Source organism: Nocardia barduliensis (assembly GCF_013315795.1).
Classification (GTDB): Bacteria; Actinomycetota; Actinomycetes; order Mycobacteriales; family Mycobacteriaceae; genus Nocardia; species Nocardia barduliensis.
On the sequence record NZ_JABLTE010000060.1, the window covers coordinates 1 to 48,726 of the forward strand.

Consider the following 48,726-nt stretch of genomic DNA (forward strand, 5'->3'; position numbering starts at 1 on the left):
TGCCCACCCCACCCGGCCCGGTCAGCGTGACCAGCCGCGCGGTGGCGACGGCGTCGCACAACTGCGCGAGGTCGGCCTCGCGTCCGATCAGCTCGGTGCGCGGCGCCGGGATGTTCGAGCTGCGCCGCCGGGTGACCACGGTCTCCGGTGGCGGCGCGGCGAGCGGCAGCTCCTGGGCGAGGATCGCGCGGTGCAGCGCGGCCAGCTCAGGGCCCGGGTCGATGCCGAGTTCGTCGTCGAGACGCCTGCGCAGATCCTGGTAGCCGTCCAGCGCCTCGGCCTGCCGTCCCGCGCCGTACAGTGCGCGCAGGTGGGCCGCGCGCAGCCGCTCGCGCAGCGGATGGGCCGCCACGGCCGCCGTGAGCTCGCCCGCGACCTGCCGGTACTCGCCCAGTGCCAACCGCGCCTCGGCCAGCTCCTCGACCGCGACCAAACGCTGTTCCTCGAGCTGGGCGATGGCGGGCTGCGCGAAGGGCGCGTCGCGGAAATCGGCGAACGCGGGGCCACGCCAGACAGCGACCGCCGCCGTGAGAGCCCGGACCCGCTCGGCGGTGTCGGTCGCCGCGCGGGCGGACGCCACCAAGGCGCGGAACTCCTGCGCGTCGGTATCGGAGGTGGCCAGCCGATACCCGGGTGGCGGGGAGATCACCAGGTCCCGGCCGCCGGGTTCGGCGTCTTCGAGCGCCCTGCGCAGTTGCGAGGCCTTCGCGGCCAGGGTGCCGGCCGGATTCCCGGGCGGGTCATCGGCCCAGATGTCATCGATCAGCCGGTCGCCGGACACCGGTTGGCCGGGGGTGACCAGCAGGTCGGCCAGCAGTGCCCGCACCTTGGCCCCTGGAATCGGCACCACGGCCCCCGCATCGGTCCACACCGTCAACGGACCCAGCACCCCGAAACGCATGGGGGCAGCCTATGTGAGCGGTATCGGAGGGCGACCGCAAACAAATCGGAAGGTGGTGAACCCACAGTGGGTGCACCCGAACTCCCGAAAAGAGGTCAGCGATGAAACCGCCCACCGCCCCAGTGGCCGCTACACCGACCTGTCGCGAAGCAGGCCCAGGGGAGAAGACGCCCGCGGTCGCCGGCGTCCCGGACGACACCCCGCCGCGGGACATGCGATGACCGACGCGAATCGAATGCGGGTGGCGCTGATCGTGGGCAGCACGCGCGCCGGCCGTTTCGGTCCCACCGTGGCGGATTGGTTCGCCGGGCGGCTGGTCCGCCGCCGTGAGGTGGACCTGGACCGCATCGATCTCGCGACCGCCGCGTTGCCCGACCGTTTGGCCGACCACGACGAGCAGGCGCCGCCGACGGTCCGCGCCCTCGGCGAACGGCTGGCGGCCGCGGACGCGTTCGTCGTGGTCACTCCGGAGTACAACCGCAGCTTCCCGGCGGCGGTGAAGAATGCCCTCGACTGGTTCGACGTGGAATGGGCGGCAAAGCCCGTCACGGTGGTGGGGTACGGCGGCGACGCCGACGGCGGCCACGCCGCCGCCCAGTTGCGTCCGGTCTTCGGCGAACTGAACGCGGTGCCCATCCGGCGTACCCTCACCATCACCAAGGCTTGGCAGCGCTACGCGAGCGACGGCAGTTGGCCGCGCCGCGACCCGGAATTGGACGAGGCCGTGGACGGTGTGCTCGACCAGCTGCTGTGGTGGGCGAGCGCTTTGCGCGAGGCACGGGCCAAGAGGCCGTTCGTGCGGTAGAAAGCTTGCTCGGACGGTGTCCGTTCCCAGCGACGGAGCAACCGTAAACAAATCGTAAGGCGCTACCAGCAGAGTCGTTCTCGGCAGCGACACCAGCCGCCCCGGCGACCGCCGGACGTCATGAGAGGAACACCATGGGCACCATCGCAGTTCACGAGTTCATCGCACTCGACGGGGTGTACGAGGATCCGTCCTGGACCTTCGAGTACGGATTCGACCCGAAAATGGGCGAGACCCTCGGGGCGATCACTTCCGCGTCGAAGGCGATCCTGCTCGGACGCACCACGTTCGAGATGTTCGCCCCGGCGTGGTCGACCCGCACCGTCGAGGACGATCCGGGCGCGCCGTTCTTCAACGACACCACGAAGTACGTCGTCGGTGCGCGGGAGCCGCAGGTGGAATGGGCCAACAGCACCCGCATCGGCGCTTACGACCCGGAGGTCATCCGCAAGCTCAAAGACGAGATCGACGGCGTCATCTACATCAGCGGTAGCGGCACGCTGGTGCGGGCGCTGCTCGCGGACGGTTTGGTCGACGACCTGCACCTGTTCGTCTACCCGATCGCGCTCGGCAAGGGCAAGCGCCTGTGGAGCGACGGCGTCGACGCGACCAAACTGGCGCTCAAAGAACACGAGGTCTACGCCAACGGCGTCGTCCATCTCGATTACGGCCCGGCCGCGGCCTGATGCGCGCGCAAGGGCGGCCCGTTCGGGCCGCCCAGGCGGGTCCGGTAATGCCGATCCGTCAGCGTCTTCCGGTGCAGTACCCCTCGGGGGTGTACTGGCAGGGGCGCTCGTTGCGTCCACGGTAACCGCCGTGGTTGCTGCTGCGCGCCCGCTCGCCGACCCCGGAGCCGCGCTTGTCGGCAGGGTCGTGGGAGTACCGGTCCGCTGTCGTCGTGACGAAGGATTCCGGCGCGGCGACGGCCGCCGCCGTCACGACCGCCCCGCCGATCAGCGCCGATGCCACCACTCGACGTACTGTCCCGCGCTTCCTAGTGTTCTCCATAGTGTCATCCCGTCAATTAACGTGCCGTCATATAACGATACATTGATTGGTGATGCGATCCCGAGTAGTTATGTCCCCAGTGGTGGGAAGGATGCGTAGTGCATACGGCCTGGTCGCAGGGGTTGGGGAGATCTGCGCGGCGAGCGTAGGTCTTGTCCCCTGTATAACGTACCGTTGAACAGGTCATCTAATCCGCAGTCCTGCGGCCCTCGGGTTCGCGCGAGTTCCGCGACGGCCGGTCCGCCGAGACGCGTCGCCCGGCTGAGACGAGGGAGCGCGCCAGTCACTGTCGCGGCGCTTGCCCGGTTCAGCCGACTACTGCCGCGCTGCGCCTACGTCGTGGGCTCGGCGCTTGTGATTCCAGCGGCCCGGATCGGCCTCCAGGGCCGAGCGGTCCCAGCGGCCGAGTTCGGCGGCCGCCACGTACGTCGTGTCGAGGAACTCGAGCAGCGCCGATTCGGGCGCTTCGGCAGTGCGAACTGCCTCGTACGGCAGGAGGAACTGCCGATATTCCTTGCTGTAGAAAGCTTCGTCCGGGCCGACCCGGTAGTCGGCGAAGCCGCCGGGCTCCGGGTACGCGTAGGCGTAGAAGGCGCCTTCCGCGCCGCCGCCCGGCCAGAATCCGCAACTGCTCAGCTCGTGCGAGTAGCCCTCGACCATCACCCAGTCGCCGCAGTTCGGGGCGCCGCCCGGGTGCTCGGGAGCGGCCCGTCCGGAGAATCTGGTGCACGCGAGATCCATCGCTCCCCAGAAGAAGTGCACCGGGCTCACCTTGCCGAGGAAACGGGAGCGGAACAAGTGCATGACGCGATCGGCGGCGATCAGTTGCCGCCAGAACAAGGTGGCGGCCGCGGCGTCATAGGAGCGGTGCTCGTAGTCCTCGGCGAACGGAACGGCGGGCTCGACCTCGTTGGGCCTGGCCTGGATGTGCACCGGAATCCCGAGTTCGCCCAGTGCCTCCACGGTTTCCCGGTAGAACACCGCCACCGGCTTGGGTTCGAGCGCCACCTGGCGCGTGCGGCCATCACTGGACCGGATGTGCAGCCGGTGGTCGAGGAAGTCGAATTCGATATCGAAACAACCCGTCGAGTGCGGAATGGCGGAGGTGGTCAGGCCCCTGGGGCTGACGTAGAAGGTGACCTGCCACCAGTGATTGACCAGCGGAGCGCGCGAGAGCCTGATTTTGCCGACGATCTGCGTCCACATATGCAGCGTCTCGCGGGTCGGAGTCCAGCTGTCGACGCGCAAGGCGGGCCAGGGTTGGGGCGCGGCGTCCGTTCCTGTCATTGCTGCACCTCCATTCTTTCCGGAATTCTCGGTGCCCCGAACGCCGCGCACCGGCGTATCCAGACCCAGCGCGGCGTTCCTGCACGCTCAAACTACCCGGCGAGCAGTGCTCGGAAGCTCTAATGCGGGCAAATAGCGATCATCTGGCAATGCTGCGGAGCGCGCTCCCGATGCGGTTCTTCGGCGGGCTGGGCCGACGTGCCGGAACGCACGACCGCCAGGCGACGCTTCAGTGTCGCCGTGGCCAACTCTCGTGCGCGGCCCCCATGCCCGGTAGCGGCAGCGCGGCTCCGTGGTCGGCCGACCGGGCGGCACGGCGGGAATTCGGATCCCACACCATGGCCGCGGCCGCGCCGCCGAGCAGAACCAGGACGATGGCAACGATTGCCACCCACAGCAGTACCACCGCTATTTCTCCAGTCATTCCCGTCCGCTCCATATGGCTCGTTATGCCCAGGCGGACAATCGCTTTCGTGTTGCGAGCATTCTTTACACGCCGGGCTATCGGCGCGAATCGACACGCGAATTCTGTGGTGGGACAACACGGTGACTCCCTCGGGTTTGGGATACGTCTGGTAACGCATAATTTCGCGGACCGGACGGCGGCAGGAACCTCGGATGTCGATGCGCGAAATCGCGGATCTGATCGAAGGATCGGTGCGGGTGCTGCACGGGCGGAGCCGTTCGGCGAGCGGGGGACGTGTTCGCCGCGCTGGAGCGGTTCCAGGGGCAAGGACTGCTCGTCCTGGTGATGGACATCCTGCTGGAACGGCGATTCACCTGTCGATTCGAGCTCACCGAGCATTCGCAATACGCATAGCGACAGAAATTTCCGGATCAGCTACGGGAGTTCACCGCCTCGGCTGATGTCGATCGCGATGACGACGATTTCACCGAAAGGCTGGAGCAGGGATATGTCCATCCCCCCGGATCTGCGACGCTGAAACTCGGCTCCGGTTACCCGGCCCGGTCGGGCCTTCAGAGGCCGAGCAGGTCGGCGGTCTCCTCGGCGAGGGCGGGGCCGAGGGTCGTGCCGCGGTCCCCGGAGCCGGTGATCACCCAGACGCGGCGGTCGGCGCGGGCGCGGGTGACCGGGACGTCCGGGTCGACGCTCTGGCTGTACGTGCTTGCCCAGCGCCGCGCGATCGGCGGAAGCTCGCGACCCAGCAACTCCTCGGCGACAGCGGTGAGGTGTTCGTACGGGGCCTCGTCGACGTCGAAGGCGAACGGCTCGGTGTATTCGTGGGTGTCGCCGATGGTCAAACCGCCGTGCAGGCGCTGCACGCACAGCAGTCGCATCTTGTGCTCGGCGGCTGTCGCGGTCTGCGACTGCTCCCGGTTCAGCGCGTCCACTTCGGGGCCCGCGAAGCCGGGGTAGTAGCGGAATGTGTCGCCGTCGGCGACGGCCGTGGTGAGCGGTTCGCCCAACGAGGCGGTTTGCATCATCTGCCGCCGGACCCGCCGCACCGGAAGCGTTCCGGCCAGTTCCCTGGTCAGGCCGGTGTGCGCGGCGCCGGGGCAGACGAGCACCAGGTCGGCGTCGAAGACCCGGTCCTGGTCGTCGCGCACCCGCGCGCCGGAACCGGTGTCGGTGACCGCCCGCGCCTCGACGCCGGGATGGAAGGTGTAGCGATCGCTAGCGGTGAGGTAGGCGCGCAACGCGGGCAGCAGCTGTCGTGGCTCGATGACGGCGTCGGTCGAACAGTGCAGTCCGGCGCGGAATTTGCCGCGTAGCGCGGGGTTGACGGCGCGCACCCGCTCGGGGTCGAGTAGTTCGAAGCCGCGCGCCTCGGCCTCGGCGCCGGCCGCCGCGGCCTCGGCGACCGCCAGCTCATCGGCGGTGTGCACCAGGGTGAGCGAGCCCACGGGCCGGAATCCGACGCCGGGCACCTTCCCGCCGAGCTCCTGCCACGACATCCGCGCGCGCAGGGCGAGTTCGAGTTCCGTGGCCGACCGCCCGGACACCCAGATCAGGCCGAAGTCGCGCACGGTCGCGCCGCGGGGCTCCGGTTCCCGTTCCAACTGCACTACTTCGTGTCCGCGGCGGATCGCAGCCGACGCGTGCGTGGTGCCCAGGATGCCGCCTCCGATGATCACCAATCGCATGGTTCCAAGGATCGACAACGGGCCTCGGCTGATCAACGGTTCTCGGGCGAACGCCAGGTTAACGCGGCGGCCGCGGTATGGCGGCGATCGGATCGCCTCCCTCGGCTCCGCCAGGGCGACCGGTCGCCCGCGCCGGCGCGAACTTTGCTGTGACCTGCGGTTGTGGGCCATGCCACATCGGGCGGGAACCCGGCAGCTCCAGACCTTTATGGTCGACCGTTCATGTCGCGGACGGCCGCGTTCGAGTTGACGCTTTGAGAGAATGAAACTTAGGGTCTCTCATGTCCTCAGGGGGTGCTGGTGGGTGCCCACATTATGACCCGGAAAGTGTTGTATGACAACGGAATTCGTGGTTCTGGAAAATACCCGGCGGCATCTCGGCCGGGCGCGGGCGCAGCTGGGCAGCCTGCTCGGTGGGCTGGTGGAGCATCGCTCCGAGGGCGCGCGCCTGTGGACCACCGACGGTCGCGAATTCCTGAACTGCGGTGGCTACGGCGTGTTCCTGCTCGGCGCCCGCCACCCTCGGGTGGTGGACGCGGTGACCGAGCAACTGAACCGTCATCCGGTCGGCACCCGCGGCCTGCTCGAAGCAGCGGCGGCGGGCGCGGCGGCGGCCTTGGCCGAAGTCGCTCCGGCGGGACTGACCAAGGTCTACTTCGCGGGCGCGGGTACCGAGGCCACCGAGGCGGCGCTGAAGATGGCCGCGATCCAAGGACGGACCCGGCTGATCGGGGCCGCGGGCGGCTACCACGGCAAGACCCTCGGAGCGCTGTCGCTGACCGCCAACGACACCTACCAGGGACCGTTCCGCGGGCTGCTGCACGGTGCGTCCCGGGTCCCCTACGGTGACGCCACCGCACTGGAGGAGGCGCTCGGCCGCGACGGTTCGGACGCCTGCGTGGTGCTCGAACCGATCCAGGGCGAAGGCGGGGTGATCGTGCCGCCCGCCGGATACCTGGCACAGGTGCAGCGGCTGTGCCGCGAACGCGGGGCGATGCTGGTCCTCGACGAGATCATGACCGGGCTCGGCCGGACCGGCACCTGGTGGCGCGGCGAGATCGAGCGGATCACCCCCGACGTGCTGCTGGTCGGCAAGAGCCTCGGCGGCGGCGTGCTGCCGGTCTCCGCCGCGATCGCCACCGAGCAGGCGTACGCGGCCTTCGACGCCGATCTGTGCCTGCACACCTCCACCTTCTCCGCGGCCCCGCTCGGCATGGCCGCCGCGGCGGCGACGCTGGCGGTGCTGCGCGAGGAGGACCTGGTGGGCGCCTCGGCGCGCATCGGGGCCCGGCTGCACACCGCCCTCACCGAGATCCGTGACCGCACCTGCCCGCGTCAGCTCGTCGACATCCGGGGCGCCGGCACGCTTTTCGGCCTCGAGTTCGCCGACGCCGGACTGGCGGGCGAATTCCTGCTGGAAATGCTCGACGCCCGGGTGATCGTCAACCACTCGCTCAACGCGGGCCCGGTGCTGCGCCTGACCCCACCGGCCACCCTGCAGCCACTCGACGAGGCATGGCTGCTGGAGGCATTCGACAAAGCTTGCGTGCGCCTGGCGGCCCACGCGAACTGACCTTTCTGCGAGGAGAAGTCGTGAAGATCTTCGTCACCGGCGGCGCCGGTGTCGTCGGAGTACCGCTGATGCGGATGCTCAGCGCCCGGCACGAGGTCGTGGCGCTCACCCACAGCCGTCCCGTCGCGCACGCCTCGGCCGTGGTGCGCGGCGACATCACCGCGCCGGGACTCGGGCTCGACGCCGGAGACACCGAGATGGTGCTCGACGGACTCGATCTCGTCGTGCACTGCGCGGCGAGCGTCGATTTCGCCGCGGGGACCGAGAAATTGCACACCGTGAACGTCACCGGCACCCAGCGGGTGCTGGATCTGGCGGCACGTGCCTCGGCGCGTGTGGTGCACGTCAGCACCGCGTTCGTCGAACTCGATCCGCCCGAGGACGTCACCGGCGGCCACGCCACCCTGCGTCCGGGCGAATACCTCGCCGCCAAACGGGCCGGGGAGGCGGCGGTCCGCGGTAGCGGCCTCCTTTACACCATCGTCCGCCCCTCTGCGATCGGTGGTCACTCGAAGACCGGCGCGATCACCGAATATCAGGGTGTGCACAGCATCTCGCGCGCGATGCTGCGCGGATCGGTGCCGCTGTTCCTGTGCGCGGCCCAGGCGCGCTACGACTTGGTGCCGTGTGACGTGGTAGCCGGGATGATCGCCGCGGTGGCCGACGCGCAGGACGCGCCGGAGGTCGCGTGGGCCACCATCGGCCCCACCGCGATCACCGCCCACCGCCTGCTCGAGATCTTCGACGAGATCGCCGCGGAATACGGTCTGCCGCATCGCAGTCCGCGCCGCGTCGATCCCGAGATCTTCCAGCGGCTGCTCAAACCCGCGTTCTTCGACGACCTGCGACCCGCCGAGAAGACGAAGATGGCGAATTTGATGACCACCCTGGCCGCGCTGTTCCAGCCCGATCCGATGCCCACCTCGCTGGGTGCGATCCCCGGTGCGCCGCAGGCGTATTCGGCGGAAGACGCGGAAGAGGTCATGCGCATCACCTACCGCACGGTGATCGCCCGCGAGAACATGGCCTGCGCGCGCACTGCCGCGCACGGGCGCAGCGAGGTGATGGTCTGATGGCCGAGCGTACCGTGGCGGTGCGGGCGACCGTGCGCGATGTCGATCCGGACGCGGTGTTCGCGCGCCTGCGCGACTTTCCCTCCTACGCCGAGCACGCCGAGGTCGTCCGGGACATCACCCTCGACGTCGACCCGCACGGCACCCAGGTGAGCAGCTGGTCGGTGTGGTTCCGCAACGGGCTGCTGCAGTGGACCGAACGCGATGTCGTCGACGAGGTCGCGCGCGTCCTGTCGTTCGAGCAGATCACGGGTGACCTGGCGCGATTCGACGGCGCTTGGCAGGTGACGACGGACGACGACGCGGTGACGGTGCGGTTCGACGCCGTCGTCGACCTCGGCATCCCGTCGCTGGCCGACATGCTCGATCCGCTGGCCGAACGAGCCCTGCGCACCAACACGACCGAGATCCTGCGCGGCTTGTTCGGTCCGGATATCGAATTCGGCGGGCAGGCATGAGCGCCGACGGTGCGCGGCCGACCCGGCTGTACGAGGCGGTCGCCGCCGCGATGGACGCCGCACCCGATGCCAGGGTGCTCACCCTGCGGGAGACCCGCACTTTCGCCGACCTGCGCGTGGCCGCCGCCCGCCGCGCCGAGCTCCTCGACCGCGTCGCCCCGCGCGGCGGCAGTCGGATCCTGCTGACGCTGGGCAATCACCCCGACTACATCGCCACCCTGCTGGCCGTGTGGTCGCGTGCGGACCTGCCCATCCTGGCCGACCCGAGCCTGGGGCGGGCCGAGATCGACACGCTGGTCCGGGGCTGCGGCATCGATGCCGTGGTGCACGCCCCCACCGACGGAGATTCCACCGGATCGGTGACGCTCGACGACCGGTCGGTGGCGGTGGCGACCGGACGCACCGGTGAGCGTCCCGCGCTCGCGCCGGAAACCGAGCTGGGACGGCTGACCTCCGGGTCCACCCGGGCCCCCGCCTGCATCGAATTCTCCGCACGCGCCGTGCTCGCGGCGGCGGAAACCTGGTCCCGCGCAGCCGAATTGACGCGTGCGGACCTGAGTCTGTGCTTCGCGGGCCTCTACAACGGCCTGGCCTTCAACACGACGCTGATGCCCAGCCTGCTGACCGGCGCGAGCCTGGCCCTGCCCGGCGGCATGCCCAGTGGCGGTGCGATCGTGCGCCACGTCACGACGCTGCGTCCCAGCATCCTGGTGGCCTTTCCCGCCGCCTACGAGCGGCTCACCGACTATGCGGACTCCGCTCTGCCGGAGCAGGCGCGGGAAGCGTTGCGCGGCCTCCGGTTGCGGCTGTCGTCGGCGGCGCCGCTGCCCGCCGCGGTCGCGGCGCACGTGACGGCGCTGTCGGGCCCGATCTCGGACTACTACGGCATCGCCGAGACCGGGCCCGTCACCTTCGCCGACGGCAGCAGGCCCGAAGGGAACGGCATGTTGCTGCCCGGCGTCACCGTGGACTCCCGCCCCGGCGCGGACGGCGTGGAGGTGCTGCACGTGCGCACGGCTTCGATGGGCACCCGGTACCTGAACTACCCGGGGGAATTCGAGCGCGCGATCGCCGCCGACGGTAGCTACGTCACCTCCGACACCGGTTCGGTGGTGGACGGCGAACTCTTCCTCGGCGGCCGTGCCCAGCCGGTGCTGGACATCGGCGGACGCAAGTTCACCGTCGAATCGGTGAGCGACGCCATCCTCGCGCACCCCGACGTGATCGACTGCCGGGTGCTCGCGCTGACCACGCCGAGCGGCCGCGCCTGCGTGGGCGCCGCCGCGCAGACCCGCGCCCCGCTCGACGCGGCGCGGCTGCGCGGATTCCTGCGCGAACGCCTCGCCGACTACAAGGTGCCCGAGGTGCTCGTCACCGTCGGGGAACTGCCCCGCGGCGCCACCGGCAAGGTCAAGGCGTCGGCGGTGCGCGAGCTGCTCATGCACACATTCCAGCAACCGGTCACGGGAGGCCGCTGATGTCCGAGGTAATGGCGGATTCGCTCACGAAGACGGTCGCCGATCTGGTGGCCACCGCGACCGACGGAACGGTCGACGCCGATACCGCGCAGCGCTCCGAGCAGACGTTCGCCGACGCGGGGATGACCTCGCTGGCGTTCCTGCGCCTGGTCGACGCGCTGGAGATCCGCTACGGCGTGGAGATCGATCTGGAGAACGATCTCGACCACCTGCGCACGGTCACCGCGATCGTGGCCTACCTGAGGAACCAGGGTGTCGAGGACGCCTGACCACCCGGTCGCGGTGGTCGGCGCCACCGGCCGCCTCGGCCGGGCGGTGGTGGCCGCCTGCGCGGCGGCCGGTGTGCCGGTGCTGACCGTCGCCGACTCCGCCGGATGGACGGTCGGCGCCGGAATGCCGGGCGTGGTGATCGACGCCAGCAGACCTGCCGCGCTCGACGCGGTCGCCGCCTACTGCGCGCGGACCGGGGCGGCGTTGCTGTCGTGCGTGTCCGGGCGGCCCGACACCGCCGAAGCGACGTTCGCCGAACTCGCGCAGGAGATTCCGGTCATGATCGCGGCCAACCTGAGTCCCCTGCACTGGTTGCAGGCCCGGGCCACCGAACTCGCGGCGGGCTTGGCCGCCGCGCTGGTGCCGGACGCGGAGTTCGCGGTCCTCGACCGTCATCCCACCACCAAGCTCGACGCGCCCTCGGCCACCGCGCGGAACCTGGCCGCCCTGCTGCCGGAAGGCGCCACGGTCCTCGCGCAGCGCTACGGCCCGCCGGTCAGCGACCACCAGGTGGTGATCACGGCGGTGGGGGAGAGCTGGGAACTCAGCCACCGCGTCCGTGACCTGCGCGGCCCCGCCGCCGCAGCGCTGTCGCTCGCGGCGTGGCTGGAACGAGCCGCCCCCGGCCGGTATACGGCGGCCGAGGCATTCGCCGAACTCGCGGGAGCGGCGACATGAGCGGGGCGGCCGGGGGAGTGGAGGTGCAGCGCCGAGGCGTCGGCGCGCCGGACCCCGCGCAGGGCGCGAGCGCTTCGGAATCGGCGACGGCGGCGCGGATGGACCGTTTGCGCGAACTGCTCGACGGTTGCGCCGAGACCGTGACCGAGCACGAGCGCGCGGGCCGCTTCCCCGCTGAGCTGTTCGGCCGGATCATGGCGACTGTCCCGGCCGAGCGGGTGATCGCGGAGGAACCGGGAGCGGTGCGCGAGTTCTGCGCGAACGTCGAGGTCATCGCCGAGAAATGGCTCGCACTCGCCGAATCGGTGCATCTGCAGACCTTGGTCGCCCGCACCATCGCCCGGCACGGTCGGCCGCAGGCGCGGGCCGCGCTCGTGCCGGAGCTGGTCACCGGCCGGATGGTGGGGGCCAACTGTGTGAGCGAGCCCGCGGCCGGATCCGACATGTCCGCCATCGAACTCGGAGCCGAACGGACCGACGGCGGGTTTCGCCTGCTCGGTACCAAGACCTGGGCCGGGCACGCGCCGGTGGCCGGCGTGTTCGTCGTCTACGCGCGCACCAGTGACGCCGGACTCGGCGGCCTGACCTGCTTCGCCGTCGACGCCGCGACCTCCGGTGTCACCGTCGCGCCCGCGGCGAGGAAGCACAGCGCCGCCGCGCTGCCCAGCGCCGACATCGTCTTCGACGGGGCCGAGGTACCCGCCGATCGCGTGCTCGGCCGGGTGAACCGCGGCGCGCGGGTGGCCGACGACATGTTCACCCAGGGCCGCGTCGGCTTGGCGGCGTGCGCGGTGGGGCTGTCCGAGGCGGCGCTGCGCCGGGCCACCGCCTACGCGAAGACCCGAATCCAGTTCGGGGTGCCCATCATCCGCCACCAAGCCGTCGGGCACCTGCTCGCCGACATGGCCACCCAGCTCGCCGCCGCTCGCCAGTTGCTCTACCGCGCGTGTGCGGAGATCGACGGGGGCGGACCCGAGGCGGGGCTGCTGGCCGCCCAGGCGAAACTGTTCGCCACCGACACCGCCATGCGGGTGACCACCGACGCCGTCCAGATCCTCGGGGCTTCGGCCTACCTGCCCGGCGAGGCGGCGGAGCGGTGGATGCGCGAGGCCAAACTCCTGCAGATCATCCAGGGCACCAACCAGATCCAGCGCAACGCCATCGCGGCACGACTATGAGGACACTATGACTTCCGCATTGGTGATCCAGGCGGCGATCGGTGCGCGAGCACTGTCGTCCGGGGGCCACGACGACTTCAACCAGGGCCAGATCTCGGTCCGCAGGCCGGGACAGGATCGCTTCGCCATCAAGGGCGCGCTGGTCGGCTTCGACGAGGCCGCTCCCGCCGATTTCGTCGACGCCGCGGTCGACGCCGCCGAGCCGCCGGACCCGCAGGCGCCGCCGGAACTTCCCCTGCACCAGGCGATCTACGCCGCTCGCCCGGACGTCGCGGGCATCGTGCACAGCCACGCCCCGGCGAGCCTGGTGTTCGGCGCCCTCGACGCCGAGCTGGCGCCGCTCAGCCACGAGGGCGCGCTGCTCGGCGGCGAGGTGCATCGCTTCCACGACACCAGCAACACCGTGCTCACCCTCGACGTCGGCGCCGCGATCGCCGAGACCCTCGACGACGGCGTCGGGGTGTTCCTGGTCAACCACGGCAGCGTCGTCGTCGGCCGCAGCGTGCGCCACGCGGTGGTCTTCGCGCTGATGCTCGAACGCGCCTGCCGGCTCCAACTGGACGCGCTGGCCAGCGCCCGGCCGTTCTCGACCTCGAACGCCCTCGATGTCGCCGCCAAGCGCGACTACATCTTCGCCGACCTCTCGGTGCGCTCCTACTGGGAGCACACCCGCAGACGGGTGCACCGCGCGCACCCGGAGACCGCGGAATGGAGCTGACGTGCAGATAGCCGGAGTCGGCCTGGCCTGGGGCGATGTGATCCATCCTCCGCTGCCGCAGACCGTGGGCATCGAACCGCTCACCGGTCCGGTGGCAGGCGCGGTCGGCCACGTGGACCGCTTGATCGGTCGCCGCCGCGACGGATCCCGTTTCGTGCCCTCCGCCGGGGCGACCTACCCCTACGAGATCCTGCTGGCGGCGCCGGATACCGGTGCGATCGCGTTGCTGGACCCGGCCCGCAAGCAGTTGGTGGTGCGCGCCGACACCGATTTCACCACCGACGCCGACGATTACCTGTGCCTGCTGGTCGGGCGACCCTGGCTGTCCATGCGCAAATACGGCGCGCGCGGCTACCTCTACCACTTGATCGACGCCGGTCACGCCCTGTTCTCCCTCGCGCTGCTCGACCGCGAGGACAGCGCGGCCGACCGCTTCACCGACGGTTTGCCGGGTACCGGCCCCGGTGGTGCGGCGGGCGATGTGCTCGCCGCGGGACTGGTCCGCGCGTTCGTCCCGCACGACGGGGAGGCCGACGGCTGGCGGCTGGTCACCACCTCGATGCCGCGAGTGCAGATGGGCCGCAACGAGTTCGAGCAGTGGGCCGACCGCCTGCGCCCGCCGGGCCCACCGCAGCCGGTGTTCTTCGACCGCGCGGGCGAGTTGCCCGGCAATCTCGCCCGGTTCATCCCGATCCGCCGCTCGGCGGCGGCCTTCGGCACCGGCGCCCCGCCCGGCTACGACCTCGACACCGTCGTCGAGGGCGCGCTCGAGATCGCCGCGGCCGCCCTGAACCGCTTGGGATTGCCGATGCCGACGGTGCATCTGGTGGGCGAATTGTCCGCCGGGGCGGCGTTGCCCGCCGGCGACCTGCTGACCGGTCTGGCCGGACAGGAGCATCTGCTCGGCGCGGAGGCGTTCGTCGTCTTCAGCGCTCCCGCCAGCGAAGACGACTCGACCATCGACGCAGGCCGCCAAGCGTTGCTGCTCGGCGCCGGAGTCGTCGGACAGGTGCTCTACCTCGTCGCCGCCCGGCACGGTGCGGGCGTCACGGGAGTCGGGGGACTCGCGCCCGAGTACTGGAACCGGGCCCTGCCCGCCGGACGCCAGACCCTGTATCTGACCGCCCTCGGCAGGCCGGTGGGCGGGGAGAAATTCGATGCCCTCTACCAGGGCGCCCACGGGTGAACCGTGACCAGAAAGGTTGAGATGACGACCGTGACGATGCCGTCGAACGTCGCCAAGCATCAGCGGGCCGCCGCCGCGCGGGTGCTGGCCGACGCCTTCGCCGACGACGCGATCTGGCGGGACGTGCGCCCGAAGCGGCCGAGCCGCGCGGCGAAGGCGCTGTACTGGTTCTTCCGGGCCGAGGTGGAGATCTGCGCGCGCCTCGGCGGCTACCTGCAGGCCACTTTCGGCGCCGACCAGCAGCCCGCAGCCGTGCTCATCGCGTACGAGCGCACCGGTCCCCGGTTCCCGCTGTGGGTGTGGCTGTTCCGGTTGCCCGCCATCGCGCTGCTCGGCCTGCCGCGCACCGTGCTGATGGCGCGGATGCTGGCCAAGGTGGAAGCCGCCCATCCGACCGAACCCCACTTCTACTTCTGGTACGTCGGTGCCAGGACGCTCGGCGGCGGCGCGGCGCTGCTCAAGCGCGTCATGCGGGTGGCGCGGGCCAAGGGCCTGCCCGGCTACGGGGAAGCCAAGTCCCGGGACGTGGTGCAGATGTGCGAGATCCTGGGCTGGCAATCGCATCCGCCGATCGAGATCGGAGCCGGGCACAAGGTCACGCCCGTCTGGTGGCTGCCCGCCGTGGAGGGGAAATGACGTCCACCGGCACTCCCGGCACCGAGACCGGGGACAACGGAGTACTGGTCCGCATCACCGGAGCGTGCGCGCGAGCGCCCAGAGTGGTGCTCGCCGTCGCGGGCATCGCCTTCGTCGTCTTCGGCATGCTGGGCTCGCTCGTCACCGACCGGCTGACCTCGGGCGGCTTCGTCGACCCGGACGCCGAATCCTCGCATGCCGCGAACGTGCTGGCCGCCGAACACGGCGTCGCGCACATGCAGCTGATCTTCGCCGTCGACGCACCCGGCGGCGCCAGCGCGCCCGCGGCACGCGCGGTCGCCGAACGGATCGGCGCCGACCTGCGGCAGGACGACCGGGTGAGCACCGTGACGTCCTGGACCGAACCCGCCGGCGCCGCGCTCGTCAGCCGTGACCACCGCACCGGCCTGGTGATCGCGGGCTTGGACGGCGACGACGACACCGCCCAGCGTGCCGCCCGCGAGCTGGCCGAACGTCACACCGGCGAACGCGACGGCGTCCTCGTGCGCGCGGGCGGCCAGGCGATGGCGTTCGATGAGATCAACGCAGCCGCTTCCCGCGACCTCGTGCTCGCCGAGGGGATCGCCGTGCCGTTGACCTTCCTGCTGCTGGTGTTGTTCCTGCGCAGCGTCATCGCCGCCGCCGTGCCGGTGGTGGTGGGCGTGCTCGCGATCGTCGGCACGACCGGCGTGCTGTTCGTACTCACGCTCCTGACCGAGTTGTCGGTCTTCGCGCTGAACGTCACCACCGCGCTCGGTCTGGCGCTGGCCATCGACTACTCGCTGTTGCTGATCGGCCGCTACCGGGAGGAGATCAGTCGCGGCCTGTCGCACGAGCAGGCCCTGTCCTCGGCCATGCGGCACGGCGGCCGCGCGGTCGTGTTCTCCGGTGTGATCGTCGGCACCGCGCTGATCGGCCTGTGGGTGTTCCCGATGGCGTTCCTGCGGTCGATCGGCTACGCGGGTGTCGCCGTCGTCGTGCTGTCCATCGTGCTGGCGATCACCTGTGTGCCCGCGCTGCTGGCCCTGTTCGGCCCGCGCATGAACCGCAAACCGCAGCGTGAGGCCGCCCCGGCCGAGACCACCCGGCTCTACCGCATCGCGCGCGCGGTGCAGCGGCGTCCGCTGCTGGCCGCGCTGCCCGTGCTGGCGGTGCTGCTGCTGGCCGGCTCGCCGGTCCTGGACCTGCGGGTCGGTCTGCCCGACGACCGGGTGCTCTCCACCGAGGCGCAATCGCGCGCGGTCGGTGACCGAATCCGGGACGGGTTCGACCAGAACATCACCGGCACCGTGCACGTCGTCGTCACCGGCGCACCGGCCGAGCGGCTCGGCGAGTACGCCGCGCGCTTGTCGCGCGTTCCCGAGGTCACCGCGGTCACCGGCACCGCAGGCGTCTACGTGGCGGGATCGGCGGCCGGGCCGGCCATCGGGGTCGTCGGGTCCGACGGCTCCGCGCACCTGACCGTCGCGACGACCCTGAACCCGTATTCCGATGCGGGCCGCGGCCAACTCGACGCGATCCGCGCCGTCGACGCGCCCGGCGACATCCTCGTCGGCGGACTGGCGCAGCAGACGGCCGACACTTCGGCAGGCATCTCCCGCGGCTTCGCGATCGCGCTGCTGTGGATCGTGGTGACCACGGTCATCCTGCTGTTCCTGCTCACCGGCAGCATCGTGTTGCCGGTGAAAGCGCTTGTCCTGAACACCCTTTCGCTGTCTGCCACGTTCGGCGCACTGGTGTGGGTCTTCCAGGAGGGCCATCTCGCCGGCCTGGGGACGACGGCCACCGGCTACACCGTCGCCACGGTCCCCGTGCTGCTGTTCTGCGTAGCCTTCGGGCTGTCCATGGACTACGAGGTGTTCTTGCTGTCCCGCTTCACCGAGGAATGGGAGCGCTCTCCGCGCACCCGCGGCGACGTCGACACCGCCGTAGCCGTCGGCTCGGCCCGCTCCGGCCGTGTCGTCACCGCCGCCGCGCTGCTCATGGCGGTCGTCTTCGTGGGCATCGCCACCAGCGAAGTGTCGATCATGCGCGCCCTGGGCGTCGGCCTGGCCCTGGCCGTCATCCTCGATGCCGTGCTGGTCCGCACCATCCTCGTCCCCGCCGCGATGCGGATAGCGGGCACCGCCAACTGGTGGACCCCGCGGTGGCTGGCCCCGGTGCTCGCCCGGGCGAGGCTGCGCGAATGAAAAGCGCTCCGGTGGACCGCGATTCCCTTCTCGGCCGCTACCTCGGGGACCGCCGCTTCGCCCTGACCTTGCCCCGCGCGGTCGGGTTGCAGATCCTGCATCCGGCTGTCGCGGCGGCCATCGTCGCGCACGCGCCGAGCAGTTTGTGGGCGCACAAGAAGCGGACCGTGTCGCGGATGATCTACCTCGCGTACACGCTGTGCGATCCGCATCCGGCGATCCTGTACGGGCACGGGCTGGTGCACGGCGTCGACAGCCGGGGCAAGCGCTACAGCGGCCTGACCCCCGAGCTGTTCTTCTTCCAGCACGCGACGTACGTCGACACCCTGTACGCGTCGATCGAAACCTTCGACCGCCCCCTTGACCTCGCCGAGAAGAAGACGCTCTACGGGGAGTGCTGCGAGTGGTATCGGCGGTACGGGATCTCCGCGCGGCACATGCCGCGGACCTGGGCGGACTTCAACGATTACCTGAAAGCGACCTGCGCCACCGAACTCGCCGTCACCCCGGACAGCGGCAAGCTCGCGCCGGAACTGCTGCGCCCCGACGCCTGGGTGCCGCGGGCACTGCCGGACTTCGCGGTGCGGACGTTGCTGCACGAGCGAACTCGGGAGCTGCTGCGGATTCCTGTCCGGCCCACGGATCGGGCGGCCGCGGCCGCTTACGCGAATGTCGTGAAGACCGGCATGCGCGCATTGACCCCGCGAGCCCGATTGGTGCCCGCGGCTCGGCCCTGACGCGCATTCCGCGAGCCGCCCGGCTGTCGTGTGACCGGAGAGTAACTTGTTCCTCCTGAGGTGCGTTCGGGATCGCTGGTGGACCAGCAGTGAAGGCCGGATTCGCTGCAAGTCGTCAGGTTGAAGTACTTCGAGACGAACTGTCGCACCCCGTCGTTTTGTTCTCAACTTCCGGAATGTACGTTAACATCCAAGAAACTGGGAGCTGTACCGAGGTCGGCCGTGACATTCGCGGACGGCGGCGATCGGCGGCTCTCTCCTCCTCTATGTGTCTGGCGCAGTGAATTCGAGATGGCGATCCCGCGAAACGTTCGACATATCCATATCGAATCCGGCGCTCTGGTCCTGGATTACCAAGCCTGCGCCGAACAGGCCGAGAGTGTGGCCGAGGTCTTGGCGAGCACTCATCCCGAGTTCGTCGTCACGATCGATGACGACGTCGATGTCGGGTTGCCCGCCCTGCCGTGTGGCGGCCTGTGGGTTTGAGGTCGCGGCGACCGGCCGAGTATGTCACTCGCTCCGCATTCGCCTCGAGGCAACCTCCCGGAAGTGATTGACGGCGGCTGCCCTCAGTTCTAATGTGATGGCACTTGCCATCACTTTCGAAAGGCGGCATCGCCATGCCCCTGTTCAATCCGAAAACCGATACCTTCGAGGAGTTCGATCCCGCTAGCAGGGCTCGGCTGCGGTCGGTGGTCGACTTCTTCGAGACGAAGGGCAAACAGGCGCTCACCAGCGACGCGCAGCGGGCCGCGTGGTACGGGGATTGGATGGAGTTCCTCGCCGAGAGCCGCATCATCGCCTACATGGCGACACCGCGGTCGAGCGCGGGCGGGGACCAGGACAAGCGCTGGGACACCGCGTTCATCTCCCGGTTCAACGAGATAACCGGCTTCTACGGACCGCAGTACTGGTACGCCTGGGGTGTTTCCACCCTCGGTCTGGCCACCATCTGGCAGAGCGCCAACGGCAAGGCGCACCTGCGCGCCGCCGAGGAACTCGACCGCGGCGGCATCATCGGTTTCGGGCTGTCGGAGAAGGATCACGGCGCCGACATCTACGCCACCGACATGCTGCTCACACCCGACGGGGCGGGCGGGTTCACCGCTACCGGCAGCAAGTACTACATCGGCAACGGCAATGTGGCTCGCATCGTGCCGACCATCGGCAGACGGACCGACCTCGAAGGTCCCGACGCGTACGTCTGGTTCGTCGCCGACAGTCAGCATCCCAACTACCGGCTGGTGAAGAACGTCATCCACGGGCAGAACTTCGTCAGCGCCTACGACCTGACGGACTATCCGGTATCCGCCGACGACGTCCTGCATGTGGGCCGCAAGGCATTCGACGCCGCGCTCGCCGCGGTCAACTGCGGCAAGTTCAACATCGGCATGGTCGCGCTCGGCATCGCCGAGCACTGTTTCTACGAGACGGTCAACCACGCCTCGGCCAAGATCCTGTTCGGGCACCCGGTCACCGACTTCGCGCAGGTGCGCCAGATCCTGTCCGACAGCTACGTGCGCATGAACGCCATGCGCCTCTACCACGAACGGGCGATCGACTACATGCGGTGCTCGACGCCGGAGGACCGCCGCTTCGTGATGTTCAACTCCATCGGCAAGATGAAGGTCACCCGGGAGGCCGAGCGCGTCTTCCGCGAGCTCTCGGATGTCATCTCCGCCAAGGGTTTCGAGAAGGACACCTACTTCGCGATGGCGCGCGGCACCATCGACTCCATGCCCCGGCTGGAGGGCACGGCGCATGTGAACATGGCGCTCACGCTGAAATTCATGCCGAGCTTCCTGTTCGAACCGGCCGAACTGCCCCCGATTCCGGTACGGCGGGATCCCGGTGACGACGAGTCGCTGTTCCGGCAGCCGGGCGCGGCCGGATTGAGCAAGGTTCGCTTCGCCGACTGGCGGCAGGCATACGCGCCCTATCGGCACCTGCCGAACGTGGCGCTGTTCGTCGAGCAGGCCGAGCGGTTCACCCGATTCCCGGTGCAGGCGCCGCCCACCCAGGCCCAGCTCGAGGATCTGGACTACCAGCTGGCGGTGGGGGAGTTGTTCACGCTGCTGCCCTACGGCCAGCTCATCCTGGAGCAGGCCGCGATCGTCGGGACGTCCGACGACCTGGTGGATTCGATTTTCGAAGTGTTCGTGCGGGACTTCTCCGCGTACGCGCTGGGGGTGTTCTCGAAGGCGTCCTCGACGACCGCTCAGCAGGACTGGGCCCGGGATGCCCTGCGCAAACCGATCATCGACCAGCAGCGCACCGCGCGTCTGCACGACGAGGTGCTGAGCTACGCCGGCGCGTTCGAGATGAACCCGTAGTCGAGGTCCTGGCCGTTCAGTAGAGAATAGCCATCAACATGCGGTGTCGTTCGAAGCGTTGATAGATGCTCTGTACTGGATAGATCGGCGTAGCGTCGGTGGAAGTCACCGGTAGGACTTCCCTTCAGGGAAGAATTATGACTAACATAGCGCTTCGGGTCCCCTTGGTTCGCCGGTGCGGTCGGACACCTGCGGTACGGCAGGTGTCCGAGCCCGCGGCGGGCGGCGCGGATCGGAGCGAAAGGATGCATCGACGCATGCTCAAGAAACTGGACCGAATACTCGGTTACGAGATGAAGGTTTCCGAGTTCCTCGGCACCCTCGTCATCATCGGTGTTCCGTATGGGCTGGTCGGGGTGATCTGGACCCTGACGCACACCAGTCACCTCCGCGATATGCACGGCCTCGATCTGGTCGTGTCGTTCCTGGGGTCGATCGTGTGCTGGCCGGTGCTCACCTTCTCGAATGTGTGCATGACCTGATGATGGCTCTGGTATGGCTCATCGACGTTCTGGTGATCGTGGTCAAGATCCTCGGTGGGCAGATGAAGGTCAATCCCGTTCTCCGCTTCGGGCTCTGGGTGGCTGTGCTCGGTCTGCTGGCGGCGGGCTGTGTGGTGCTGGTGGCCCTCGTGGTGCTGCTGCAACGTTGGCTGGAAGGTCTGTCCTAGGCGTCGGCTGCGACTCGTACGTCGCCGACAGAGGCGAAGAATAGTTAGTTACTTACTGATTTGCTCTCTTTTCGCGTGATCCGCCACCACTCGGCATAGAGAGCATATATGCAGCTCAGCGCCTACTACGGTAAGTGCTGATGTGTCGGCAGCGAGGTGGCGGCTGGCAGCAAGAACGAAATACTCGATCACTTATCACTTGTACGACGTCTGTGATGTGTGCAACACTGCACACGCTCCGCACCCCAGAAGGGGCGGCCGCCGGCGGCGGACGGGAAATCGGAAAGGAACGGCCACCGGTGACTGCCTCGCTGCGAACACCAGCCGACGAGCGACCGCCAAGGGAACCGGGCGAGCTCGAGAAGATCATCGGCAGCGCCTCGGGATTGTGGCGACGCCACCCCCAGCGCTCGCTGGAAACGCTGGGCCGCCAGGTCACGTTGGGCCGCGAAGCGATTGTGCAACTGTTCGTCTCGCTGGTGCGGGGACGGTTTCCCTACCAGGAGTTCATCAAGCAGTGCGCGTTCATGGCCAACGTGTCGGCGGCGCCGACGGTGTTCGTGGCCATTCCGATCGCCGTCGTGGTCTCCATCCAGGTCGGCGCTCTGGTGAACCAGGTCGGCGCGACGACGTTCATCGGCGCGGTCGCGGGCTTGGGCATCATCCGGCAAGGCGCGCCGCTGGTCTCGGCGTTGATGGTCGCCGGTGCGGTCGGTTCGGCGATCTGCGCCGATCTCGGGTCGCGAACCATCCGGGAAGAGATCGACGCGATGATGGTGATGGGAGTCGACCCGGTCCGCCGCCTGGTCGCACCCCGCCTCGCGGCGGCGGTGCTGGTGAGCGTATTGCTCTGCGGTTTCGTGGTTTTCGTCGGTTTCGCGACCGCGTACATGTTCAACGTGTACGCCCAGTCCGGGACGCCGGGCTCGTTCATCAGCTCGTTCGCGTCCTTCGCGGTGGCTGACGATCTGATCATCGCCTTGGTCAAGGCCGCGGTCTTCGGGGTGCTGACCGCGGTGATCGCCTGTGACATCGGCTTGCACGCGCACGGTGGCCCAGGGGGCGTGGCGAACGCGGTGAACTCCGCGGTGGTCAGCTCCGCGCTGATGCTGTTCGCCACCAACATCATCCTGACCCAGCTGTACAACACGCTGTTCCCCGCGAAGGTCGTGTGAGGATGGCGAGCAGTTACACGCCCCCGGCGCTGAAACCGCTGCACACCGTCGGGCAAGCCGCACTCGGGCCCGTTCGCGCCAATCAACGCGTAGGGCATCAGGCCATCACGTTCTTCCAGGCCCTGATCGCCATCCCGTTCGTCCTCAAGCACTATCGCCGGGAGGTGGCCCGGCTCACCGCCGATGTCGGCTGGGGCAACGGCTCGCTCATCGTGGGTGGCGGCACGATCGGCGTCGTGGTCATCCTGTGCGCGTTCGGCGGCATCATCGTCGGGATGGAGTCGTTCACGGCTCTGAACCTGCTCACGATGTCGCCGCTGACCGGCGCGATCTCCGGTTTCGCTACCACCCGTGAGCTCGCGCCGATCCTCGCGACCCTGGCTTTCGCGATCCAGGCGGGATGCCGGTTCACCGCCCAGCTGGGCTCGATGCGGATCTCCGAGGAGATCGACGCGCTGGAGTCGATCGCGATCCGCCCGCTGCCGTATCTGATCAGCACGCGCATGATCGCCTCGACGCTGACCATCATCCCGCTGTACAGCATCGGCTTGGCGACCGCGTACCTGACCACCAAGCTCACGGTGGTGTTGCTGGGCGGCACCGCGGCAGGCACCTACGATCACTACTTCTTCCAGTTCCTGATCGGCACGGACGTCTTCTTCTCGCTGCTGAAGGTCGTCGTGTTCGTGATGCTGTCGACGTTCATCCAGTGCTACTACGGCTACGTCGCCACCGGCGGCCCGGAAGGCGTCGGGGTCGCGGCCGGACGCGCCATCAAGATGGTGATCGTCGTGATGGTGTTCGCCAATCTCTTTCTGACGCTGACCATCTGGGGCATCGATCCCGGATTCCGGATTTCGGGGTGAGACGACGATGATCCTGGACCCCAGCGGCCGCGGACCGACGGCCAAGCAGTTGACCCTCGCCGGACTGGCGGTGCTGACCACGGTCGCGGTTCTGCTGTACCTGCTGGCGCTGCGCTACACCGGGTACTTCGAGGACAAGGTTCCCGTGACGATCGTGCTGACCAGCACCGGCGACGGTTTGCCGGGCCGGGCGGATGTCAAATTCCGCGGGATGGTCGTGGGCCGGGTGGCCGGGGTCGACGTGGTGGCCCGCGGCGCCGAGCAGCGGGCCGGTGTCGACCTGAAACCCGATGTGGCCGCGACGATTCCGGCGAACGTGTCGGCCAGGGTGATCCCGAACAATCTGTTCGGCGTCACCGCGATCGAACTTCTCGACAACGGCCCGGAGACCAGAACGCTGCGGGCGGGCGCGACCATTCGGGAGGACACCGGCAGCGAGACGGTGGCCTTGCAGACCACGCTGAACGTTCTGCGCGACGTGCTCCAGAACATCCAGCCGGAGAAGCTGGGCCGGGTGCTGGCCACCCTCTCCGCGGCGCTCGATCCCGCGGCGCGCGTGCCCGGCTCCACGGTGGAGCGCCTGGACACCTGGCTGACCGAGATCAGGGCGACTCCGGGTGTCGACGCGCTGTTCGGGGATCTCGGGCGCGCGTCGATCGCGCTGAGCCAGTCGGCTCCCGAACTGGTCGGGGTGCTCGCGGAATCGGTGACCACCGCCCGGACGCTGGCCGAGCGGCGCGCGAAACTCATCGACCTGCTCGCCACCGGGAACGCGACGGTGGAATCGGTCAACGCGCTGTTCGCCCGCAACCCCGACGCGGGCAAGTTCCTCGTCTCCGGGCTGGACGATCTGTTCGGCAGCCTGGCCAAGGACCCGGAAGCCATTCCGTACACGGCCGCCAATCTGAACGTCGCGCTGCAACGGCTGGCTACCACGTTCCACTTCGGTCCGGCCAAACAGATGGTGTGGAAGATGGACGTCTCGTTCACGCCTTTCCAGCAGTACACGGCCCAGGACTGCCCCCGCTACGGCGACCAGTACGGCCCCCGCTGTGGCGGCACCACAGTGCCCGAGGTGGCGCCCGAGCAGAACTATCCGCCGCAGCTGATGCCGAGATGGCTCGACGCGGCGGGGCCCGCGCCGGTGCCGGTACAGCCGGGACCGCTGGGCGCCATGGGGCTGGTGCTTCCCGGCCTGCCCGCCATTCCCGGTCTTCCGTTCATCCCGGGCCTGCCGTCGATTCCCGGTCTCTCGCCTGCACCCGGTCCCGTCGCACCAGCCCCCGACGCGCCAGCGCCCGACGCGCCGGGTCCCGATGCACCCGCCCCCGGCGCACCGGCCCCTGACACGCCGGCACAGCCGATCGCGCTGCGTGGGTCCGACGCCGTGGCGGCGATCGTCGGAACCCGGCCGACCGTGGCGCAGTACCTGTTGCTGAGTCCGGTGCTGGCCGGCGGATCGGTCACCGTCACCGCCGCTCACGAGGGAGGGCGCAAGTGAGATCAGCCAAGGCGCTGCTGGGCTTCACCTTGTTCGCGGTGGTGGCCGTCGTGCTCACCTTCACCATCTGGTCCACCTTGCAGCGGTCGGTCGCCGGCGACACGCATCGCTATTCGGCGGTCTTCTCCGATGTCCTGGGACTGCGCGTCGGGGACGACGTGCGCATGGCGGGGGTGCGGGTCGGTCGCGTCGACGAGATCGATTTCACCGACGGCTACCGCGCCAGGGTCGATTTCCGCATCGATGAACGCCAGCGGCTCACCACCACGACGAAGGCGCTGGTGCGCTACCAGAACCTGATCGGACAGCGCTACATCGCGCTCGCGCCGGGTAAGGAAGCGGGCACCGTCGTCGCGGCGGGGGCGCAGATTCCCCTCGAGCGAACCGAGCCCTCGTTCGACGTGTCCGCGTTGCTGTCCGGGTTCGAGCCGTTGTTCAGCGTGCTGCAACCCGATCAGGTCAATTCCCTGTCCGAAACGCTGATCCAAGCCCTGCAGGGCAACCAGGTGTCGCTCAGCAGCCTGATCACCCAGGCCGCCGAGCTGGCGGGCACGTTCGGGCAGCGCGACGAGATCCTCGGCGAGGTCCTCGGCAATCTCAGCTCGGTGCTCAGCGGTCTGGCCAACCGCAGCGGCGAGCTGGAGACGCTGCTGACCCAGGCCAGGGCGCTGGTCGAGGCGCTCTACTCACAAGGGGAGAGTCTCAAGCACTCGGTCGACCGGGTTGCCGCGACGACCGACTCGCTGACCCAGCTGATCATGCAGGTCAAGCCGGGACTGTCGAAGGCGCAGAACGACGCAACAACAGGTGTCGCGTTGCTGCTGCTCAACGGCGCGTCGCTGGACCGGGCCGCGGTCGAACTGCCCGCCGTCCTCAACGGCGTCGCCCGCTTCACCAGCAACGGCGCCTACGGCAACGCGTACCTGTGCAGCCTCGACGTGTCCCTGTGGGGCGTGCTGCTCCCGCCGGGGCTGTTCTCCCAGGTCGGCGGCAACTCACATTCGGAGGTGTGCCGATGAGAAACGGCTTCCCGGTGCCGGGATTCCTGCGCAATCGTTATCTGCGGCTCGGCCTGATCGCCGCGGCCACGGTGGCAGCGCTGCTGATCGGATCGAGTGTCCTGACTCAGGCCCGCCTGGGCGACAAGACGATCCACGTCGAATTCGCCCAGGCCGCCGGTCTGCGTCCCGGTGCGACCGTGGACGTGTCGGGGATCGAAGTCGGTGCGGTGCACGCGGTTCGGTTGGAGGGCACCAAGGTCTTGGTGGACCTGAAGGTGCGCCGTGATCTTCGCCTCGGCCCGGACGCGCGTGCCGCCATCAAGATGTCGACGATCCTCGGCCGCCTGCACGTGGACCTGGTGCCGGGCGACGGAAAGGGTCTGCCGGGCAACCGGATCCGCATCGAGAACACCTCGGTGCCGTACAACCTGAGCAAAGTGATCCAGGACCCGAAGTACAAGAACTCCTTCGAACGCATCGAACGCCTCGATCCACGGAAACTTCGCCAGGCGCTGGATCTGGTCGACCAGCAGATGGGCGATTCGCCGCAGCTGGCGGTCCAGGCGCTCGACAGCATCGGCGCGCTCGCGAAGGTGGTCACCGATCGCCGGGACGAGGTGGACTCGTTGCTGAAGAGCATGGATCAGGTGTCCCAACTCGTCTCCGACAACCAGAACAGCGTGCTGCTGTTGCTGACTCGCGGCGAAGCGATCGGCACGGCCGTCCAGAAACGGCAGGACCTGCTGAAGCAGTTGCTCGACAACGTCGCGGCCCTGTCGCGATTGCTGCAGGAGATGGGCGTGGAGAACAACGGCCAGCTCGCGCCCCTCATCCACGATTTGAACACCATGTCGGAAGGGTTGGCGAAGAACCGCGACAACCTGGACCGGCTCTACGAGAACATGCCCATCGCTCTGCGGCAGTTCAACAACGCCGTCGGGAACGGGCCCTACGGCGACGTGTGGGCGCCGTGGTTCTTCCCGGACAACTGGCTGTGTTTCGCACATGCCGTACAGGGGTGCAACTGATGAGAACACGACGACTCGCCCAGCTCGGCGTGCTTATCGTGACCGCGCTGGTCACCGCGAGTTGCGGGCTCGTGCCCGACCGCCTGACCACGCTGCCGAGGCAGTACCTCGGCGAACACGTGCGCATCAGCGCCGACTTCGAGAATGTGGCCGGCCTGTACGCGGGCAACGAGGTGGCGGTGCTCGGCGTTCCGGTCGGCCGCGTCGACACGGTGGTGGCCAAGGGCAGCTACGTCCAGGTCACCATGAGCTTGGACAAGGGAACCAAGGTCCCGGCCGATGCCGTGGCCGCCCTGGTGTCGCCGCAGCTGATCACCAACCGTCATGTCGAACTCGCCCCCGCCTACAGCGGCGAGGGGCCGATCCTCACCGACGGGACGCACATCCCGCTGGCCAGGACGCGCACACCGGTCGAACTCGACCGCATCCTGCAGAACTTCGACCAGCTCGGAGCCGCGCTACAGGGCGACGACCAGAACGGCCCGATGGCCAGCCGAGTGCTGTTCCCGCTGCTGGACGGCAACGGCGACAAACTGCGCGAAACGCTGGACGCGTTGTCCTCGGCTTTCGAGGTGACCTTCGCCAACAAGGATCAGATCTCGAACACGATCATCAAGCTCAACGAGATCACCCACGTCATCGCCCAGAACGACCGAACGGTCCGTGACTTCAGCGGCCGCCTCACCGAATTGGTGCGGCTGCTGGGGGACCAGGCGCCCGGTCTGCAAGCGGTACTGCGGCAACTGGACGAGTTCGTCACCAACACCTCCACGTTGGTCGGCACGAACTCCGATCAGCTCGCCGGTGCGCTGGAGCGCTTCACGACCATCACCGAACAGATGCGGGCCAACGCCCGCGGCCTCACCGAGATCGTCGACGTCGGGCCGCTGCTGTTCGAGAACCTGTCCAACGCCGTCAGCCGGGAACACCAAGCGCTGCGCCTGCACGCGCTGACCGACAAGGTCCTGCTCGACAACGAGGTCGTGTCGCAGTTCTGCGAACGGATCCAGATGCGCCTCGACGGCTGTCGCACCGGAAAGATCCAGGACTTCGGGCCCGACTTCGGCCTCACCGCAGCGCTGCTGGGGATCTCGAAATGATCGGTACGAACGCGCTGCGGCGCACCGCGGTGGCGTCCGTGCTGGTCGCTGCGCTGAGCACCGCGACAGGATGCACTATGACCGTGGCGAACCTGCCGATGCCCAAACCCGGCATCGGGGCGCCCGGCTATCCGATTCGCGCGACGTTCCGCGACGCGCTCAATCTGCCCGACCACGCGCACGTGAAGATCGGCGGCACCGACATCGGGGTCGTCACCGCGATCAGCACGACCAACTTCGTCGCCGAGGTGGAAATGCTGATCCGGGAGGACATCCAGCTGCCCCGCGGCACCACCGCCGAATTGCGGCAGGCCACGCCGCTCGGCGACATCTTCGTGGCGATGACCCTGCCGCGGACCACACCGAACGCCGAGCAGCTGCGCGCCGGTGACGTCATCGGCACGGAGCACACCTCGGCGGCCGCGTCCGTCGAGCAGCTGATGATGTCGGTCTCGATGCTGATCAACGGCGGCGGCATCAACCAGGCCGCGAAGATCACCTCGGAGATGGATTCGATGTTCGCGGGCCGCGCGCCGCAGCTCGCGCACCTGCTCAGCGAGTTGACCAGCGTCATCGCCGCGCTGAATCAGCGAACCGGTGACATCGACAACGTCCTGACCGGCCTCAACGTGCTGACCGGGGAATTGGCCAGGCGCAAAGCCGAACTGGGCGCCGCCGCCGACACCTTCCCCGGACTGCTGGCTCTGCTCGCCGAGAACAATCAGTCCATCGTCGACCTGCTCGACAAGGTCTCGACCACGATGACCGCGCTCGGCGACTTCACCGAAACCACCGGGCCGCAGGCGGTCAGCCTGTTCGACAGCATCCAGCGGCTGATGGCGGGCTTCACCCAGATGGGCGACGATCTCGGCGGAACGCTGGACGGTCTGCACACCCTCTACCCCTCACTGATGGCGAGCCTGGACGGACCGGCCTTGGCCGTCGCGGCGACGGTGTCCTACCTCAGTGTCGGGGCACTGACCGATCCCAACGGCAGCAGGCCGCCCGAAGTCGGCGACGTGACCGCGTTCATCGGCAGCCTGGCGCAGGTCATCGAGCGGGTGATCGGCCGGGTCACCAGTCCGCCCCAGCAACCACAGCAGCAAGGAGGCGGCCGATGAATTCCCCGTTGTGGCAGTGGCTGGTGCGCCGCCGCATCGCGGTGGCGAACTTCGGCTTGGTCGTGGTGCTCGTCCTCGGCGCGGTCTATCTCGGCGCCGAAGTCCTGCGGATCAACCCGCTGCCCGACAACTACTCGGTGACCGTCGAACTGCAGTCGTCGGGCGGCTTGGCGGCGGGCAACGACGTCACCTTCCGCGGTACCAGGGTCGGCAAGGTCACGGAGGTGAAAGTCGCGGGCAGCGGTGTCGCGGCCGTGGCCGAGATCGATGCGGCGGCGAAGATCCCGGTGGGCGGCACGGTAGCCGTCGGCCGGCTCTCGGCGGCGGGCGAGCAGTACCTGGACTTCCGCCCGGATTCCGACACCGGCCCCTACCTCACCGACGGCGCGCTGGTGGAACGCTCCCAGACGACGGTCCCGGTCAGCGTGCAGTCGGTGCTGACCAATCTCAGCGGCTTCATCGGAGGACTGAATCCGGACCGGCTGAATGTGATCATCGACGAACTCGACAAGGCACTGGCGGGCGGCCCCGACCAACTGCGGAACATGGTCTCGGGCATCAGCCGCGCCATGGCCGGGTTGAGCGATCTGCTCCCGCAGACCCGGCAGTTGATCGAGAACCTCGAAGTGATCGCGGAGACGACCTCGCACGCGCAGCCCGACCTCGCGACACTGACCCGCACGGGCGGTGTGTTGTTCGAACAATTGACGGCAGCGGACCGAGAAGTACGTCACTTCCTGGACGAAGGGCCCGCCCAGCTGAGCACGCTCGGCGGCTTCGTGTCCCGCACCCAGGACCCCATCACCAACCTGGTGACGAACTTCGTCGCGATCACCAAGGCCGCCAAACTGCGGGCACCGGCGATCGCGGCACTGTTCCCGGCGCTGCGGGTCGGCTCGCAGGCGTTGGGTATTCCCGCCCACGACAACGCTTTCCATACGCTGGTCGACATCTGGCCGCGACCCACGTGCGAGTACGACACCATCCCCCTGGTCCCCACGGACAAGATGGCCGACACCCGGGTCCGGCTCTACAACTACTGCGTCACCAGCGATCCCGCCCTGCAAGTGCGCGGATCGGCGAACGCGCCGCGTCCCGACGTGCCGGACAACGGAGCCACCAGGCCACCGGGCGTCGGTGGCGACGAGCTGTCGCGCCCGGTCCCCGGCAATTAGGAGAATGCACATGAACAGTGACGACGTCGATCCCGGCGCCGCGGCCGAGTCGCCCGCGCCCGCCACGGACGAGCAGGCCGCCGAGCCGGGGAAGGCCGGCTCCGGCGAGACGAAACCGGCCGAGGTGAACCGCGAGACGGTCACCACCGCGACCGCCGATTCCGGCGCCGGCGAATCCGCGGGCGGGTGGCGCAGGCTGCGCCGTCTGGCGGCCGGGCGTCCCGGGACGATCGCGCTGCGCTCGGCGGCCGCGCTGCTGGTCGGCGTCTCGCTGGCCGCGGCAGGTTACTGGTATGTCCAGAGCGACAACAGCAAGGACCTGCTGGCAGCGCAGGAGGACGCGCGCGCGGCCGCCTGCCGCTACGCGCCCGTCCTGGCGAACTACGACTCCAAGCACCTGGACACCTACTTCGCCGCGGTCACCGACGGCGCCACCGGCGACTGGAAGAAGCAGTTCGAGTCCACCAGCACCGAACTGCGCGAAGTGCTCGGTCAAGGCGAGGTCGTCTCGGCCACGCGCGAGGTGCAGTGCGCGATTCGCGCCGGGGACGAACAGTCCGCAGAGGCGATCGTGGTCATCGGCCAGACCATCACCAGTCTCGGTACCAAGGGCAAGCCCGAACCGGGTCAGCTGTCGATGGTGATGCGCCTGGAGAAAGTCGGGGACCGCTGGCTGGTCAACAAGGTCAATTCGCCCCTGACGACGCCGCAGCGCCCCTGACCGGCAGCGTGCGCAGGGGAGTGCGGCGAAACAGCGCCGGGACCGAACCCGTCGACCCCGGCCCGGAGCGGGTGGTGCGCCGCCGCCCGCGCGACCGGAAGGCGCAGATCGCGGCGACGTCCGCGGCCGCGTTCGGGGCCCTCGGCTACCACGGCGTGAGCATGGAGGAGATCGCGGCCAAGGTCGGCATCAGCTCCGCGGCGCTGTATCGCCACTACCCCAGCAAGTACGCGCTGTTCCGGGAAGAGCTGCTGCGCTTGGGGCAGCTCACCGTCGAGGCCGCCACGCTTCCGCCGCAGGCTGGAAGCTGGAGCGCCGCCGCTCGGCTGCGGCACGTCATCGACGCGCTCGTCGCCCAGGCCCTCGCCAACCGCCCGACCGTCACCTTGGCGCGCTGGGAAGGTCGCTACCTGGACGAGGAAGACGGCAAGACGCTCACCGGTCAGTTCGCGGCCTCGCTCGCCGCGCTGGGTCGGCTGATCGACGCCGTGCGCCCGGGGTCGACCAAGCAGGACAGATTCGTCCGGGCGGTGGCGGTGCTCAGCGTGGTCAGCAGCATCGGTGACCATCACGCCGCGCTGCCGACGAAATCCCTTGCCGCGCTGCTGACTTCCGCGTGCTGGACGGCGGTGCACGCGCAGCTGCCGGCTTTCGTCGAGCAGCCTCCCGCCGCGGCGCCTGCGCTGGAGGCGCCGACGCCGTTCAAGCATCAACTGCTCTTGACGAAAGCCGTGGAGCTGTTCCACGAACGGGGATATCCGAACGTCAGCGTCGAAGACATCGCGGCCGCGGCGGATGTGACCGCCGCGTCGGCGGTCTATCGCTACTACCGCAGCAAGAGCGATCTGTTGACCGCGGCTTTCCGTCGTGCGGCCGACCGCGTCGCCGACGCCATCGGTCCCGCTATCGCGACCTCGGCCACCCCGGGCGAGGCGCTGACCGAATTGATCGCTCTCTACGTGGCCGGGTCCTTCGCGGAGCGGGAACTGACGTTCGTCTATTACACGGAGTTCTCCCATATCCCGGCCGAAGACCGGGTCGTCCTGCGCAACATCCAGCGGCTCTCCGTGGCCGAATGGGTGAAATTGCTGGTCGCGGTGCGCTCCGAGCTCTCCGAAGCGCAGGCGCGCATCCTCGTGCACGCCGCGTTCGGCTTGGTGGTTGACCTCGGCAGAGCGCTGGAGGGCGGTCGGCGCGGCTGTCCGCAGGATGTCGTGATCCGCCTGATGGAGGCCGCCTTGTTCGAGACGGCCGCACGGCCGCCCGTCGTGCGGGAGTGAGCGCCCATCCGCTGCGTGTGGCGGAGGAATAGTCACCTACATATCTGTTGATTGTCTGATGAACTGCCACGATATGGACGTCTACTCGGCCGCAAAGCTCTATGCAGAAGCGAGAATAGTCACTAACATATGGTCAGGTGACCATCCTGGTCATCGAACGCAGGAGAGTCCGACGCGCGCCGATGTCACCGCGAATGGGCAGCGGGGGTAGGAGCGGGACGTCACCGTGATCGGCCGCGTCCGGTCGGCGTCGACGCGACCGATTCGCCTGCTCGCGCGGCGTGTGAACGCAGATGGAAGGAAATCCCGATGACCGCAGTCGCTCATCAACCCGATCGCGGCCACAATGTGCCGCTCACCAAGGACCGCACCCGGATCGGCATCAGCGTGACGCATCGGCCGTTCACCAAGCGGCCTCTCGAGCTCACCGACGCGCTGGACTTCTGGTCCTTCGCCGGGGCCGCGGCGAACGTCGTCATGCAGATGGCGCGGCCGGGTGTCGGCTACGGCGTGGCCGAGAGCAAGGTGGAATCGGGATCGCTGATGAAGCATCCGTGGAAACGGGCGCGGACCACGACGCAATACCTCGCGGTCGCCATCCTCGGCACCGACGAAGAGCGCGCGGCATACCGGGAAGCGGTGAACGTGGCGCACCGGCAGGTGCATTCGGCGCCGGGGGCGCCGGTGAAGTACAACGCGTTCGACCGCAACCTCCAATTGTGGGTGGCCGCCTGCCTGTACATCGGTTTCGAAGACACCTATCAGCTGTTGCACGGCAGGATGAACGACGAGCAGGCCGAAGCCTTCTATGCCTCGTCCTCCACCCTGGGCACGACCTTGCAGGTCACCGAGGACATGTGGCCGGCGACCCGGGCGGAGTTCGACGAGTACTGGAACTCCGCGTGCGAACAGGTCGCGCTCGACGACTACGTGCGCGACTACCTCGGGAACCTGCTCGAGCTGCGCATGATCCACTGGTACCTGCGGCTGCCCTTCCGGAACCTGCTGAAGTTCCTCACCATCGGGTTTCTGGCCCCCATCTTCCGCGAACAACTCCGGGTCGAGTGGACGGCCGCCGACCAGCGGCGCTTCGAGAACCTGTTCGTGTTCGTGTCGTTCGTCAACCGCTTCATCCCCCGCTTCGTGCGTCACGGCGGATCGCACGGGCTGATGGTCGATCTGCGCCGCCGGATCCGCAAGCAGAAGAACTTGATCTAGGCGAGGGGTTCGCGAGCCCCGCGGACGTCGGTGATCGTGCCGACGTCGGCGGGGCTCGGAGCGGCCGCCGCCTTCTTCATCGGAGAATGGCGGATAACATATGCCCGGCCGCCGAGGCTAAGCGCCGCTCTCCTCCAGTGCGCGACGCAGCAGCTTGCCGGTGGCGTTGCGGGGCAGCTCGTCGACGAAGACGACCTCGCGCGGCACCTTGTGGCGGGCGAGGTTGGCTCTGACGTAGTCCTTGATCTCCTGTGGGTCACACTCGGCGTCCTCGGCGGGCACGACGAACGCGCGCAGCCGTTTCCCGAAGTCGCGGTCATCGACGCCGACCACCGCGGCTTCCAGGACGTCGGGGCGCTCGACCAGCAGGTTCTCCACCTCCAGCGGGTAGACGTTCTCGCCGCCGGAGATGATCATGTCGTCGTCGCGTCCGTCGATGAACAAGCGGCCCTCGGCGTCGAAATGGCCGACGTCGCCGCTGGAGAGCAGTCCGTCGACCATCTCCTTGTTCCGGCCGTCGGTGTAGCCGGAGAAGCTCAGGCCGCTGGAGACGAAGATCGTGCCGACCTCGCCGGGAGTGGTGATCCTGTTGCGTTGCGCGTCGTAGATCGCGACCCGGCAACCCACGGGGGGTCGGCCGACCGTCCCCGGTGCGATACGCATGTCCTGCGGGGTGGCCACGGCGGCCACCGCGACCTCGGTGGAGGCGTAGAGGTTGTAGAGCACGTCACCGAAGGCATCGGCGGTGCGTCTGCTGAGATCCGGCGAGACCGGTGCGCCCGCGGTGAAGATCACCTTCAACGATGTCGTGTCGTACTGCGTCAGTACACCGGGGCCGAGGTCGAGAATGCGCTGCAGCATCGTCGGCACGACGACCAGCGTCGCCGCGCGGTGCCGCGCGACGTTCGCGAGAGTGTGGCGGGGATCGAACTTGCGCTGCTGGAAGACCACTTTGTTGCCCAGCGCCCAGCCGAGCGCGAACTGCGACAGCCCGGTGCCGTGGAAGATGGGCGCCGCCATCACGACGGTGTCGTCGCGCGGCATCGGTACGCGGTGCAGGAACTGCGCCGATTGCAGCGGCGAGACCTTGTCTCGCGGCGCGCCTTTCGGGGTGCCGGTCGTGCCGCTGGTCAGAATGACGATGCTGCCGGGGCGGTTCGGCGCGGGCAGCGCGGCGGTCGAGTTGGCCGTGATCAGCGACTCCGTCGTCGGTGTGTCGTCACCGATGGCGTCGGTGTCGTCCACCCAGGTGAGGAATCGCGGTACCGTCGCCGGAATCGCGCCGAGGAGCTCGACGAACTCGCTGTCGAGCAGAATCGCGCCGACCTTCTCCCGCTCGGCGACCGCGGCGAACTGTGGCTTGGCGAACCCGGTGTTCATCAGCACCAGCCGGGCGCCCAGTTTTCCGGCTGCCAGCAGGGTCAGCACCAGTCCGCGATGGTCGCGGCAGAGCGCGGCGAGCACGGTGCCGGGTCCGATTCCGGCGGCGGCGAGCCCGCGGGTCAAGGCATTGGACTGCTCGTCGAGTTGCTGAAAGGTGAGCGATCCGCGTTCGTCGATGATCGCGGGCGCGTGCCCGTGGCGGCGTGTGGCATGCGCGAGTGTCGTGACGAACGGCCCGTACACGGAAGCGTCGCGCATCACCCGGAGCAGCTCACCGGGGTGCGCGGGATCGAACATCCCGCGCTTGGCCAGTACGGCGGCCGCGGAGAGCAGGTCGGTCACCGACCTGACCGCGGCGACCGGCGATCGCAATGTCGTCATCGAACACCTCCAGTCGAGCCGATCGGCGAGCGCGGCGCGGCCCGCACTCGCCGGCTCGACGCAGCCTATCGCATAGGAAGAATAGCCGTTCACATATTTGGCCGACCGGAGCCGGTGGAGCAGGCATTTCGGGGTTGCCGACGGGGCGCGGTGATGAGAGAATGCAGTGTAATTTATATCAATATCTCGCTGGAGTGCGGCATGTCTCGTCCTGAACCGTCGGCACCGCTGCCGGCCACGTCCGAAGTGGACCCCGCCCGCCGACGCCGCTACATGGCGGGGCCCGCGGCGCTGCTGGGCGGCCCGGCCAATGTGATCATGCAGCTGAGCTTGCCTCCGGTCGGTCGCGGCGTGGTCGAGAGCACGGTCGACAGCGGTCGCTTCACCCTGCATCCGCGCAAACGCGGCCGCACGACCCTGACCTATCTGGCGGTGGCGATGCTGGGCACCGAGGAAGACCGCGCGGCCTATCGGGCGGCGGTCAACACGTCGCACCGTCATGTGCGGTCCGGCCCCGACAGTCCGGTGAAGTACAACGCCTTCGATCCGGAACTGCAATTGTGGGTCGCCGCGTGCCTCTACCGCGGCACTCTCGATTCGCTGACCTTCCTGTACGGCCCCGTGGACGACGATCTGGCCGACGAGCTGTACCGCGAGGCCAGTCGATTCGGGACGACGTTGCAGATGCGGCCGGAGCTGTGGCCGCGCGATCGGGCGGCATTCGCCGAATATTGGGACGCGAAGCTGTCCGACCTGGCGGTGGACGACGAAGTGCGGGCGTATCTGCTCGACCAAGTGGTCGATCTGGGGCCCTACCGGCGAATCGAGCGGGTGTTGTTTCGCCGGGTGAACCGGTTCTTCACCACCGGCTTTCTGCCGCAACAGTTTCGTGCGGAGCTGGGGTTGCGGTGGAGCCCACGCCGGCAGCGCGTGTTCGAGCGGACGATGCGTTCGATCGGGCTGGTGTTGCGCGTGCTGCCGGAACGCTGGCGTTTGTATCCGTTCGAAACCTATCTCCAGGATATGCGCAGGCGGCGCGAACTCGGGAAAACGTTGGTGTGAGAACACAACTGGGTGCTGCGGGCAGCGCGCGCGCCGTCGGTGACACGGGCGGTCCGGACGTGCCGGGAGCGTTGTTGCGGAAGTATCTCGGTGACCGTCGCTTCGCGCTGGCGCTGCCCCGCGCGGTAGCTTTGCAGATCCTGCACCCTGCGATCGCGACGGCGCTCACCGAGCATGTGTCCTATCGGCTGTGGTTGCACAAGCGGCGCACCGTCAACGCGATGGTGCAGATCGCGTACTCCGACCGCGACCTGCGATCGCTGATCCACTCCGGACACGCGCACGTACAGGGTGTCGACGATTCCGGCGCCCGCTATCACGCGCTTCGGCCGGACGTGTTCTTCTTCCAGCACGCGACGTACGTCGACACGCTGTTCTTCGCGATCGACACGTTCATTCGTCCGCTCGGGCCCGCGGAAAGCGCGCGACTCTACGACGAATGCGTCGACTGGTACGGCCGATACGGCATCTCCGCGCGGTATATGCCGCGCACGCTGCCGGAGTTCCGCGACTATTTCGCCGAGACGTGCCGCACGGCTCTGCGCCTGAGCCCAGCCGCGCTGCAACTGGCGCCGCAGGTGTTGCGCCCGGACGCGTGGATACCACGGGTGCTGCCGAACCGCGTCGTGCGAGCGATACAGCACCCGCGAGCGCTGGACCTGCTGGATGTGCCGCGACGCCGGGCGGACCGGCACGCATTGTGGCTCTACGCCAAGGCGCTCGCAGCGGCGGCGGTCGTGGCGCCTCGTCGGGCGAAGTACCTCTACACCGCGCGCACCGCCGCGTAGTATGAGGAAATGACTGAAGAAACGTATCAGTCTCTCGCTGACGACGTTTCGCGTACGCGGCACGTCGCGGTCGTGGGAGCGGGTCTGGCGGGTCTGGCCGCCGCGGTTCGGTTGGCGGAGCGGGGCTACCAGGTCAGCTTGCTGGAGAAGCGGGGACGGCTGGGCGGTCGCACTTTCTCCTTCGACGTGGCCGGTGTCGAGGGCATGGTCGACAACGGTCAGCACCTGTTCGCGGGCTGTTACGACGCGCTGCTCGAGTACGTCGGCACCATCGGGACCAGGGACCTGCTGCGCTGGGACGGCCCGCCTTTCGCGATCCGCACCGGCCCGGGGCGGCTGCTCACCACCCGAGGGCCGCGCTGGTTGCCTGCCGTCTTGCGCAACACTGCCGGGCTGACCTGGTTGGCCTGGCCGCCGATCCCGTGGCGGGACCGCCCCGCCGCCGTGCGGGCGTGGCTGCGCATCGGCGCCGCGGCCTGGAAGCCGTCACCGGACCTGGACGCGAAGACCGCCGACCGCTGGTTTCGCGACATCGGCGTACCCGATTCGCTGCGGAAACTGACCTTGGACCAGCTCGTGATCGGACTGCTGAACGAGAAGCCCGATCGGGTATCGGCTTTCACCTTCGCGCAGGCACTGCACTTCATCGCGCGTCGAGCGCTGGCCGGAAATCACCGTGCGGGCGACGCGGTGTGGCCGCGGGTGAGTCTGCACGAACTGTTCGTCGCTCCGGCCGAGCGTTTCCTGCGCTCCCGTGGTGCGCGGATATCGACCGGAGCGCAGGTGGTCGACGTGGAACTGGCCGACGACCGGCTGGCCGGTATCCGGTTGGCCGACGGCAGCCGGATCGACTGTGCCGCTGCCATATTGACGCTGCCGCCGTGGTCGCTGACCACACTGCTGGACCGCGGCGTGCTCGGTGAGCACGAATTCTTCGATCCCGCGCGCAAGATCGAGCCCGCGCCGATCTCCAGCGTCTACGTCTGGCTCGACCGCCCGCTGCGCATGATCCGCCTGGCCGAGAACCTGCGGGACACCACTATCGAGTGGGTGTTCGACACCAGCGGCATGCACGACGGCGATCGCCGGAACGGGTACTGCTACTCGCTCGCGGTGAGCGCGTCCTGGGATGTCGTCCATCTATCCGGCAACGAATTCATCGGCAGGGCAATGGAATCCCTGCACCAGCACTATCCGGAGGCGCGATCCGCGCAGGTCCTGCGGACCAAAGTGATCCACCAGCCGCAGGCCACGTTCTCGGCCTCCCCGGGATTCGAGTCGTTGCGACTGAGCCAGACGACACCCGTCCCCGGGCTCTTCCTCGCCGGCGACTGGACCCGGACCGATCTGCCGTCCACCATGGAGTCCGCCGTGGAGAGCGCCCGTCGTGCCGTCGCCGCGGTCGAGGAATATCTGGCGTGAGCGGTCGGTGCCGCCTCGGGCACGGGCGACGGCCCGCTTTCGGCGATCGCGTGGCGGACTGAAACCTGTTGCGGCAGCGCATCGCACGCGGCGAGAAGCCGATCGAGAGCCCGCGACGTCCACCCTGTCGCCTGCCGACCTGCGGAACAGCTCGAGATATGAACTTCGAGGCCGGTGGGCGCTACAGTACGGCCGTGACAGAGCACCGATCGCCCATCGGCGGGGATCGCTCGCAGGACCTCGGAGTGTCTCCTTCGCTGGACCTCCGTTCCGCCGACTGGTCGAGTTCCGATGAGACCCTTGCCCGGCTGTTCCAACGTGTCGAGACGTATGCCATAGAGGCACGCGATTGGTACGCGCGGGACAAACAGATGAAGCGGCGGACCAGCCTAGCCCTCACGGCGGCGGTGATCGTGCTGGGTCTGGTCGGAATCCTGGTGCCACTGCTGACCACTGCCGGAGTCCACGCCGTCAATCCGAGCTGGGGTTACGCACTGCTCGCCTGCGCCGCCGCCTGCGCGGCATTCGATCGATTCTTCGGCATCTCGACGGCGTGGACGCGCGACCTCCGCAACGCGCAGTCGATCAACGCGATGCTGTGCGACTTCCAGCTCGAATGGGCCTCCGTCTCGCGAGCTCCCGCCAATTCCAACGGGGAGATAGACCGCCGCATGGCACTGCTCAGAGATTTCTCCCACCGCGTCAACGAGGTCATCGCGCGCGAGGCGGACGCCTGAACGTCGCCGGTGGCGTAGTGCCCCACCGTCGGCGGCTGGCGGCGCATCGCCGCGGTGGGGCCGGGTGACTGTCCGTCACGGCCGATACCCGTGCGAGGCCGATGCTTTCTGCCGCGCCGGTGACGACGACCGCGGGCGATAGGCCAGGCAGGCGGCCGATGCCCCGTCCGCGGCCAGGAAGATCACCGTGCGGGCGGTGTCGATCAGACCCGCATCCAATGCGTGCAGATAGGCGTGGACGGGGGCCGCGGTGTAGGGATCTCCGATCGAAGGCTCGAAACTCGTGACCGACGCCGACGGGATGGCGAGGGAGTCGGCCAAGCGGGTGCGGAATCCGAGATCCTGGACCGGAGCCAGGAGCACCGCGTTCCCCTCGGCGAAATCTCCGCTGTCGAGCCCTTCGGCGTCCAGACAGGAGCGCACGGCCGCGGTCGCCAGATCGACGGGGGCCTCCGCACCCGCCCGAACGCACATGGCGTTGCGGCCGTCGGCGCCGGCAGCGGCCAGGTCCACCCAGGCGGTGGGGTCGACGGGGCCGGTCGTCTCGCTGGCGTGCAGCCGACCGAAACCGCCTGCGGTGGGCGAAGTTCCGAGCAGCAGCGCGGCGCCGCTCGCGCGGTACGGGAAATCGGCGACGTGGCGGCGGGTGGAAGGGTGGGTGTCGCCGGCGACCAGCAACGCGTACCGGACGCTACCGGTGGTCAGGAACGCTTCGGCGGTGACGAGGGCATGCAGCAGCCCGGTGGCCCCATGCATCAGGTCGAAGGAGAAGGCGGGAGCACGCTGTGCTTCGTAGGTCAGTCCGAGACCGATCCGCTTCTGGATGAGCGCCGACACCGCGGGCTCGGAGATGTTGTCGTCCCGGAAGACTCCAGCGTTGACCAGCATGCCGATCCGGCCGAGGTCGACACCGGAGCGCTGCACGCAGGCCAGTGCCGCGCGGGCGGCCAGTTCGAAGTAGCTACCGGTATCCGGGTCGGAGTTCGTCGCGGCCGCGACGATCGTCGTCGGCATCCTCAGGCCGCCAATCGCGAGATGGTCGCCGCGAGATATCCGGAGACGATGCCCGACGCCGCCGGAATCAGCAGGATCTTCGACCCTTTCGGGATTCGCTGCTGCGCCAGATGCTCGTGCAGAACCAGGAAGTGCGAGGTCGAGGCGGTATTGCCGTAGTCGTGCAGCACGTTGAGCGCCTGTGGCATCGGCGTGCCGAAGTGGCGTTCGGTCAGGTCCGAGATGAATTCGATGGCCGGGGCGCTGAACTGGTGATGGATCCAGTAGTCGTATTTCTCGCTCTCCCAGCTGCGGCCGGTCTCGGTAAGGAAATCGGCCATGCGGTTGATGGCCTGCTGGTAACGGGCCTCGTTCTGCATGGCGCGGTTGTCGGTGTACATCGCGATACCGCCGGTGCGGTCACTGGGCATTCCGATGCAGTGCTCGGCGCCGTCGGCCGCGGTCATGAGTTCCACGTAGTGGATTTCGTCGTGGTCGTCGCCGTGACCGTCGAGCACGACCGCGACGGCCGCGTCACCGACCGTCAACGCCGCGAACTGCGGGTCGTAGGGTTCGCTGATCTCGCGCACCGCTGTCTCGGCGATCGGCGTGATCTGCTCCCCGCTGACCACCAGGCCGTTGCGCACCACGCCGGCCTTGATCATGCGGTCGAGCACCAGCACCCCGGTCATCATCCCGGCGCAGGCGTTCGAGACGTCGAAGTGCCGAGCCGCCTTCGCACCGATCGATCGCCCCAGCATGAGCGCGAAAGACGGTGCGTAACAGAATATTCCCGGACCGCGAGTGCGCGTGATGGAGGCCGAGATGACGATGTCCAGTTCGTCGGCCCGGTAGCCGGAATGCCGCAGACAGTCCTCGATCGCGCGCAACGCCAGCTCGAAGGACGATTCGTACCGGTCCGGATCAGAGTCGTAGACACGCCGATTCCTGATTCCGGTGATTCGCTCCAGATCCAGCGACCTCGGCACGGCCAGGCCGGCGATCAGATCCTCGGTGGAGCGGACGGTCGTGGGTGTGTACGAGCCGATCGACTCGAAACGCGTACGAAGCATGGTCCCCTGCTTTCTGCTTCAGTCGGCGACGGAGGTCGTGGTGTGCTCGGCGACGACACTGTCGCCGATCGCGGGGTTCGCTACACGGTCAGCCCGACCAGGGCCGCGCTGACATCGCACAGCTGCCGTCCGAGCGCGTCGTCCTGCGCCGGACGCGACGGAGTCTTGACGCGGTTGTTCTGGAAGTAGCAGCCACTGACCGTGGCGACGGTGGGATCGGTGGCCAGGTAGGTGAGTGCCCGGCCGCCCTCCGCCGCGGAGATCATGAACACTCGTTTGGCGAGCGCTGCGAAAGGTCGCCCGAACCACGGCATCGAATCCCAGATTCCGGTCGCCACCGCACCGGGGTGGAAGGCATTGACCGTCACTCCGGTCCCTTCGAGGCGCCGCGCCAGCGCCCTGGCGTAGAGGACGTTCGCCAATTTGGAGCGGCTGTAGGCCTTCTCTCCCGAATAACCCTGCCGGAAACCAAGATCCGTGAAATCCATGGTGGCGCCGAATTGCATGACCGACGAGGTGAACACGATGCGGGACGGGGCGCTGTGCACCATCAGATCGACGAGCAGTTCGGTCAGCAGGAAACCGCCGAGATGGTTGACCGCGAACGTCGCCTCGATGCCGTCCTCGGTCTCGGTTCGGGTCTTGTAATAGCCACCGGCGTTGTTGGCCAGCACATCCAGGCGGTCATACCTGGCCAGGACCTCCTTCGCCAGCTGGCGCACGGCCGACTGCGAGGCGAGATCGCATTCCAGCGCGTCCACGCTCGCCGCCCCCGCGGAACGGACCAGCTGCGCCGCGTCGGCGAGCTTGTGTGGATTGCGTCCGGTCAAGACGAGCCGATGCCCCTGCGCCGCCAGCTGCTGAGCCGATTCGAGACCGATACCCGATGTCGCCCCCGTGATCAGGATTGTCTGCACAGCCGACCACCCTGCCACAGAAGTTTCCTCGTAGATTGCTGACACGACCACCGGTGCGGAATTTTCGCCGCTCGGATGCGCGCACCGGCCGCGGCTCGTCGGCGGCCCGTCGGGTCAGCGGTGCGCGGCGCCGCGCTGGGACGCCACGATGCGAACCAGATCGCCCAGGGCGATCTCCACGTCGGTGAGGTGCAGACCCCATGTCGCGTCCGGCACGGGGAACAGCTCGGGGCTGCCCGGTTCCGGGGTCGCCAGCAGCGCGGTCGCGTCGCCGCCACGCACGCACTGGATCCGGTACTTTTCGGCGGGGACCAGCCACGGGGTCGGCGCGACGACGGAGGACGGCCCGCGTCGGAGCGCGATCTCGACACCGAGCGGACTGGGCACGGGGCCTGCGCGGAGTACGGTTGCCGCGGTGCGCGGCGCGTTGTCGCTCAGCGATGCCGGGTTGGTGCAGGCGATCTCGTAGTCCGGGCCGTACGGCCGCGGCAGCGGCTCCGGGGTCATCGGGTTGCGGCCGAATCGGCTGTCCGGCGGCGGGGTCACGCCGAAGGTTTGCCAGGCGAGCACGCACCGCGTCTGCCGCTCACTGCGGCACAGGGGCAGATACCGGAAGTCGCCGCCGACGTCAGCGTGCTTCGGTACCACCACATTCCCGCCGAGCAGGATCGCCGACAGGATCCGGTCCCGCACCGCCTGCTGCGGTTCGATCTCCTCTCGGATCAGTTGGCGCAGCATGCGCGCACCCTGCGAATGCCCGATCAGCACGACGGGCCGTCCACTCTCGCGCTCCGCGAGGAACTGCCGCCATGCTCGCAGGACGTCTTCGTATGCGATCCGCGCCATCTCGGCGCGCTGCTCGGGGGAATAGGCCCGCTCCGCCGCGAGCGCGGCAATGGTCCGCTGCCGGTACACCGGTGCGAACACCTGACAGACCTGGGAAAACCGAGCCGCCTGTTGTTCGGCGACCGCCCGCACCTCCGGTGTCACCGCGGTATCGGAATTGGGCGTCGGTTCCAACGACACGGTCGGGTAGACATAGAAGCAATCCACTCCGGAATCCGCGGTGCGCGCGGGTTCCTCGCGCACATCGGGCTGCCCCTCCTGCCGCACCGTCGTCGCGGAGCTCCCTCGGCACGGATCATCCGCTCGATCCGGCCTGCACAACCACACGACACCGGCGTCACCGATCGGGTCCGCCACCGCGCTCACCGACGACCCCGCACACAGCCCGACTCCGCATACGACGGCCGCCGCCGCTCGCCGCCACCGACTGTTCCGCATCCGCCACCTCACTGGTTCCACACCGTGACCTCGCCGCACCGCGAACGGCCGTCCGGGCGCCTTCGACGGCGTCAGCCTAGCGATGAATACCTCAGCGCGCGCCGAGCGTTTCGAGGATCATCGGACGCGCGGTCGCGAGCGCTTGCTGCCAGTAGGGCCAAGTGTGCGTTCCGTCGACGATGTCGACGCGGGCGGTGATCCCCAGCGCCGCGATGCGATCACGGAACATCTGGGCGGCAGCGGTCGTCATCGACTCGAGCCCCATCGCGTTGACCGTGTTCCCGACGCCGTACGGCACATCGAGCGGACCGGGCAGGCCGTTGCCGGTCGAGACGTAGATCGGCAGTCCGCGCAGCAACTCCGCCTGAACGGTGGCGTCGTTGCGGCTCCAGGCAGGGTCCCCGGCGGGGCCCCACATGTCGTCGACGTTGAAGTTGCCCTCGTCGCGCATGGCTGCGCGCATCGCTTCGTTCCAGAGCGGAAACGTCGGGTGCAGGAATCCGGAGAAGGAGCCGGCGAACTTGAACTGTTTGCGATGGTGGGCGGCCAGCGTCAGGGCGGCGTTGCCGCCCATGGAGGCGCCGACGACGGCGTTGTTGGTGCGCGACACGCCGTACCGCTGCAGGTAGGCGGGCAGTTCCTGGGTGAGGAAGGTCTCCCACTTGTAGGTGGTCTTCTGACCGTTGGTGCTGCTCGGCCGGTACCAGTCGGTGTAGAAACTCGAGTGTCCACCGACCGGGAAGACCAATGTGATGTTGTCCGCGGCGAACTGGCGCAGGACGTCGGTATCGGTCGTCCACTGGTTGTGGTCGGCCGGTGCGCGCAGACCGTCGAGCACATAGAGGGCCGCGCTTCCACCGCGGGCGGCCCACTGAACCTGCACCTTGATCGGCCCCATGCTGGACGGTACGGACAGCTCCGTGTGACCGCCCGCCGGTGTGCGCGATATCGGCGCGTGGATCGGCGCGGCGGTAGCCACGGCCGCACCCGGCGACGAGATGAGCACGGCTGTCACCAGGGCAGCGCCGGTCTTCCTCAGCCCCTCACGAACAATCCGCTGCTTTCCAGATCGCGCTGCCGTGCCCACCCGCATACCTGCTGCTCTCTTTCTGTTCAGTCGCCGATGTATTCGAATCAGGTTGTCGCCGAGGGCAACTCGCTTCCTGCGCGCTCGCGGCCCGCTACGCCCGGATCGGAGGATCATCCTAGGTCGCGTCGCGGCGGCCGTGCAGTGCCGTCATAGTCAGGCATGGGAACCCGGACCCGGCCCCGGGGGCGAGTGCGGGCGGCTCACTGGCGTCGGTACGCGCCTGACCGTTGCCGATCCGTTTGCCGCGATGCGGATCACCTGCTGCGAACCGCGGTGAGCGACCTCGTCAGATGGTAGCCCGAACCACGGCGGCACAGCCGCCCTGCGGCGGTGCTCGGGAGTCCGGCGTGTCGCCGTGGGCGCGCCTCGAACGAGCGATGGGGCTCGCGATCCGAGGCACGCGACAAGCCTGGGCGTCCAGGTGGCGGCGCTCCGGCCGTGCACCCTCGCGAGTCCGGCGCGCGTCGCTAGTTCGCGAAGTCGGCGCTACGTTCGGCAGGGGCGTCGTAGACCAGGGTGTATCGCCAGAACAGGCGGCGTCGGATCCGGGCGCCGGGCAGCTCCCGCGCGGCAGCGGCTCGGATCTCCGCCAAGGTTTCCTTCGGGTCGGCGGTGGGCGCGGTCATGTGCGGGGGCGGCGCGTCCGCGCGGGCCGGATGCTTGATCAGTCCCAGCACCGGATTGGCGACCAGGGCGGGCAGCTCGGCGAGCAGGTCGAGGGGTCCGGCGCTGCGGTGACAGCCCACGATCACCAGTCGGCCGCCCGGCGTCAGACAGTCGCCCAACTCGCGCAAGGTCGGCGAAAGGGGCAGGTGATGCAGGACGGCGACGAGGGTGATCGCGTCCCAGCGCCGCTGTGGGTCGCGCCCGGCGAAATCGGCGTGCACGACGGTCACCGCCGGGTCGTCGGCGAAACGCTCCGCCGCCACGCGGACGGTCGCCGGGTCGGGTTCGAGCGCGGTCACGGTGGTGACGCGCTGACGCAGCCGGGCGACGAGGTTGCCTGTGCCACAACCGACATCGAGGACATGCCGCGCTCCGGACGCCGCCACCCGGCCGACGACCCAAGGGCCGTAGTGATCGTTGTGGCTCCACGGATGTCGCTGGTTGAACCGGTCGAGTCGAGACAGCACTACTTCATTCTCACAGCACGGTCTCCGTCCTCGGAAACCTCACGCGTCCGGCTATCCGATCGGCACGACCGTGACGACGTTCTCCTCGCGGGAGGCCACATACAGGCGGCGGCCGTCCCCCGACAGCAACACCTTGTCCGGAGCGCGGCCCACGCGAAGCCGGTCGACGACCGTGCCGGCAGCCGTGTCGATGACGAGCACCGTCGCGACCGTCTCGCTGCTGACGTACGCGCGGCTGCCGTCCGGTGACAGCGCGACATCGGCGCCCCGCTGGTCGAACTCGATCGACCGGAGCACCGTGTTCGTGGTCGTGTCGATGAACGACAGACGCCCTTCGGCCCAGTTGATCACCGCCGCGCGCCGCCCGTCCGCCGACAGCGCCAGCGCGCGGGCCCGGCCGCCGACGTCGATCGTCGCCGACACCGTGCCGGTCGCCAGATCCAGCACCGAGATCGGGTTCTGCGGATCGGTCATCAAACTGAATTCCACCGCGTACAGACGTGTGCCGTCCGGGGTGATCGCACCTGCGGCAGGCGCTCGTCGAACCGGAATGGGCGCGCCGACAAGGGCGTTGGTCGCGGTGTCCACCGTGGCGAGGCCATCGCCGTACTGGATGTACATCCGGGAGCCGTCGCGGGCGGGGAGGCCGAAGGTCGCGTCGGTCGCCGGAATAGCGGCGAGTCGCGTGCCGGAGATCGCGTCGTAGACGCCGACGTCGACGTTGTACCGGAACGCGTAGATCCGCGCGCCGTCCGGAGCGACCACCAGATGGTCCGCTCCCGCGACGGACGTCGTGCGCACGATCGTGCCGGTGCCGGTGTCGATCACCGTTGCCCGGTCCGAACCGGTGACGAACAGTTGCCGCCCGTCGGCGGAGAACGCCATGTCCTTGGGCGTCAGTGCGGGTACGAGGGGTATTCGTGCCGGCGACGGCGCCGGCGCGGCGAGCGATGTGGAGGGCGCGGCGGTCGTACTGCCGTGATCGCCGTCGCGGCCGGTCCGCAGGGCGAATGCCGTGCCGGACACCAGGATCAGCGCACCGGCGACCGCGCCGAGCACCAGGGGCCACCGGCGGGCCCGCGCGGGCGGCGCAGGCAGGTCGGGCGGACGTCCGTAGGACGCGACGAGCTCGGCCGCGCCGGGCGGCAGCTGGAAATCGAGGTCCGGCAACGCCGCGAGCACTCCGGCGGGGGTCGGCCGCCGCAGCGGATCACGCGCGAGGCACGCGGCGGCGAGCGCCCGCAGCCGGGGGTCCGGTACCGCGTCGAGATCGGGTTCGGCGTGCACCACCCGATACAGCAGCGTCGCGGGCTCCGCCTCGCCGAACGGCCCGCGCCCGGTCGCCGCGTACACCAGCACCGCGCCGAGCGAGTAGAGATCGGCGGCCGGACCGGCGAATTCGCCAGTGGCCTGCTCCGGGGCCAGGAATCCAGGAGTGCCCAGCGCCGAACCGGTGAGCGTCGCGGTGCCGACCGCGCCCGCGACCCCGAAATCGATCACCCTCGGGCCGTCCGCGGTGACCAGCACGTTCGACGGTTTCAGGTCCCGGTGCACCACTCCGGCCACGTGAATCGCCCGCAGCGCTTCCGCGATGCCGCGGACCAGGGTGATCACCACCTCGACCGGCAACGGGCCGTGTGTGGTGACCAGGTGCTCCAACGACGGGGCGGGCACGTACTCGGTGGCCAGCCACGCCGTGGTGCGTGACCAGCCCGCGTCGATCACCGCCGCGGTATGGAATCCACCGACCGCCCGCAGCGCCTGGATTTCCCGCTCGAACCGGCGCCGGAATTCCGGCTGCCGGGTCAGATGCGGGTGGATCACCTTCACCGCGACCAACCGGCCGCCGGGGGAGCGGGCCAGGAAGACCGTGCCGCCCGCACCGGCGCCGAGGCGGGCGAGCACGGAGTAGCGACCGACCGCGCGCGGGTCGCCGTCTCGAAGCTGTTGCACTGCTGTCCCGTTCCGCTAGATCGCCACGGCGTACACGTGCTGGTCCGCGTAACCGAACAAGGCTCGGTCCGCCAGACGCACCGCGCTCTTGGCCCGACCGACGGTCGCGTTCCAGTGCGACGCGCCCGTGCGCGCGTCGAGTGCGTGCACGCCGTCGCCCCACACCCCGTACAGCGTGTCCCCGCGGATCGCGACCGGACCGGCCACCGCCGCTTCGGTCCGCGCCAGCCAGCGGACGTCGCCGTTCGCGGAGTCCAGCGCGTAGAGCTTGCCGGACTCGGCCCCGACGTAGAGGATTCCTTCGGCCGCGGCGGCGTAGGTGCTCTGTGTGGTGCGCGGGGCGGTCCACAGCGGCGCCCCGGAATCCAGTTTCCGGGTGGCCAGACCGTCGTAAGCGCCCAGCAGGACCACCACGGAGCCCGCCAGCGCGGCCCGATCGGCGCTGTCGGCGGCGGCGCGCCACCGTTCGGCTCCGGTGACCGGGTCCAGCACGTAGAGCGTGGAATCGAGGATGATCGCGATCACGTCCGGTCCGGTCGCGACCTCGTCCTTCGAGAAGGCGGAGTGCTGTGTCAGCGCCGTCCACCGGGCTCGCCCGGTGACCGGATCGAGCGCGACAACGCCATCGAACGAATCCGAAGTCGCGTAGACGGCGGGCGGCTGGCTACCGACACCGAGGAACGTGCCGGAGACGAGGTCGGGCCAGCGCCGCTGCCCCGTCGCGGCGTCGAATGCCCCGATCCGGTTGAACGCCGCGGCGAACACGGTCCCCGCGTGCACCACCGGTGCCCGGACGAGTTCTCTGCCCATATCCGCTTTCCACAGCACCGTGCCGGTCGTGCTGTCCAGCGCGTAGACGTTGCCGTCGATACTGCCCGCGAAGACGCGGCCCTGCTCGACCGCGGGCGCGGTGCGGACCGGATCGTCGGCGGCGCCCACGTCGGTCTTCCACAACACCGTTCCAGCCGGTGGGCCGGACTCGGCTGTTGCCGCGCCCGGGGTGGTTCCGGTGGTCACGGTGCGTGCCACGATGGCCGCCC

At 68.8% G+C, this 48,726-nt stretch carries 47 protein-coding genes; 33 read left to right on the plus strand and 14 right to left on the minus strand.

Translation table 11 applies throughout. The annotated features are described in order from the left end of the window. On the minus strand, positions 1-901 hold a 901-nt coding region (locus tag HOV91_RS23790), incomplete at its 3' end, for an AfsR/SARP family transcriptional regulator (protein ID WP_174187617.1). Positions 902-1,118: 217 nt separating this feature from the next. Between HOV91_RS23790 and HOV91_RS23795 the strand changes: the two genes are divergently transcribed. Both HOV91_RS23795 and HOV91_RS23800 read left to right on the plus strand, forming a co-directional pair. Next, entirely contained in the window at positions 1,119-1,706 is a 588-nt protein-coding gene (locus HOV91_RS23795) for an NADPH-dependent FMN reductase (RefSeq protein WP_174187618.1), read from the plus strand. Between the two features lie 134 nt (positions 1,707-1,840). Beyond that, entirely contained in the window at positions 1,841-2,392 is a 552-nt protein-coding gene (locus HOV91_RS23800; RefSeq protein WP_174187619.1) for a dihydrofolate reductase family protein, read from the plus strand. Positions 2,393-2,450: 58 nt separating this feature from the next. On the opposite strand, the gene HOV91_RS23805 is transcribed toward HOV91_RS23800, so the two are convergent. The 4 genes from HOV91_RS23805 to HOV91_RS23820 all read right to left on the minus strand — a co-directional run bounded on the left by HOV91_RS23805 (position 2,451) and on the right by HOV91_RS23820 (position 6,107). Beyond that, positions 2,451-2,678: a hypothetical protein gene (locus tag HOV91_RS23805; RefSeq protein ID WP_174187620.1), complete on the minus strand. Its 228-nt coding sequence runs from the start codon at positions 2,676-2,678 to the stop codon at positions 2,451-2,453. Between the two features lie 351 nt (positions 2,679-3,029). Further along, positions 3,030-4,001: a DUF5996 family protein gene (locus tag HOV91_RS23810; RefSeq protein ID WP_174187621.1), complete on the minus strand. Its 972-nt coding sequence runs from the start codon at positions 3,999-4,001 to the stop codon at positions 3,030-3,032. A gap of 229 nt (positions 4,002-4,230) precedes the next feature. After that, entirely contained in the window at positions 4,231-4,425 is a 195-nt protein-coding gene (locus HOV91_RS23815; protein ID WP_174187622.1) for a hypothetical protein, read from the minus strand. A gap of 554 nt (positions 4,426-4,979) precedes the next feature. After that, the gene (locus HOV91_RS23820; protein WP_174187623.1) at positions 4,980-6,107 is read right to left on the minus strand and encodes a TIGR03364 family FAD-dependent oxidoreductase; all 1,128 of its coding nucleotides are present in this window, start codon (positions 6,105-6,107) and stop codon (positions 4,980-4,982) included. Between the two features lie 334 nt (positions 6,108-6,441). Here HOV91_RS23820 and HOV91_RS23825 point away from each other — a divergent pair, with 334 nt between their 5' ends. From HOV91_RS23825 to HOV91_RS23955, 27 genes are all read left to right on the plus strand, one after another. Beyond that, positions 6,442-7,680, plus strand: a complete 1,239-nt coding sequence (locus tag HOV91_RS23825) for an aspartate aminotransferase family protein (RefSeq protein ID WP_174187624.1) — start codon at positions 6,442-6,444, stop codon at positions 7,678-7,680. A gap of 20 nt (positions 7,681-7,700) precedes the next feature. Continuing rightward, entirely contained in the window at positions 7,701-8,753 is a 1,053-nt protein-coding gene (locus HOV91_RS23830) for an SDR family oxidoreductase (RefSeq protein WP_174187625.1), read from the plus strand. Further along, positions 8,753-9,211 carry an SRPBCC family protein gene (locus tag HOV91_RS23835; RefSeq protein ID WP_174187626.1) on the plus strand — a complete coding sequence of 153 codons (459 nt, stop codon included), beginning with the start codon at positions 8,753-8,755 and terminating at the stop codon, positions 9,209-9,211. The genes HOV91_RS23830 and HOV91_RS23835 overlap by 1 nt, the downstream gene beginning before the upstream one ends. Next, entirely contained in the window at positions 9,208-10,689 is a 1,482-nt protein-coding gene (locus HOV91_RS23840; RefSeq protein WP_174187627.1) for a class I adenylate-forming enzyme family protein, read from the plus strand. The genes HOV91_RS23835 and HOV91_RS23840 overlap by 4 nt, the downstream gene beginning before the upstream one ends. Continuing rightward, complete coding sequence (locus HOV91_RS23845) at positions 10,689-10,958, plus strand: acyl carrier protein (protein WP_174187628.1); 270 nt, start codon at positions 10,689-10,691, stop codon at positions 10,956-10,958. Before HOV91_RS23840 ends, HOV91_RS23845 begins: the two co-directional genes overlap by 1 nt. Continuing rightward, complete coding sequence (locus HOV91_RS23850; RefSeq protein WP_174187629.1) at positions 10,942-11,637, plus strand: dihydrodipicolinate reductase C-terminal domain-containing protein; 696 nt, start codon at positions 10,942-10,944, stop codon at positions 11,635-11,637. Before HOV91_RS23845 ends, HOV91_RS23850 begins: the two co-directional genes overlap by 17 nt. Further along, positions 11,634-12,815: an acyl-CoA dehydrogenase family protein gene (locus HOV91_RS23855; protein WP_174187630.1), complete on the plus strand. Its 1,182-nt coding sequence runs from the start codon at positions 11,634-11,636 to the stop codon at positions 12,813-12,815. Before HOV91_RS23850 ends, HOV91_RS23855 begins: the two co-directional genes overlap by 4 nt. 7 nt (positions 12,816-12,822) lie before the next feature. Continuing rightward, positions 12,823-13,533: a class II aldolase/adducin family protein gene (locus HOV91_RS23860; protein ID WP_174187631.1), complete on the plus strand. Its 711-nt coding sequence runs from the start codon at positions 12,823-12,825 to the stop codon at positions 13,531-13,533. Between the two features lies 1 nt (position 13,534). Continuing rightward, positions 13,535-14,719: a nitroreductase family protein gene (locus HOV91_RS23865; RefSeq protein WP_174187632.1), complete on the plus strand. Its 1,185-nt coding sequence runs from the start codon at positions 13,535-13,537 to the stop codon at positions 14,717-14,719. A gap of 21 nt (positions 14,720-14,740) precedes the next feature. Then, complete coding sequence (locus HOV91_RS23870; RefSeq protein ID WP_174187633.1) at positions 14,741-15,355, plus strand: hypothetical protein; 615 nt, start codon at positions 14,741-14,743, stop codon at positions 15,353-15,355. After that, the gene (locus HOV91_RS23875; protein WP_174187634.1) at positions 15,352-17,544 is read left to right on the plus strand and encodes an MMPL family transporter; all 2,193 of its coding nucleotides are present in this window, start codon (positions 15,352-15,354) and stop codon (positions 17,542-17,544) included. The genes HOV91_RS23870 and HOV91_RS23875 overlap by 4 nt, the downstream gene beginning before the upstream one ends. Further along, the gene (locus HOV91_RS23880) at positions 17,541-18,281 is read left to right on the plus strand and encodes an oxygenase MpaB family protein (protein ID WP_174187635.1); all 741 of its coding nucleotides are present in this window, start codon (positions 17,541-17,543) and stop codon (positions 18,279-18,281) included. Before HOV91_RS23875 ends, HOV91_RS23880 begins: the two co-directional genes overlap by 4 nt. 291 nt (positions 18,282-18,572) lie before the next feature. Further along, entirely contained in the window at positions 18,573-18,767 is a 195-nt protein-coding gene (locus HOV91_RS23885) for a hypothetical protein (RefSeq protein WP_174187636.1), read from the plus strand. A 134-nt stretch (positions 18,768-18,901) separates the two neighbouring features. Then, entirely contained in the window at positions 18,902-20,614 is a 1,713-nt protein-coding gene (locus HOV91_RS23890) for an acyl-CoA dehydrogenase family protein (RefSeq protein WP_174187637.1), read from the plus strand. Positions 20,615-20,871: 257 nt separating this feature from the next. Next, positions 20,872-21,096, plus strand: a complete 225-nt coding sequence (locus HOV91_RS23895; protein ID WP_174187638.1) for a hypothetical protein — start codon at positions 20,872-20,874, stop codon at positions 21,094-21,096. After that, entirely contained in the window at positions 21,096-21,284 is a 189-nt protein-coding gene (locus HOV91_RS23900; RefSeq protein WP_174187639.1) for a hypothetical protein, read from the plus strand. Before HOV91_RS23895 ends, HOV91_RS23900 begins: the two co-directional genes overlap by 1 nt. A 299-nt stretch (positions 21,285-21,583) precedes the next feature. Continuing rightward, positions 21,584-22,459: an MlaE family ABC transporter permease gene (locus tag HOV91_RS23905; protein WP_438822687.1), complete on the plus strand. Its 876-nt coding sequence runs from the start codon at positions 21,584-21,586 to the stop codon at positions 22,457-22,459. 2 nt (positions 22,460-22,461) lie between these two features. Beyond that, positions 22,462-23,325, plus strand: a complete 864-nt coding sequence (locus HOV91_RS23910) for an ABC transporter permease (RefSeq protein WP_174187641.1) — start codon at positions 22,462-22,464, stop codon at positions 23,323-23,325. 7 nt (positions 23,326-23,332) lie between these two features. After that, entirely contained in the window at positions 23,333-24,826 is a 1,494-nt protein-coding gene (locus tag HOV91_RS23915; protein ID WP_174187642.1) for an MlaD family protein, read from the plus strand. Further along, positions 24,823-25,845: an MlaD family protein gene (locus tag HOV91_RS23920; protein ID WP_174187643.1), complete on the plus strand. Its 1,023-nt coding sequence runs from the start codon at positions 24,823-24,825 to the stop codon at positions 25,843-25,845. The genes HOV91_RS23915 and HOV91_RS23920 overlap by 4 nt, the downstream gene beginning before the upstream one ends. Next, a complete protein-coding gene (locus HOV91_RS23925) occupies positions 25,842-26,855 on the plus strand; it encodes an MlaD family protein (RefSeq protein ID WP_174187644.1) in 1,014 nt (337 codons plus the stop codon). Before HOV91_RS23920 ends, HOV91_RS23925 begins: the two co-directional genes overlap by 4 nt. Then, complete coding sequence (locus HOV91_RS23930; RefSeq protein ID WP_174187645.1) at positions 26,855-27,955, plus strand: MCE family protein; 1,101 nt, start codon at positions 26,855-26,857, stop codon at positions 27,953-27,955. Before HOV91_RS23925 ends, HOV91_RS23930 begins: the two co-directional genes overlap by 1 nt. Next, positions 27,952-29,076: an MCE family protein gene (locus HOV91_RS23935; protein ID WP_174187646.1), complete on the plus strand. Its 1,125-nt coding sequence runs from the start codon at positions 27,952-27,954 to the stop codon at positions 29,074-29,076. The genes HOV91_RS23930 and HOV91_RS23935 overlap by 4 nt, the downstream gene beginning before the upstream one ends. Beyond that, positions 29,073-30,251 (plus strand): MCE family protein, encoded by a 1,179-nt coding sequence (locus HOV91_RS23940; protein ID WP_174187647.1) that lies wholly within the window; start codon positions 29,073-29,075, stop codon positions 30,249-30,251. The genes HOV91_RS23935 and HOV91_RS23940 overlap by 4 nt, the downstream gene beginning before the upstream one ends. Before the next feature lie 10 nt (positions 30,252-30,261). After that, the gene (locus tag HOV91_RS23945; protein ID WP_217441065.1) at positions 30,262-30,972 is read left to right on the plus strand and encodes a hypothetical protein; all 711 of its coding nucleotides are present in this window, start codon (positions 30,262-30,264) and stop codon (positions 30,970-30,972) included. 20 nt (positions 30,973-30,992) lie between these two features. Next, positions 30,993-32,252 carry a TetR/AcrR family transcriptional regulator gene (locus HOV91_RS23950; RefSeq protein WP_312884743.1) on the plus strand — a complete coding sequence of 420 codons (1,260 nt, stop codon included), beginning with the start codon at positions 30,993-30,995 and terminating at the stop codon, positions 32,250-32,252. A gap of 309 nt (positions 32,253-32,561) precedes the next feature. Then, entirely contained in the window at positions 32,562-33,470 is a 909-nt protein-coding gene (locus tag HOV91_RS23955) for an oxygenase MpaB family protein (RefSeq protein ID WP_174187649.1), read from the plus strand. Positions 33,471-33,587: 117 nt separating this feature from the next. Here the strand turns inward: HOV91_RS23955 and HOV91_RS23960 are convergent, their stop codons facing one another. After that, entirely contained in the window at positions 33,588-35,234 is a 1,647-nt protein-coding gene (locus HOV91_RS23960; protein ID WP_174187650.1) for an acyl-CoA synthetase, read from the minus strand. Positions 35,235-35,387: 153 nt separating this feature from the next. On the opposite strand from HOV91_RS23960, the gene HOV91_RS23965 reads away from it, so the two are divergent. From HOV91_RS23965 to HOV91_RS23980, 4 genes are all read left to right on the plus strand, one after another. Beyond that, on the plus strand, positions 35,388-36,296 hold the full coding sequence (locus HOV91_RS23965; RefSeq protein WP_312884744.1) for an oxygenase MpaB family protein: 909 nt from the start codon (positions 35,388-35,390) through the stop codon (positions 36,294-36,296). Beyond that, the gene (locus tag HOV91_RS23970) at positions 36,293-37,084 is read left to right on the plus strand and encodes an oxygenase MpaB family protein (RefSeq protein ID WP_312884745.1); all 792 of its coding nucleotides are present in this window, start codon (positions 36,293-36,295) and stop codon (positions 37,082-37,084) included. The genes HOV91_RS23965 and HOV91_RS23970 overlap by 4 nt, the downstream gene beginning before the upstream one ends. A 9-nt stretch (positions 37,085-37,093) precedes the next feature. Continuing rightward, on the plus strand, positions 37,094-38,506 hold the full coding sequence (gene hpnE, locus HOV91_RS23975) for a hydroxysqualene dehydroxylase HpnE (protein ID WP_174187651.1): 1,413 nt from the start codon (positions 37,094-37,096) through the stop codon (positions 38,504-38,506). Positions 38,507-38,700: 194 nt separating this feature from the next. Beyond that, the gene (locus HOV91_RS23980; protein WP_174187652.1) at positions 38,701-39,243 is read left to right on the plus strand and encodes an SLATT domain-containing protein; all 543 of its coding nucleotides are present in this window, start codon (positions 38,701-38,703) and stop codon (positions 39,241-39,243) included. A 75-nt stretch (positions 39,244-39,318) separates the two neighbouring features. Here the strand turns inward: HOV91_RS23980 and HOV91_RS23985 are convergent, their stop codons facing one another. The 8 genes from HOV91_RS23985 to HOV91_RS24020 all read right to left on the minus strand — a co-directional run. Beyond that, positions 39,319-40,257: a beta-ketoacyl-[acyl-carrier-protein] synthase family protein gene (locus HOV91_RS23985; protein WP_174187653.1), complete on the minus strand. Its 939-nt coding sequence runs from the start codon at positions 40,255-40,257 to the stop codon at positions 39,319-39,321. A gap of 2 nt (positions 40,258-40,259) precedes the next feature. Further along, positions 40,260-41,309 (minus strand): 3-oxoacyl-ACP synthase III family protein, encoded by a 1,050-nt coding sequence (locus HOV91_RS23990; protein WP_174187654.1) that lies wholly within the window; start codon positions 41,307-41,309, stop codon positions 40,260-40,262. Positions 41,310-41,389: 80 nt separating this feature from the next. Continuing rightward, positions 41,390-42,226 (minus strand): SDR family oxidoreductase, encoded by an 837-nt coding sequence (locus HOV91_RS23995; RefSeq protein WP_174187655.1) that lies wholly within the window; start codon positions 42,224-42,226, stop codon positions 41,390-41,392. Between the two features lie 114 nt (positions 42,227-42,340). After that, a complete protein-coding gene (locus tag HOV91_RS24000) occupies positions 42,341-43,510 on the minus strand; it encodes a DUF3089 domain-containing protein (RefSeq protein WP_217441066.1) in 1,170 nt (389 codons plus the stop codon). 91 nt (positions 43,511-43,601) lie between these two features. Beyond that, positions 43,602-44,603, minus strand: a complete 1,002-nt coding sequence (locus tag HOV91_RS24005; protein WP_174187657.1) for an alpha/beta hydrolase — start codon at positions 44,601-44,603, stop codon at positions 43,602-43,604. Positions 44,604-45,067: 464 nt separating this feature from the next. Continuing rightward, on the minus strand, positions 45,068-45,733 hold the full coding sequence (locus HOV91_RS24010) for a class I SAM-dependent methyltransferase (protein ID WP_174187658.1): 666 nt from the start codon (positions 45,731-45,733) through the stop codon (positions 45,068-45,070). Positions 45,734-45,784: 51 nt separating this feature from the next. Then, the gene (locus tag HOV91_RS24015) at positions 45,785-47,686 is read right to left on the minus strand and encodes a protein kinase domain-containing protein (protein ID WP_174187659.1); all 1,902 of its coding nucleotides are present in this window, start codon (positions 47,684-47,686) and stop codon (positions 45,785-45,787) included. A 15-nt stretch (positions 47,687-47,701) separates the two neighbouring features. Further along, positions 47,702-48,726, minus strand: a 1,025-nt coding sequence (locus HOV91_RS24020; protein ID WP_217441067.1) for an outer membrane protein assembly factor BamB family protein, incomplete at its 5' end; no start/stop codon positions are given.

What these genes read in the sequence shown, in the direction of transcription:
- HOV91_RS23795 (WP_174187618.1), top strand. Translation starts at nt 1,119, where the DNA reads ATGACCGACGCGAATCGAATGCGGGTGGCGCTGATCGTGGGCAGCACG.
- HOV91_RS23800 (WP_174187619.1), top strand. Translation starts at nt 1,841, where the DNA reads ATGGGCACCATCGCAGTTCACGAGTTCATCGCACTCGACGGGGTGTAC.
- HOV91_RS23810 (WP_174187621.1), bottom strand. Translation starts at nt 4,001, where the DNA reads ATGACAGGAACGGACGCCGCGCCCCAACCCTGGCCCGCCTTGCGCGTC.
- HOV91_RS23815 (WP_174187622.1), bottom strand. Translation starts at nt 4,425, where the DNA reads ATGACTGGAGAAATAGCGGTGGTACTGCTGTGGGTGGCAATCGTTGCC.
- HOV91_RS23820 (WP_174187623.1), bottom strand. Translation starts at nt 6,107, where the DNA reads ATGCGATTGGTGATCATCGGAGGCGGCATCCTGGGCACCACGCACGCG.
- HOV91_RS23825 (WP_174187624.1), top strand. Translation starts at nt 6,442, where the DNA reads ATGACAACGGAATTCGTGGTTCTGGAAAATACCCGGCGGCATCTCGGC.
- HOV91_RS23835 (WP_174187626.1), top strand. Translation starts at nt 8,753, where the DNA reads ATGGCCGAGCGTACCGTGGCGGTGCGGGCGACCGTGCGCGATGTCGAT.
- HOV91_RS23840 (WP_174187627.1), top strand. Translation starts at nt 9,208, where the DNA reads ATGAGCGCCGACGGTGCGCGGCCGACCCGGCTGTACGAGGCGGTCGCC.
- HOV91_RS23845 (WP_174187628.1), top strand. Translation starts at nt 10,689, where the DNA reads ATGTCCGAGGTAATGGCGGATTCGCTCACGAAGACGGTCGCCGATCTG.
- HOV91_RS23855 (WP_174187630.1), top strand. Translation starts at nt 11,634, where the DNA reads ATGAGCGGGGCGGCCGGGGGAGTGGAGGTGCAGCGCCGAGGCGTCGGC.
- HOV91_RS23860 (WP_174187631.1), top strand. Translation starts at nt 12,823, where the DNA reads ATGACTTCCGCATTGGTGATCCAGGCGGCGATCGGTGCGCGAGCACTG.
- HOV91_RS23870 (WP_174187633.1), top strand. Translation starts at nt 14,741, where the DNA reads ATGACGACCGTGACGATGCCGTCGAACGTCGCCAAGCATCAGCGGGCC.
- HOV91_RS23875 (WP_174187634.1), top strand. Translation starts at nt 15,352, where the DNA reads ATGACGTCCACCGGCACTCCCGGCACCGAGACCGGGGACAACGGAGTA.
- HOV91_RS23880 (WP_174187635.1), top strand. Translation starts at nt 17,541, where the DNA reads ATGAAAAGCGCTCCGGTGGACCGCGATTCCCTTCTCGGCCGCTACCTC.
- HOV91_RS23885 (WP_174187636.1), top strand. Translation starts at nt 18,573, where the DNA reads ATGGCGATCCCGCGAAACGTTCGACATATCCATATCGAATCCGGCGCT.
- HOV91_RS23890 (WP_174187637.1), top strand. Translation starts at nt 18,902, where the DNA reads ATGCCCCTGTTCAATCCGAAAACCGATACCTTCGAGGAGTTCGATCCC.
- HOV91_RS23895 (WP_174187638.1), top strand. Translation starts at nt 20,872, where the DNA reads ATGCTCAAGAAACTGGACCGAATACTCGGTTACGAGATGAAGGTTTCC.
- HOV91_RS23900 (WP_174187639.1), top strand. Translation starts at nt 21,096, where the DNA reads ATGATGGCTCTGGTATGGCTCATCGACGTTCTGGTGATCGTGGTCAAG.
- HOV91_RS23910 (WP_174187641.1), top strand. Translation starts at nt 22,462, where the DNA reads ATGGCGAGCAGTTACACGCCCCCGGCGCTGAAACCGCTGCACACCGTC.
- HOV91_RS23915 (WP_174187642.1), top strand. Translation starts at nt 23,333, where the DNA reads ATGATCCTGGACCCCAGCGGCCGCGGACCGACGGCCAAGCAGTTGACC.
- HOV91_RS23925 (WP_174187644.1), top strand. Translation starts at nt 25,842, where the DNA reads ATGAGAAACGGCTTCCCGGTGCCGGGATTCCTGCGCAATCGTTATCTG.
- HOV91_RS23930 (WP_174187645.1), top strand. Translation starts at nt 26,855, where the DNA reads ATGAGAACACGACGACTCGCCCAGCTCGGCGTGCTTATCGTGACCGCG.
- HOV91_RS23935 (WP_174187646.1), top strand. Translation starts at nt 27,952, where the DNA reads ATGATCGGTACGAACGCGCTGCGGCGCACCGCGGTGGCGTCCGTGCTG.
- HOV91_RS23940 (WP_174187647.1), top strand. Translation starts at nt 29,073, where the DNA reads ATGAATTCCCCGTTGTGGCAGTGGCTGGTGCGCCGCCGCATCGCGGTG.
- HOV91_RS23945 (WP_217441065.1), top strand. Translation starts at nt 30,262, where the DNA reads ATGAACAGTGACGACGTCGATCCCGGCGCCGCGGCCGAGTCGCCCGCG.
- HOV91_RS23955 (WP_174187649.1), top strand. Translation starts at nt 32,562, where the DNA reads ATGACCGCAGTCGCTCATCAACCCGATCGCGGCCACAATGTGCCGCTC.
- HOV91_RS23960 (WP_174187650.1), bottom strand. Translation starts at nt 35,234, where the DNA reads ATGACGACATTGCGATCGCCGGTCGCCGCGGTCAGGTCGGTGACCGAC.
- HOV91_RS23965 (WP_312884744.1), top strand. Translation starts at nt 35,388, where the DNA reads ATGAGAGAATGCAGTGTAATTTATATCAATATCTCGCTGGAGTGCGGC.
- hpnE (WP_174187651.1), top strand. Translation starts at nt 37,094, where the DNA reads ATGACTGAAGAAACGTATCAGTCTCTCGCTGACGACGTTTCGCGTACG.
- HOV91_RS23985 (WP_174187653.1), bottom strand. Translation starts at nt 40,257, where the DNA reads ATGCCGACGACGATCGTCGCGGCCGCGACGAACTCCGACCCGGATACC.
- HOV91_RS23990 (WP_174187654.1), bottom strand. Translation starts at nt 41,309, where the DNA reads ATGCTTCGTACGCGTTTCGAGTCGATCGGCTCGTACACACCCACGACC.
- HOV91_RS24000 (WP_217441066.1), bottom strand. Translation starts at nt 43,510, where the DNA reads ATGCGGAACAGTCGGTGGCGGCGAGCGGCGGCGGCCGTCGTATGCGGA.
- HOV91_RS24005 (WP_174187657.1), bottom strand. Translation starts at nt 44,603, where the DNA reads ATGCGGGTGGGCACGGCAGCGCGATCTGGAAAGCAGCGGATTGTTCGT.